Raw genomic sequence first — 44378 nt, 5'->3', positions numbered from 1 at the left:
GGCCGGAGGGGAAACCCCTCCGGCCCTCGCTGTGTTGCTGTCCTCGGTCAGTACTTACCGGCCCCGGGGCTCAGTCCTCGCCCTCCAGGTCCCCTTCCGTCTCCAGGTACACCTGGCGCAGCGCCTCCAGCACCGCCGGGTCCGGCTTCTCCCACATCCCGCGCGACTCCGCTTCGAGCAGCCGCTCGGCGATGCCGTGCAGGGCCCAGGGGTTGGCCTGCTGCAGGAACTCGCGGTTGGCCGGATCCAGGACGTACGTCTCGGTGAGCTTGTCGTACATCCAGTCGGCGATCACGCCCGTGGTGGCGTCGTAACCGAAGAGGTAGTCGACGGTGGCGGCGAGTTCGAAGGCGCCCTTGTAGCCGTGGCGGCGCATCGCCTCGATCCACTTGGGGTTGACGACCCGGGCGCGGAAGACCCGGGAGGTCTCCTCGACGAGCGTGCGGGTGCGGACCGTCTCGGGGCGGGTCGAGTCGCCGATGTACGCCTCGGGGGCGGTGCCGCGCAGCGCCCGGACGGTGGCGACCATGCCGCCGTGGTACTGGAAGTAGTCGTCCGAGTCCGCGATGTCGTGCTCACGGGTGTCCGTGTTCTTGGCGGCGACGGCGATGCGCTTGTACGCGGTCTCCATCTCGTCGCGGGCCGGCCGGCCGTCGAGTTCGCGGCCGTAGGCGTAGCCGCCCCACACCGTGTAGACCTCGGCGAGGTCGGCGTCCGTGCGCCAGTCGCGCGAGTCGATGAGCTGCAGCAGCCCGGCGCCGTACGTACCGGGCCGGGAGCCGAAGATACGGGTGGTGGCGCGCCGTTCGTCGCCGTGCTCGGCCAGGTCGGCCTGGGTGTGGGCACGGACGAAATTGGCTTCGGCCGGTTCGTCGAGGGAGGCGGCCAGGCGTACCGCGTCGTCGAGCAGGCCGATCGTGTGCGGGAACGCGTCCCGGAAGAAGCCCGAGATGCGCAGGGTCACATCGATACGAGGGCGGCCCAACTCCTCGTACGGGACGGCCTCCAGGCCGGTGACCCGGCGTGAGGCGTCGTCCCAGACGGGGCGGACGCCGAGCAGGGCGAGGGCTTCGGCCACGTCGTCGCCGGCCGTGCGCATCGCGCTGGTGCCCCACAGGGAGAGGCCGACGGAGGTGGGCCAGTCGCCGTTGTCGGTGCGGTAGCGCTCCAGGAGGGAGTCGGCGAGGGCCTGTCCTGTCTCCCAGGCGAGCCGCGACGGGACGGCCTTGGGGTCGACGGAGTAGAAGTTCCGGCCGGTCGGCAGGACATTGACCAGACCGCGCAGGGGTGATCCGGAGGGTCCTGCCGGGACGAAGCCGCCGTTCAGGGCGTGCACGGTGTGGTCGAGTTCGGCGGTGGTCCCGGCGAGCCGCGGGACGACCTCGCGGGCGGCGAACTGAAGGATGGCGGCGACCTGTTCGCCCTGGTCGGTGGGGACGGCGGCCGGGTCCCAGCCGGCGTCGTCCATCGCCTGCACCAGCGCGCGGGCCTTGTCCTCCGCCTCGTCGGCGGTGGTGCGGGTCGCGGCCGACTCGTCCAGGCCGAGCGCCTCGCGCAGACCGAGCAGAGCGGCGCTGCCGCCCCAGATCTGGCGGGCGCGGAGGATCGCGAGGACGAGGTTGACGCGGTCGGCGCCCTGCGGCGGATTGCCGAGGACGTGCAGGCCGTCGCGGATCTGGGCGTCCTTGATCTCGCACAGCCAGCCGTCGACGTGCAGCAGGAAGTCGTCGAAGCCGTCGTCCTCGGGGCGGTCCTCAAGTCCCAGGTCGTGGTCGAGCTTCGCGGCCTGGATGAGGGTCCAGATCTGGGCGCGGATCGCGGGCAGCTTCGCCGGGTCCATGGCGGCGATCTGGGCGTGCTCGTCGAGCAGTTGCTCCAGCCGCGCGATGTCCCCGTAGGAGTCGGCGCGGGCCATCGGCGGGACCAGGTGGTCCACGAGCGTGGCGTGGACGCGGCGCTTGGCCTGGGTGCCCTCGCCCGGGTCGTTGACCAGGAACGGGTAGACGAGCGGCAGGTCACCGAGGGCGGCGTCCGGGCCGCAGGCGGCGGACAGGCCGGCGTTCTTGCCGGGCAGCCACTCCAGGTTGCCGTGCTTGCCGAGGTGGATCATCGCGTCCGCGCCGAACCCGCCGTCCGCGTGCGCGGCGGCGATCCAGCGGTAGGCGGCGAGGTAGTGGTGCGAGGGCGGCAGATCGGGGTCGTGGTAGATCGCGATCGGGTTCTCGCCGAAGCCGCGCGGCGGCTGGATGAGGACCAGCAGGTTCCCGCGGCGCAGCGCCGCGAGGACGATGTCGCCCTCCGGGTTGCTGCTGCGGTCGACGAACATCTCACCGGGCGCCGGGCCCCAGTGCTCCTCCACGGAGGTGCGCAGCGACTCGGGCAGGGTCGCGTACCAGCGCTTGTAGTCGGCCGCCGGGATACGGACCGGGTTGCGGGCCAGCTGCTCCTCGGTGAGCCAGTCCTGGTCGTGGCCGCCCGCCTCGATCAGCGCGCGGATCAGCTCGTCGCCCTCGCCCGAGACCAGACCGGGGATGTCCTGCTCGGGCCCGAAGTCGTAGCCCTCGCCGATGAGTCGGCGCAGGATCGCGACGGCGCTCGCGGGGGTGTCGAGGCCGACGGCGTTCCCGATCCGCGAGTGCTTGGTCGGGTACGCGGACAGCACCAGCGCGAGCCGCTTCTCGGCGGCCGGGATGTGCCTGAGGCGGGCGTGGCGTACGGCGATCCCGGCCACCCGGGCGGCCCGCTCGGGATCGGCGACGTACGCGGGGAGGCCGTCCTCGTCGATCTCCTTGAAGGAGAACGGCACGGTGATCAGGCGGCCGTCGAACTCCGGGACCGCGATCTGGCTCGCCGCGTCCAGGGGCGAGACACCCTCGTCGTTCTCCTCCCAGGCGGTCCGCGAGCCGGTCAGGCACAGGGCCTGGAGGATCGGGATGTCCAGGCCGGTGAGGGCGCCCGCGTCCCAGGACTCGTCGTCGCCGCCCGCGGAGGCCTCGGCGGGCTTGGTGCCGCCGGCCGCGAGGACGGTCGTGACGATCGTGTCGGCCGCCCGCAGCTCCTCGATCAGCTCCGGCTCGGGGGCGCGCAGGGAGGCGACGTACAGCGGGAGCGCGCGACCGCCCGCGTCCTCCACCGCGTCGCACAGGGCGCCGATGAAGGCCGTGTTGCCGCTCATGTGGTGGGCGCGGTAGTAGAGCACCGCGATGGTCGGGGCGCCGGGGATCTCGCGGGCCGTGCGCTCCAGCGGGCCCCAGGTCGGGGCGGGGGCGGGCGGGTCGAAGCCGTGGCCGGTGAGCAGGACCGTGTCCGAGAGGAAGCGCGCCAGCTGGTCGAGGTTGTCCGGGCCGCCGTGCGCGAGGTAGGCGTGGGCCTCGGCGGCGATGCCGATGGGCACGGTGGAGGCGGCCATCAGCTGGGCGTCGGGGGCCTGTTCGCCGGTGAGGACGACGACCGGGCGGCCGTCGGCGAGCAGCAGGTCGAGGCCGTCCTCCCAGGCGCGCAGACCGCCGAGGAGACGTACGACGACGAGGTCGACGCCGTCCAGGAGGGCGGGGAGGGCGTCGATGTCGAGGCGGGCCGGGTTGGCGAACCGGTAGGGCACCGGACCGTCGGCCGCGCGAGCGCTGAGCAGGTCGGTGTCGGACGTCGACAGCAGGAGGATCATGTGGCGTCGGGCCTTCCTCGGGGTCCGCGCCCCGGGCGGTGGTGGACTGGGTCTCCCCGTGCTCACGCGCGAACTCGTGAGCTGGGGAAAGGGAGTTCCTGGCTCACCCGGATTCTCTGGCCGGGCTCACAGTGGCGGGACCGCGCCGGCTTCGCACCGGCTTCCTCCCCTGTCGCCGTGGTGGCGGTGGCGGATCGGATGATCCGCCGAAAGGAATAGTAAGGGTCGGGGAAAAAGGGCGGGGCATACAGCCTGCGGGAACGTAGGTATGCTCGCCGCCATGTCCTCGGCTGCCCTCCGTCCATCGTCCCAGGCCACAGCGGTCTCACGGGACCGCGGTGACGCCTGCCCGGGGACCCTGCGGCTGCACGCGGCGGACGACGGGGCGCTGGCCCGGGTCAGGATCCCCGGCGGTGTGCTGACCGTCCGCCAGGCAGAGGTGCTCGCCGACGCGGCCGAGCGCCTGGGCGACGGTGACGTGCATCTCACCTCGCGCGGCAACGTACAGCTGCGCGGACTGGCGGACGGGTGCGGGGCAGCGCTGGCCGAGTCGCTGACCGCCGCCGGGCTGCTGCCCTCACGCGGGCACGAGCGCGTGCGCAACATCGTCGCCTCCCCGCTGTCGGGTCTCGACGCCCAGGGCTTCCTGGACGTACGGCCCTGGCTGTCGGCCCTCGACACCGCGCTGTGCGCGAGCGAGGCGGCGCAGGCGCTGTCGGGACGGTTCCTGTTCGCGCTGGACGACGGGCGCGGGGACATGGCCGACCTCGAAGCCGACGTGACGGTACGGGCCGCGGCGGACGGCGGCGCGCAGCTCGCGCTCGGATCGGCGGGCCAGGCACTGCACCTGTCCGCCGAGGACGCGCCGCGGGCCGCGCTGGCGGCGGCGGAAGCGTTCCTGGAGGCCGAACGGGCGGGCGGGACCCGCGCCTGGCGGGTGGCCGAGCTGGCGCTCGCGGACGACGAGTTGACCGCGCTGGCCGGCCGTCGTCTGACGGCGGAGGGCATCGGCCACCGGCGGCGGGTACGGGAGACCGGCCGCGCGGACGGCCCGCAGCCGGGAGTGGTCGGGGACGCCTTGTCCGTACACGTTCCGCTGGGCCGCTTCTCGGCGCCTCAGTGGCGGGAGTTGACCCGGGTCACCGTCGGTGAGCTGCGGCTGACCCCGTGGCGCGGTGTGGTTCTTCCCACTCCGGGGACGAGCGCCGCACAGCGGACCGAGGCGCTGGCCCGCCTCGACACCGTGGGCCTCGTCACCGCTCCGGACTCGCCCTGGCTGCGCGTCGGCGCGTGCATCGGGCGGCCGGGCTGCGCCAAGTCGCGGGCCGACGTACGGGCGGACGCGACCGCCACGCTCGGTGCGGTCGGTGCCCTGCAGCACCAAAGCGGCCTTCCCCTGTACTGGTCCGGGTGCGAGCGCCGCTGCGGGCACCCGCGGGGTGAGCGGATCGATGTCGTCGCCGCACCCGAGGGGGGTTACCGGCTGTCCGTCGCCGGACCCGGACCTGGAGACGACGGAGCGCGCGCAGTCGACCTGGACGACCCTTCCCGTCTCGCCGTCGCCCTGGCGAAGATCACATGAACCCGAGTGGCCCGAACCCGAACCGTATGACGACCGAGAGCAGTGAGAAGAACACCGTGACCACGTACGACTACGAGAAGGACGGCGCGGCGATATACCGCCAGTCCTTCGCCACGATCCGCGCGGAGGCGGACCTCGCGGCGCTGCCCCCCGACGTCAGCCAGGTCGCCGTACGGATGATCCACGCCTGCGGGATGGTCGACCTCGTACGCGACCTCGCCTTCACCCCGGACGTGGTGTCACGGGCCCGTGCAGCCCTGCGCGCCGGTGCGCCGATCCTCTGCGACGTCCAGATGGTGGCCAGCGGGGTGACCCGCAAGCGGCTGCCCGCCGACAACGACGTGCTCTGCACGCTGTCCGACCCGGCCGTCCCTGAACTGGCCGCGAAGCTGGGCACCACGCGCAGCGCCGCCGCGCTGGAGCTGTGGCGCGACCGTCTTGAGGGTTCCGTGGTGGCCATCGGCAACGCCCCCACGGCCCTGTTCCGCCTCCTGGAGATGATCGAGGAGGGCGCGCCGCGTCCGGCCGCCGTCATCGGCGTCCCGGTCGGCTTCATCGGCGCCGCCGAGTCCAAGGACGCGCTCGCCGCGCACCCGTCCGGTCTGGACCACCTGGTCGTACGCGGCCGTCGCGGAGGCAGCGCCCTGGCCGCCTCCGCCCTCAACGCGATCGCTAGCGAGGAAGAGTGAACGGCGAGAACGGCAAGAGTGGCAAGAACGGCAAGCTGTACGGGGTCGGGCTCGGCCCCGGCGACCCGTCCCTGATGACCTTGCGGGCCGTCGAGGTCATCGCCGAGGCGGACGTGATCGCCTACCACAGTGCCCGGCACGGGCGGTCCATCGCCCGCTCGATCGCGGCCAGGCACATACGCGAGGACCACATCGAGGAGCGGCTCGTCTATCCGCTCACGGTGGAGACCACCGACCACCCGGGCGGCTACCAGGGCGCCATGGACGAGTTCTACGCCGAGGCCTCGGCCCGGCTCGCCGCGCACCTCGACGCGGGGCGCACGGTGGCGGTCCTCGCCGAGGGCGATCCGCTGTTCTACGGCTCGTACATGCACATGCACAAGCGGCTCGTCGACCGTTACGACACCGAGGTCGTCCCCGGTGTCACGTCCGTGTCCGCCGCCGCGGCCCGGCTCGGCACCCCGCTCGCCGAGGGCGAGGAGGTGCTGACCATCCTGCCGGGCACGCTGCCCGAGGAGGAGCTGACCGCGCGGCTCGCCGCGACCGACGTGGCCGTGGTGATGAAGCTGGGCCGTACGTTCCCCAAGGTGCGGCGCGCGCTGGAGAGTTCGGGGCGCCTCGACGAGGCCCGGTACGTCGAGCGGGCCACCATGGACGGGGAGCGCGTCGCCGAACTGGCCGACGTGGAACCGGAGTCGGTGCCGTACTTCTCGGTGGCCGTCCTGCCCAGCCGGGTCGACGCCGAGCGGCCCGTACGGGAGCAGGGCGAGGTCGTCGTGGTCGGCACCGGGCCCGCCGGACCGCTGTGGCTGACCCCCGAGACGCGGGGCGCCCTCGCCGCCGCCGACGACCTGGTCGGTTACACCACCTACCTCGACCGGGTGCCGGAGCGGGCCGGGCAGCTCCGGCACGGCTCGGACAACCGCGTGGAGGCCGAGCGCGCCGAGTTCGCGCTCCAACTGGCCCAGCGGGGGCGGCGGGTGGCCGTCGTCTCCGGCGGCGACCCGGGCGTCTTCGCGATGGCGACCGCCGTCCTTGAGGCCGCCTCGCAGAAGGAGTACGCGGACGTCCCGGTGCGGGTGCTGCCGGGGGTGACCGCGGCCAACGCCGCCGCCGCCCGCGCGGGCGCACCCCTCGGCCACGACTACGCCACCGTCTCCCTGTCCGACCGGCTCAAGCCGTGGGAGGTGATCGCCGAGCGGCTGCGCGCGGCGGCCTCGGCGGATCTGGTGCTGGCCCTGTACAACCCCGGTTCGCAGAGCCGTACCTGGCAGGTGGGCAAGGCCCGCGAGCTGCTGCTTGAGCACCGGGCCCCGGACACGCCGGTCGTGGTCGCCCGGGACGTGGGCGGGGCGGGTGAGCGGGTACGGATCGTGCGGCTGGGTGAGCTCGACCCGGGTGAGGTCGACATGCGGACCGTTCTGCTGGTCGGGTCCTCGCAGACTCGGGTTGCCGTGCGGCGCGGGGGTTCTGAGGAGATTGTCTGGACACCTCGGCGGTATCCGGAGGCCTGAGCGCGTTGCCTGCGGCGCGGCGGGCTCGGTGTGGTGTGGGTTGGGTGCGGGTGCACTGTGGCTGGTCGCGCAGTTCCCCGCGCCCCTTGAAGGGCCAGTCGACTGCGGGTGCGTCGTGGCTGGGCGCGCAGTTCCCCGCGCCCCTTAGGGGCGCTCGACTGCGGGGCGCCCCATTCGTTGTGTGACCCAGTGGGCCGCCGACTCGGGGGTGGTGGCCACCTGGACGCCTTCTGGAGTCGGCGGGCGGCGGATCACCACCACCGGGACGCCCGCCTCTCGTGCCGCCGTCAGTTTGGGTGCCGTGGCTGCGCCTCCGCTGTCCTTCGTCACCAGGACGTCGAGGTGGTGGCGGCGCAGCAGGTCGCGTTCCCCGGCGAGCGTGAAGGGGCCGCGGTCCAGCAGCACCTCCATGCGGGCGGGATACGGGGGCTCCGGCGCGTCGACGGACCGTACGAGGAACCACAGGTCGTCCAGGTGCGCGAACGCGGCCAGGCCCATGCGGCCGGTCGTGAGGAACACCCGCCGGCCGAGCCCGGGCAGCAGCCTCGCCGCCTCCTCCAGTGAAGCGGCCTCGTGCCAGTCGTCGCCCTCGACCGGGGCCCAGCCGGGGCGGCGCAGCGCGAGCAGGGGAACACGGGCCGTGGCGGCGGCGCTCGCCGCGTTGAAGCTGATCTTGTCGGCGAAGGGGTGGGTGGCGTCGATGAGCACGTCCACCGCGTGCTCGCGCAGCCACGCGGCCATCCCCTCGGCTCCGCCGAAACCGCCGACCCGGACCTCGCCCGGCGGCAGCCGAGGGCTGCCCACCCGCCCGGCCAGGGAACTCGTCAGGTCGAGGCCGGGGGTACCGTGCAGGAGCCCGGCCAGCTGTCGGGCTTCGGTCGTTCCGCCGAGTATCAGTACGTGCATGGAGATCCGGGTCCGTTCATGAACAGCGAAGAGCAGGGTGCCGACGCCGGTGCCGGTTCCACAGCCGGTGCCGGCGAGGCGAAGGGCGGGCGCGGGGCCCAACTCAAGCACACCGGGCTGCGGCCCGGCTGGACCACCGGCGCCTGTGCGACCGCGGCCACGACGGCCGCGTACACCGCGCTGCTGACCGGGGAGTTTCCCGACCCGGTGACCATCACGCTGCCCAGGGGGCAGACGCCGTCGTTCGCGCTCGCGGCCGAGGAGCTGACGGACACGTACGCGATGGCGGGGATCGTGAAGGACGCGGGTGACGATCCCGATGTCACGCACGGCGCGCTGGTACGGGCCACGGTCCGGCGGCTTCCCGCGGGTGCCGGGGTGGTCTTCCGGGCGGGCCCGGGCGTGGGCACGATCACCCGTCCGGGGCTGCCGCTGGCCGTCGGTGAGCCCGCCGTCAACCCGGTCCCCCGCCGGATGATGAGCGAGCACGTCGCCGAGGTCGCGGCCCGGCACGGCGGCACCGGCGATGTCGAGATCACCGTCTCCGTCGACCACGGCGAGGAGATCGCCCGCTCCACCTGGAACCCGCGGCTCGGCATCCTCGGCGGCCTGTCCATCCTCGGCACCACCGGCATCGTGGTGCCGTACTCGTGCTCGGCCTGGATCGACTCGATCCGGCGGGGCGTGGACGTGGCCCGCGCGGCGGGGCGTACGCATGTCGCCGGGTGCACGGGGTCGACGTCGGAGAAGACGGTCGTCGCCGAGTACCGGCTCCCCGAGGACGCGCTGCTCGACATGGGGGACTTCGCGGGCGCCGTGCTCAAGTACATCCGCCGGCATCCCGTCGACCGGCTGACCATCTGCGGCGGCTTCGCCAAGCTGTCGAAGCTGGCCGCGGGGCATCTGGACCTGCACTCCGCCCGCTCCCAGGTCGACAAGGGGTTCCTCGCCGAGCTGGCCCGGCGCGGCGGGGCGGGCGAGTCGCTGGCCGCCGAGGTGGCCGGGGCCAACACCGGACTGGCGGCGCTCCAACTGTGCATGGCGGCCGGGGTCCCGCTGGGCGAGCTGGTCGCGACGACCGCCCGCGACGAGGCCCTGGCCGTGCTGCGCGGGGCGCCGGTCGCGGTCGACGTGATCTGCATCGACCGGGCGGGCACGGTGGTGGGGCGCAGCACGGTGGCGTGAGCCCCGCACACCGCCGGCACGTGCTCAGCCGGCATCAGCAGACGTGGCGGTCCCGCTCGGCCGAGTACAGATGGCTGTCGCGGAACTGCTCGGCACCCAGGGTCCGCCCGACCATGATGACGGCGGTCCGCAGCACGCCGGCCTCCTTCACCTTCCGGGCGATCTCGTCCAGCCTGCCGCGGATGACCAGCTCGTCGGGGCGGGAGGCGTAGGCGACGACCGCTGCGGGACAGTCGGCGCCGTAGTGCGGAAGCAGTTCGTCGACGACCCGGTCCGCGTACCGGGCGGCGAGGTGCAGCACGATGAGCGCGCCGCTGCGGCCGAGGGTGGCCAGGTCCTCCCCCTCCGGCATGGCGGTGGCGCTGTGGGCGATACGGGTGAGGATGACCGTCTGGCCGACGGTCGGCACGGTCAGCTCCCGCTTCAGGGCGGCTGCCGCCGCGGCGAAGGCGGGGACTCCGGGGACGACCTCGTACGGCACCCCGGCCGCGTCCAGGCGCCGCATCTGCTCGGCCATCGCGCTGAACACCGACGGGTCCCCGGAGTGCAGCCGGGCCACGTCGTGGCCCTCCTCGTGCGCGCGGACCGTCTCGGCGGTGATCTCGTCGAGGTTGAGCTGCGCGGTGTCGATCAGCCGGGCGTCCGGCGGGCATTCGGCCAGCAGTTCGCGCGGGACCAGGCTGCCCGCGTACAGGCAGACGTGGCAGGCGGCGAGCGTACGGGCGCCGCGCACCGTGATCAGGTCGGCGGCACCGGGTCCGGCGCCGATGAAGTACACGGTCATCTGTCTGCTCCTGAACGGGGGTGGCGGAGGTCGAGGGTCTTCTGTACGGCCCACTGGGTGACCGGCATCGCCTGCCGCCAGCCGGTGAACCCGCCCACCGGTACGGCGTGCGCCACGGCGAGCCGTACCAGCTCACCGCCGTGGCGCCGGTAGGCGTCGGCGAGCAGTGCCTCCGACTCCAGGGTCACGGTGTTGGCGACCAGCCGTCCGCCCGCGGGCAGCGCCTCCCAGCACGCGTCGAGCAGGCCGGGCGCGGTGAGCCCGCCGCCGATGAACACGGCGTCGGGCGGCGGGAGTTCGGCCAGGACCGCGGGCGCGGCACCGGTGACGACCCGCAGCCCGGGCACACCGAGCCGGTCGGCGTTGCGGGTGATGCGCTCGGCCCGTACCGGGTCGCGTTCGACGGTGACCGCCCGGCACGAGGGGTGCGTACGCATCCACTCGATCGCGATCGACCCCGAGCCGCCGCCGATGTCCCACAGCAGCTCGCCGGGGGTGGGGGCGAGCGCGCCGAGCGTGGCGGCCCGGATGTGCCGCTTGGTGAGCTGTCCGTCGTGCTCGTACGCGTCGTCCGGCAGCCCCGGCACGGCGCCGAGCCGCAGGGCGTCCGGGGCCCGCCGGCATTCGACGGCGACGATGTTGAGGGGGTCGCCCGACGGGTGCGCCCAGTCGTCGGCGGTCGCCTCGGCGGTCGTACGTTCCTGTCCGCCGCCGAGCTGTTCCAGCACCCGCATGCGGCTGGGGCCGAAGCCGCGGTCGCGCAGCAGGGCGGCGACCTCGGCGGGGGTGGTCGCGTCCGCGCTGAGCACGAGGAGCCGTCGGCCGTCGTGCAGGGCGGCGGCGAGACGGGCGGCGGGCCGGCCGACGAGGGTGACGACCTCGACGTCCTCCACGGGCCAGCCGAGGCGTGCGGCGGCGTGGGAGACGGAGGAGGGGTGCGGCAGGACGCGCAGTGCGCCGAGTTCGGCGTCGGGCAACTCGTCGAGCACCTCGGTGAGGGTGCGGCCGATGCCGTAGAACATCGGATCGCCGCTGGCCAGCACGGCGATCCGGCGGCCGGCGTGGGCGGCGAGGAGGCCGGGGACGGCGGGGCGCAGGGGCGAGGGCCAGCTGATCCGTTCCCCGGCGCACTCCGCCGGGGGCAGCAGGTCCAGCTGGCGTCCTCCCCCGATCAGGACCTCGGCGTCGCGAAGTGTCGTACGGGAGGGGCCCGGCAGGCCTTCCCAGCCGTCGGCCCCGATCCCGACGACGGTGACGGCGGGCTGCGGTCCAGGTCGCGCGGGGATCACTGCTCGGTACCTCGGAATTCGGCGGCGGGTCCCGGGACGGGGCTCACGAACGGTTCCCGGGAGGGACGACAGGAACGCACTTTACGGGGCGCCGACCTGCACGCCTGCGCTCGGGTACGCAGGTCGGGGCCGCCGTGGACCCGGCGTCGGCAGCGTCTAAGCTCCAGGTCATGCGCGTACTGGTCCTGGAGGACGATCCCGATCTGGGGCCCGTCGTCGCAGCTCGGCTGCGTGAGGCGGGGTTCGCCGTGGACCTCGCACGGACGCTGGCGGAGGCCGACCTCAAACTCGCGGTGAACGGCTACGACTGTGTCGTGGCCGACCGCTCGGTCCCGGACGGCGACTCGCTCACACTGCTCGCCGCGCACCGGCGCAAGGGTTCGGCGCTGCCCTTCCTGCTGCTGACGGCGCTGGACGCGGTGAGCGACCGGGTGGCCGGCTTCGAGCACGGGGCGGACGACTACCTGGTCAAGCCGTTCGCCTTCGCCGAACTGGTCGTACGGGTGCGGGCGCTGTGCCGCAGGGAGCAGCCCGCGCGGTTGCCGGTCCTGCGGACGGGTGACCTTGAGATGGATCTGCCCAGGCGCCGTGTGTCCCGCGCGGGGGTGCTGCTCAGCCTCTCTGCCAAGGAGTTCGCGGTGCTGGAGGTACTGATGCTGCGCGCGGGCCAGGTGGTGACGCGTACCGAGCTGATCGAGAGCTGCTGGGACGAGGCGAGCGAGCCGATGTCCAACGTGGTGGACGTCCTGATCGGCCAGCTCCGACGCCGGCTCGGACCGCCCGACCCGATCGGGACGGTACGCGGCGTCGGCTACCGGCTGGACGACACGGACCCGGACGGCCCGGACCCGGATGACACCGGCCAGGGCGACACCGGCCAGGAACGGCCCTCGGGGGCGCGGACATGATGCGCCTCCGCCGCCCGGCGGCCATGCCCTCCGCATCCCCCGCATCCCCCATGTCGCCGGCCGTCGCCCGGCTGCGGCGCACCCGCCGGTCCATGACGCTCCTGTTCGCCGGGGCGACCGCGGCCTGTCTCGTCGTCCTCGCCGCCGTCGCCGTCCGCATCGACGCCGAGTCCCGCCGGTCCGGCCTCGACCACGAGGTGGGCAGCCGGGCAGTCGGCCTGTCGCGGGCGGTCTGGTTCAACGACGGGGCGTTGCACCTTGAACCGCTGCGTGAGGACGAACTCGCCCGGAGCGCCGAGGTGTTGGCCGTCCTGGAGGTCGCCCCGGGGGAGTCGCCGTCGGTCTGGAACGTCGTCCCCGCACGCTCGGCGCTCCCCCGCGAGGACTGGCTCGACCATGTCTGGCGGGACGTCCTGGAGGAGCAGGAGACCGTCTCCGTCAGTGCCCCCTCCGAGAAGGGCGAGCGTCTGCGGTGGGCCGCGGCTCCCGTCTGGGACGGCGACCGGATCGGCGCGGCCGTGCTGGTCGGCACGGCACTCGCACGCAGCGAGCACGACCACGACCTCCTGGTCCGCTGGCTGGCTCTCGGCTGTACGGCCCTGGTGTGCTGCGCGGCGGCCGTCGGCCATCTGCTGTCCGGCCGGGCCATGCGTCCCGCTCTCGTCGCCCTGGGCCGGCAGGAGCAGTTCCTGGCCGAGGCGGCGCACGAACTGCGTACACCGCTGGCGACGTTGCGGCTGGTGGCGGAGCGCGACGGTTCCTCCGACCAGACGCTACGGATGGTGGACCGGCTGAGCCGCCTGGTCACCGGCCTGCTGGCCCGGGCCCGCACCGAGGCCGGTACGCAGCAGGTCGAGCTGGTGCCGCTGCGCCTCGACCAGCTGGTGGAGACCACGGTCGAGGAGTTGCCCGACCACGGGGGTGTCACGGTGAACTCGGAGGAACCGGTGGTGGTACTCGGAGATCCCGACCTGCTGGCCCAGGCGGTACGGAACCTGGTGGAGAACGCTCAGCGGCACGGGGGTCCGGCGGGTGCGCCGGTGGAGGTCACCGTCGCTCCGGGGCTCGTGCGGGTCCGCGACCACGGAGCGGGCGTGCCTCTCGCGGACCGGGAACGGGTCTTCGCGCGAGGGGTCACCGGGGCTGCCGTAGCCGGGTCGACGGCAGGCCCTGCCCTCACGACGGACGCCGTCCCGGGCACGGGCGCCGGCCTCGCCATCGTCCGCTGGGTCGCCGAGCTGCACCACGGCACCGCCCACCTCACGGACGCTCCCGGCGGCGGCCTGCTCGCCGAACTCCGCCTGCCGGAACACCCGCCCCGGACGCCCCCGGCCCCGTAACCGCCCCCGCACCGCGACTCGGTCGCCTCGCATCGCGTCACGCGGTGCGGACGCCCTCGCGGCCTCCGGGACTTCGCGCTCTTACGAGTGCGCTGATCGCCGTCGCGCGGGTCGCGCGCCCGCGGAAAGGGTGCCGGACGCCGAACCGGGCGGCCTGTCGACGGACGCCTCACCCGCCCCTCCTCATCGTCATCTCATGAAGGCTCCGGCACGGTGGACGCATGAACTCTGCGCGTACATCCCGGCTGCTGATCGGCTCAGCCGCGGGTCTCGGCATCCTGCTCCTCGCCGCGAGCCTGCACGGGCTGCCCTTCGGCGGCGACGGGCCTGTCTCGACCGAGGTGGCCATCAGGGTCGACCAGGTCGGGTACGCGCGCGGCGAGGCGAAACGGGCCTACGTCATGGGACCCGCGGCGGCACTCGCGGGAGCGCGCTTCAAGGTCGTCGACGCCAGGACCGACGACGTGGTCACGGCGGGGAGGCTCGGAGCCGTCACCGGCCGCTGGAACGCCGAGTACCCCTCGGTACGGGCCCTCGACCTCTCCGCGCTGAACACGCCCGGCACCTACCGCGTCGTCCTGAGCGGGAGCGCGGCCGGCCGCTCGCCCGCCTTCCGGGTGGCCGGAGCCCGCGAACTGATGACCCCGCTCGTACGCGACAACGTCCGCTTTCTCCAGGCGCAGCGCGACGGGGCCGACGTCGTCACCGGCGGCCCCCGGAACACCCTGCGGCATGGTCCCTCGCATCTGGCCGACCAGGACGCGACCGTCTACGAACCGCCGGAGTACGACGAGGAGGGCACCGAACTGCTCGACGAGGAGCTGACCCCGGCCGGCGAGCGGGTCGATGTGTCGGGCGGATGGTTCGACGCGGGGGACTTCCTCAAGTTCACCGGCACCACCTCCTACTCCGTCGCCGCGCTCCTGCTCGCGCAGCGGGACCTGCCCACCATGGCGGAGCTGTCGGACGAGGCCACGCACGGGCTGGCCTGGCTGGACAGGATGTGGGACGGCGACACCGAGACCCTGTACGTCCAGGTCGGCATCGGGGCGGGCAACGAGGCCGTACGGACGGATCACGACGTGTGGCGGCTTCCGGAGGCCGACGACCGGCTCGACGTGTCGCCCGGCGACCCGGACTACACGATCAAGCACCGGCCGGTCTTCCGCGCGGCCGAGCCGGGCGAGGGGGTCAGCGCCAGTCTGGCGGGGCGGATGGCGGCGGCCTTCGCCCTGGCCGCACAGCGCTCCGCCGCCGATGATCCCGAGCAGGCCCGGGAGTGGCTGGACAAGGCCGCCGCCGTCTACGCCCTGGCCGACACCGCCCCCGACCCCGACGAGCCGCCCCTCACCGCGATCCCGGGGAACTTCTATCCCGAGGATTCCTGGCAGGACGACATGGAGTTCGGCGGTGCCGAACTGGCCCTGGCCGCGCAGGCGCTCGGGGACGACCGGGAGGGCGACTGGGCGGACGACGCGGCCCGCTGGGCCGGGGCGTATCTGCGCTCCGACGTCCGGGGCACGCTGGGCGTCGCGGATGTCAGCGCCCTGGCCCACGTGGACCTGGCCACCGTCCTGGACGGCGGGCGGGCGCACGGGATCGCGGCGGCGGACCTGTACGACGATCTGCGCCGCCAGGTGGAGGACGGGGTCGACCGTGCCGGGGACGATCCGTTCGGGGCCGGTGCCGTCTACGACGACTTCGACGCCGTCCCGCACACCTTCGGGCTGGTGGCGACGGCCCGTCTGTACGCCGGCGCGACCGGGGACACACGGTACGCGGCCTTCGCCGGCCGGCAGCGCGGCTGGGCCCTCGGCGCCAACCCCTGGGGAACCAGCTTCATGATCGGCGCGGGTGAGGTCTATCCGCACTGTCCGGAACACCAGTTGGCCAACCTCGGGGGGAGCCTGGACGGCACGGGCGCCATTCTGCGGGGAGCGGTCGTCAACGGCCCCAACGCCGCAGCGAAACTGGAGGAGTTGAACAGCTTTCCCACGATGAAGAAGTGCACGGCCGCCCCACCGGAGGGCGCCTGGAGCGACTTCGACGGCAAGGGTGCGCGCTACCTGGACGACGTGGGCGCCTGGCAGACCGTGGAGCCCTCCCTGGACTTCACCACGACGGCCCTGCTGGCCTTCGCCCTGACCGCGCGAGCCGGCGAACGGTAGTCTCACGCGGACGCTCCGACGGAGATACCGGTGGAAAGGCGGACATGAGCACCGACTGGGAGTGGGACGGCACCCTGTTCCTCGGCACGGCCGCCTACTACCGGCGCGGCAGGCTTCCGTACGCCCCCGGGCTGGCGGACGCGCTCGCCGGGATCCTGGAACTCGACGGGCGGGGACGCCTCCTCGACGTGGGATGCGGACCCGGCACCGTCGCCCTGAGCCTGGTGGACCTGTTCGAGGAGGTCGTCGGCGTGGACCCGGACAGCGGGATGATCGCCGAGGCCACTCGGGAGGCCGCCGGGCGCGGGGTGGAGGAGAAGACGCGGTGGGTCCGGGCCCGGGCCGAGCAACTGCCCGCCGGTCTCGGGACGTTCGACGTCGCGGTCTTCGCCCAGTCCTTCCACTGGACGGACCGGGACCTGGTGGCGGCCATCGTGCGCGACATGCTCCGGCCGGGCGGAGCGCTGGTGCACATCTCCGACCTGAAGACACAGACCCGGACCGTCGGGACCGTCGACGGACTGCCGCATCCGGCGGTGCCGTACACGGCGCTCGAAGAGCTGGTGAGCGGCCGTCTCGGGCCGGTCCGCCGGGCCGGCCGGGGCGTGCTGCCGCACGGGACGCCCGGCGGTGAGGCGGCGGTGTTCCACCGGGCGGGCTTCACCGGCCCCCAGCGGCAGGTGGTCCCCGGCGGCCAGGCGCTGGAGCGCACGGATGACGACGTCGTCGCGGGCGTCTTCTCGATGTCGTTCTCGGCCCCGCACCTGTTCGGCGCCGGCCGGGACGACTTCGAGGACGCCGTACGCCGCCTGCTGCGGACGGTCTCCCCGACGGGACGGTTCTCCGAACGCCAACCGGGCACGGAGATCCACGTCTGGCGCAAGGCTCCCTGAGCCGCGGGGCCTCCCGTGCCCGGTGCGGGCCCTAACCGCTGTGGGTGGCGCTGCGGATCGCCCGCCAGCGGCGGATGAAGAACCGCAGGAAGAGCGTCTCGCAGAGCACGGCGTAGAGGAGGACGCCGCCCACGACGGCGAGATCGTCCCGCAGGGTCGGGCTGGGCTCCAGCCGTCCGACCAGGAAGTAGCCGCCGAGGCTCTGGGCGAGCACGCCGGTGCTGAGGATGAACACCGCGGTGGCGATGTACGGGTAGCCCATGTGCGTACCGGAGGAGACGAGCCGGGATTCCCAGCTGAGGACGTCGCCCGTGCCCAGCAGCCTGTTGATCCGGCGCTCGACCGCCGCGACGCCCTGACCGGCCCGCTGGGAGCGGTGGTACTCCCCCAGCCAGATCAGCAGGCTCGCCTTCGCGGCTCCCGGGACGAAGAGCAGACAGGCCGGGATCAGGACGCCCCGGGGCAGATCGGAGGTGATCATGGCGGCGGTGACGACCGCGAGGGAGGTGAACGCGAAGTTCATGATCTGGATGCGGTTGCTGATCGCCTGCAGACTCTCCGAGCGCAGCGAGTTGTACTCCGCGAGCAGCGCCGTCAGCGCCGCGGGATCCGCAGGTCCCGGAGCGGCGGAGGCGGACCGTACGACGGGGATCGCCTTACGTGGGGCGGGAGTTGCCGGTGATGGATCGGTCACCCAGTGATTGTGTCCAGCAACTCCGCGGCCGACACACCGGACACGCCGCCGGACTCCTCACCGGACGCGTCTGCGGACTCGTGCTGGAACGCGTACTCGACGGTGCGGAAACCCAGCGCCCGAGCGCGCGCCAGGTTGGCCCCGCGGTCCTCCACGAACAGGGTGGCGGACGGGGCGACCCGCTCCGCGGCGATCTCCAGGAGGCCGCGCCCGGGTGTGCTCTTGGAGACGCCGAGCCCGCTGGACAGGAAGACCAGAGCCGGGTCGATCCACCGGTCCAGACTCAGCCGGTCCGCCTGCTTCGCGTACCAGAAGGACGTGTTGTTGGAGGCGATGCCCACCGGCCGGGCTCCGTCGGCACAGGCCGCGGCGAGCAGTGCTCCGGCGGCGGGGTTCGCCACCAGCAGCTCCTCCTCCAGCTCCTTGACCAGCTGTGCGGGGATGTCGCAGTCCAACCGCCGGGACAGTTCGCTCCAGTACTCCGCCTCATCGGCCTCGCGCACGCTGAACGCGCGCCAGCAGTGCCGGCCGGCCTCCAGTACGGCGGACCGGTCGAGCCCCAGACGGTCCCCGAGCCCCGCTCCCGGGGTCAGCAGCAAGGACTCCCAGGGGTCGCTGAAGAGGACGTTGCCGAGGTCGAAGAGGATCACCGAAGGACGGCCGGCTTCCGCGGCACCGGGATACGCGTTCACCTGCGGGCCCCTTCGTTCCGTCGCGGCGGCGCGCCAGGACGCGGCGGCCGGGGATCGCGACGCTAGCATGCCGGCGCGCCGCGCCCGGGCCGCAGGCGGGAGCCGCAGAGGGGTCGGGAGCCGCCCGTCACCGCGCTTCCGGCGTCCGCGTGCTCTCCCGTACCACCAGTTCGTACCCGGCGATGAGTCGCGTGTGGGGGGCCTCCGCGTCCGTGGTGATCCGGTGCAGCACGGCGTCCACGGCCAGTTCGGCGATCTCGCGCTTGTCCGGGGAGACGGTGGTCAGCGACGGGACGCTGTAGCGGGTCTCCTGGATGTCGTCGAAGCCCACGACCGCCAGGTCCTGCGGTACGCGCAGTCCGTGTTCGTGCGCGGTGCGCACCGCGCCGGAGGCGAGCAGGTCACTGAAGCAGAAGACGGCGTCCGGGGGCTCGTCCAGGGCGAGCAGGACCCGCATGGCCGCGGCTCCGTCGGCGCGGGTGAACTCGCCGGTGTCCGGGACGAGTCGGGGGTCGTGCGGCACACCGGCGGCGTGCAGCGCGGTCAGGAAGCCGTGCATGCGCTGCACGGTCGTGGCGTGGGCCCGGTCCGAGGGCTGGCCGATGACTCCGATGCGCCGCCGGCCGAGCCGGAGCAGATGTTCGGTGGCCTCGCGCGCCGCCGCGGAGTTGTCGATGAGTACGTGATCGGCCGGGATCTTGTACGACTGCTCGCCCAGGAGGACGAGGGGTACGCGGCGCTCGCGGTTGGCGAGCATCGTCTCGTCGAGGCAGAGCGGGCTGAGCAGCACTCCGTCGATGAGGGGGTCGCTGAGTCCGCAGGCGATGCGCAGTTCCTCGGCGGGGTCTCCCCCGGTGTCCTCGATGAGGACCGTGCAGCCGCGCTTCTTGGCCGCCGCGATGACCTCGGCGGCGAGTTCCGCGAAGTAGGGGGCGACCAGTTCGGGCACGGCCAGCGCGATGATGCCGCTGCGGCCGGTGCGCAGATGGCGTGCGGAGGCGTTGGGCTGATAGTCGAGTTCGGCTATGGCGCGCAGCACCCGTTCCCGGGTCTGTTCCGCGACCCGGGCCTCGCCCCGGACGACGTTCGAGACCGTCTTGATCGATACGCCCGCGCGCTCGGCGACGTCCTTGAGGCGTGCACCTGCCATGGTGGTCGCCCCTCCCTCCCGGCTTCCTTCCGGCCGACGGCCGGCGACCGACGGCCGCCTTCCGCGTTGCTCCGTCACGCGTATCGGTCCGGTGCGCTGCTCAGCGTAAGCCATGTTCCAACGTTGTAATGGCTTCGCTCACCAGTTGAGCGATATCGACCGATATGGCATCTACGGCTCGTCGAACAGGAAGTTCGTGCAGAAGTGTTGACGTCACATTTCCCCGGGGATACAACGTTGTAACCGCCTCGAAGCAGTGCCCGAGCGGATCGGTTCGATCTCCCATTCCAACGTTGTACTCCTTGAGTTTTCCGCCGTGGAAGGACGCATGCCCATGCGGGACCGCACGCCGCACACCTCCCCGCCCGCTCCGTCCCGGCGCCGGCTGCTGCGCGGCACCCTGTCGCTCGGTGCCGTCGCGGCCTCGGCCGCGGCGCTCGGCGGCTGTGACAGCACCCTCGCGCAGGGGTTCACCGGCGGGTCGCCCACCCCGGACCGGCTGAACTTCTGGAACCCCTTCACCGGCGGTGACGGTGAGCGGCTGCTCGCGATGCAGGCCGCCTACCGGGCCGGGCACAGGAAGACGGACCTGAAGTCGGCGACCTTCGTCTGGGGCAACCCGTACTACACGAAGCTCACCCTCGCCACGCTCGGCGACCGGCCGCCGCAGGTCGCCATCAGCCATCTGTCGAAGGTGCCGACGCTCGCCGAGGCGGGCCTGCTCGCCGAGATCCAGCCGGCCGATCTGGCCCGGCACGGCCTGACCGAGGACAAGTTCGACGCGCGGCCGTGGAAGAAGTCGCAGCTGGACGGCAAGCTGTACGCCATCCCGCTGGACACCCATCCCTTCGTGCTCTACTTCCGTACCGACATCGCCGAGAAGGCCGGACTGCTCGACGGCAAGGGGCAGTTGACGGACGTGGACGGGCCCGACGCGTTCATCGACGCCCTGCGCGCGGCGAAGGAGGTGACCGGGCAGTGGGGCGGCTCGATCGCCTCGGTGAAGGACGCCTCGACGCAGTTCCGGCTCTTCTGGTCGTTCTACCGGCAGATCAGCGGCGGCGATCTCGTCGCCGACCAGGGCAGGAAGGTCGTCATCGACACGGAGGCCGCGGCCGAGGCCCTCGCCTACATCCGCCGTCTCACCGCGGAGAAGGTCGTCCCGACGACCACCGACGGCCCCGGTGCCATCACCATGCTCACCACCGGCAAGGCCGGCTTCCTGATGGACGGCGTCTGGCAGGTCCTCACGGTCCAGGGCTCCAAGGTGAAGTTCGACATGCGGCCCCTGCCGCGGATCTTCGACGACGCGCCGTACGCCTGCGCCGCCGACTCGCACTCCCTCGTCCTGCCCAAGGCACCCTCCGACTCGGCGCAGCGCCTCGACCTCTCCCTGGGCTTCGTCGCCTCCCTGCTGGGGTCCAGCAAGCTGTGGGCGGAGGGCGGCCACATCCCCGCCTGGCTGCCGACGCAGCGGTCGGCGTCCTACAAGGCCCTCGAACCGCAGTCGCACTACGCCGCTGCCGCCGACGGGGCCGCCTACGACCCGGCCGCCTGGTACGGGGGCGCGGGCAGCAGCCTGCAGATCGTCATCGGCGACGCCGTGACCTCGGTGTTCACCGGGGCCACCAGCCCGACGGCCGGAGCCGCCCGGATGAGGCGCGAACTGCGCGAGCTGGCAAGCCGGCCCTCGCCGGTGTAGCCCGGCGCCCGCCACCGCTCGCCCACTGTCTCCACCACGGCCCGCATCGGGCCCCCGTACGTCGTGAGATCCCGTATGTCCTGACTGAAAGGGCCGTCCCATGGCCACGACAACTGCACCGACCAAGGCCCGAGGCAGAGGTGACCGCTGGGCCGGTCCGGGGATGCTGTTGCCCTTCTCCCTGTTCTATCTGGTCTTCCTGGTGGGGCCGCTGATCTACACCGTCGTGGCCGGCTTCTTCGACACCAGCCTGCTCAAGTCGGGCCTCGGCGACTTCGCCGGCTTCTCGAACTACTCGACCGTGCTGGGCGACAGCGAGTTCTGGCGCACGCTGAAGAACACCCTGTGGTTCACCGTGCTGACCACCGTCCCCCTGGTGCTGCTCAGTCTGACGCTGGCGATCCTCGCCGACCGCTTCGTCCGGGGCCGCTGGTTCTTCCGCTTCGCCTTCTTCGCGCCGTTCGTGCTGCCCTCGGCGGTCGTCGCGCTCATGTTCACCTTCATCTACGCCGACCAGGTGGGCCTCGCCCAGCAGGCCGCGACCTGGGTCGGCGTGGACACCCCGCCGTCCTGGCTCGGCGACCCGGACTGGGCGATGATCTCCATCGCCGCCGCCACCGTGTGGTGGACGCTCGGCTTCAACTTCGTCCTGTACCTGGCCGGTCTGCAGGACATCCCGCGGTCCGTGCACGAGGCCGCGGCCATCGACGGAGCCGGTCCCTGGCAGCGCATCCGCCATGTGGTCGTGCCGATGCTCGGCCGCACCACGACCCTCGTCACGGTCCTCCAGGTGGTCGCCTCCCTGAAGGTCTTCGACCAGATCTACATGCTGACCAACGGCGGCCCCGACGGAAGCACCAGGCCCTCGCTCCAGCTCATCTACGACACCGGCTTCGTCGAGGGCCGCGTCGGCTACGCGTCGACCGTCTCGCTGCTGCTCTTCGTGGTGATCCTGCTGGTCTCGCTCGTCTGGTTCGCCCTCGTCCGCCGCGCCGAGAAGGAGCGCTGATCATGACCGCCACCGCCACCCCGCCCGTGACCGAGCCGCAGGCCCCCGCGGCCGAGCCGCGGCGCAGGTACGACGCCGAGCGCCTGTTCAACCGGGTGGCCCTCGGAGTCCTCGTCGCCTTCTCACTGCTGTGGCTGGTGCCGCTCGCCTGGGCGCTCGCCACCTCGATCCGGCCCGCGCAGGAGGTCATCACCGACCCCACGAGCTGGTTCACCGCCCACCCCACCCTCGCCGCGTACGGGGACATCTTCGACGCGGGGAAGCTGCCCTACTGGTACGCGAACAGCTTCATCACCTCGATCCTGACGACCGTGCTCACGGTGCTGGCCGGCTCGCTCGCCGCGTTCGCGCTCTCGCAGACCCGTTTCCGGGCGCGCCGCGTCGCGTTCGTGATGCTCCTCGCCGGGATCATGATCCCCGGCCAGGTGCTGATGATCCCGCAGTTCCTGGCGCTCCAGGAGGCGGGCCTGCTGAACACCTACTGGGGCGTCGTGCTCCCCCAAGTCCCCAATGTCGTCGCCGTGTTCGTCTTCAAGCAGTTCTTCGACGGCATCCCGAGGGAACTCATCGACGCCGCCCGCGCGGACGGCGCGTCCTGGCTGCGCACGTACCGGCAGATCGTCATGCCCATCTCGCGGCCGGTGATCTCCGCGGTCACGATCTTCGTGTTCGTCGGGGTCTGGAACAACTTCCTGTGGCCCCTCCTGGTCGTCACCGACCCGGAGATGATGACCCTCCCCGTCGGCCTGACCTCCGTCCAGGACGTCTTCGGCGTCCCCTACGCCCAGCTGATGGCCTCCGCCGTGCTCGGCGCCATCCCGCTCCTCGCCGTGTTCGCGCTGTTCCAGCGCCGCATCGTCGAGGGCATCGCCGGAACCGGCCTCAAGTAGTCCCCGACACAGGCCGGTTCACGCCCCAAGAGTTCACACCCCTGAGAAAGGCTCCAGCATGCCGCACACCGCACGGTTCACCGTCGACCCCGAGTTCAGCGTCGGGGAGGTGGACCCGCGCCTGTACGGAACGTTCGTCGAGCACATGGGACGCTGCGTCTACACCGGCATCTACGAGCCCGAGCACCCCTCGGCGGACGCCGCCGGTTTCCGCACGGACGTCGCCGACCTCGTACGGGAGCTGGGTACGGGCCTGGTCCGCTACCCCGGAGGCAACTTCGTCTCCGGCTACCACTGGGAGGACGGCGTCGGCCCCGCCGCCGAGCGGCCCCGCCGGCTCGACCTGGCCTGGCGCTCCATCGAGACCAACCAGGTGGGCACCAACGAGTTCCTCACCTGGGCCAAGGAGCAGGGACTCGACCCGATGATGGCGGTCAACCTCGGCACGCGCGGCATCGACGCCGCCCGCGCCCTGGTGGAGTACTGCAACCAGCCCGGCGGCACCGCCTGGTCCGATCTGCGGATCAAGCACGGCTACGCGGCGCCGCACGACGTCAAGCTGTGGTGCCTGGGCAACGAGATGGACGGTCCCTGGCAGACCGGCCACAAGACGGCCACCGAGTACGGCCGGCTCGCGGCCGAGACCGGCAAGGCGATGCGCCAGGTCGACCCGACCATCGAACTGGTCGCCTGCGGCAGCTCCAACGCGGCCATGCCGACCTTCGGCACCTGGGAGCGCGAGGTCCTGGAGCAGACGTACGACGAGGTGGACTACCTCTCCCTGCACGCCTACTACGAGGAGTTCGACGGCGACCGCGCCAGCTTCCTGGCCTCCGGGGCGCACATGGACCAGTACATCCGCGACGTGGTCGCCACCGCCGACCACGTCCGGGCGGCGCGCGGCGCCAAGAAGCACATCCGGCTCTCGTTCGACGAGTGGAACGTCTGGTACGCCGCCCGGTTCGTCGGCGAGCGGAATCTGGAGACCGCCGAGACACCCCGGCTGATCGAGGACACCTACAGCGTGACCGACGCCGTGGTCGTCGGCTCGCTCCTCATCACGCTCCTGCGCAACGCCGACCGGGTGGCCATCGCGTGCCTGGCCCAGCTGGTCAACGTCATCGCCCCGATCCGCAGCGAACCGGGCGGCCCCAGCTGGCGGCAGACCATCTTCCACCCCTTCGCCCAGGCGGCCCGGTTCGCGACGGGCAAGGTGCTGCGCACCGAGGTCACCGGGTCGCGGATCGACACCGAGCGGCACGGTGACGTGTCTGCGCTCGACTCGGTGGTGACGTACGACGAGGAGAGCGGCGCGGTGACCGTCCTCGCCGTCAACCGCGGCCAGGAGCAGTCGCTGAACCTGCGGGCCGAGCTGCGCGGCGCGCTGTCCGGCTACCGGGTGCTTGAGCACCTCGTGCTGGCCGACCAGGACCCGGACGCCGTCAACACGCAGGCCGAGCCGGACCGGGTGACCCCGCGCGCCGACGGCGGAGCCGAGGTCTCGGCCGACGGCGCGCTGGAGGCGGTACTGGCCCCGGTGTCCTGGAACGTCATCCGCCTGGTCCCCGGCGCCTGACACCTGCCCCCGCCCTGCCCCCTGCTGTGTGACGTCACCCCTGGCGTCACCGACCGAACAGATCCGACCCCCACCCCATTGGGAGCATCTGATGTCGGCAAGACCGCGTACCCCCATACCCCCACTCCGCCTGGCCGCCCTCCTCTCCGCGCTGGTCGCGCTCCTGGCCACACTGCTCACCGCGCAGACCGGCACGGCCGGCGCGGCGAGCGGCACCGTCCTGCGCAACGACACCGGCCTGTACCCCCGGGCCATCCGTCTCGCGTACAACGGGAGCGCCAACGGCCGCGTCCTGTCGTCGGTGGTCACCTTCTCCGGGAACAACGGACTCGGGACCATCTACGAGAGCACCGACGCGGGCGGGTCCTTCCGTCAGGTCGGCGCGGTGAGCGACCCGGAGGCGGCGGGCGGCCAGGGCCTGTGCTGCTCCACGCTCTTCGAACTCCCGCGGGCCATCGGGAGCCTGCCCGCGGGCACCCTGCTCTGGGCGGCCTCGGTCGGCCAGGACGAGACGAACCGGCGCATGGCGTTGCGCGTCTTCAAGAGCAACGACGTGGGCCGCACCTGGAGTTACCTGTCCACCATCGCGACCGCGGGCAGCACCGGCGGCCTGTGGGAGCCCGAGTTCTCCGTCGACGCCTCCGGGCAGCTGGTCGCGCACTACTCGGACGAGACCGACGCGGCCCACAGCCAGAAGCTGATGGCCGCGCGCACCTCGAACGGCACGACCTGGACGGGCCACCACGCCACCGTCGTCAGCTCCCTGGTCTCCGACCGGCCGGGCATGGCGGTCGTCCGCAAGCTCGGCAACGGCACCTACTTCATGTCGTACGAGATCTGCTCCGCCGGCGGCCAGTACCAGTGCGTCGTGCACTACCGGACCTCGCCCGACGGCTGGGACTGGTCGAGCGGACCGTTCCTCGGCTACCGGCCCGAGACGGCCGACGGCAAGTACTTCAAGCACGCGCCGACCGTGGCCTGGTCCCCCGAGGCCGGCAACCCGCTGGGCCGGCTCTTCCTGATCGGCCAGGTCCTGTACAACAAGGACGGCAGCGTGGCCGCCGGGAACAACAGGACGGTCTGGGTCAACAGCGCGGGCGGCAGCGGCACCTGGCGGGAGATCCCCGCGCCCGTCACCGTCTCGTCCACGGTCGTCGACTACTGCCCCAACTACAGCTCGGCCCTGCTGCCCTCGGCCGACGGCAACAACCTGCTGGAGATCGCCACCGACTGGGACGGCGGCATCTGCAAGCCGTACTTCGCCACCAGGTCCGTTCCGTCCTCCTGAGTCCGTTCGCAGCATGACCTGTGGGCCGGTCGCGACACGTCGTCGCGGTCGGCCCACTGCTGTGCCGGGACCGCCGGGGCGGGTTCCGGTTCCGCCGCCGCCCGCCCGTTCAGCGGGCCGTCACAGGTGGTGAAGACCATGTGACGTTCCGGTACAACCAAGTCCGGGCTGGGCATGGATGAATGCGTCCGTGCACGCTGCGAAGGAGCACTGATCCAAGTGACGGTCGCCACTCCTCCTCCCATTCCCCGAGCGGCGGGCTCCCTCCCGCTGCTGGGCCACGCGGTACAGCTCATGCGCGACAACCTCGGCTTCATCGCCTCGCTCCGCGAGACCTACGGTCCCGTGGTCGAGATAACCCTCCAGCCCGGCACCCGGACCCTCGTCGTCCAGGACCCCGCGCTGATCCGCACGATGCTCGTGGACCTCGGCCCCAGCCTCGACAAGGGCCGGTTCTTCGAGAAGATGGGTCAGCTCCTGGGTGACAGCGTGGTCACCGCTGCCGGTCAGGAACATGTCCGCAAGCGGCGCCAATTGCAGCCGGCGTTCACCCACACCGAGATCGCCCGGTACGTCGACATCATGCGCGACGAAACCGAGGCGGTCGTCTCCCGCTGGCGGCCCGGCGAGGTCGTCGACGTCCGCGAGGCGATGGTCAAGCTCTCCCTCGACATGCTCGCCAAGACCGTCTTCTCGGGCAGCCTCGACGAGGAAACGTTTTTGCGACTGCGCAGTGATCTGTCCGTGGTCATGAACGGCGTAGGGGCGCGCGTCATGCTCCCCGACTGGGCCGAGCGGCTGCCCCTGCCGTTCAACCGCCGCTTCGACGAGGCCCGGGACGCCGTACGCGCCACCATCGGTGAAGCCCTCGACGGACTGCGGGCCTCCGGCCACGACACCGGCGACATGCTGTCCATGCTGCTGCGCGCCCGGGACGAGGAGACCGGCGAACCCCTCACCCACGACCAGATCTGCTCCGAGATCCTCACCCTCGCCGTGGCCGGCACCGAGACCACGGCGTCCGTACTGTCCTGGGTCCTGTACGAACTCGCCCGCGACACCGCCGTCGAGGCCCGCGTGCGGGCCGAACTGGCGGACGTGCTGGGAGAGCGGCCGGTCACCTTCGACGACGTCATGCGGCTGCCCTACCTCGACCGCGTCATCACCGAGACCCTGCGGCTGCACCACACCGGGTGGCTCGTCACCCGGCGCACGGTCACGGACACCCGCCTCGGGGAGTGGACCGTGCCGGCCGGTACGGAACTGGCCTACTGCCAGCACGCCCTGCACCGCGATCCCGAACTCTTCGCCGATCCCCTGGACTTCGACCCCGACCGCTGGCTGGACGACGCGCAGGCCCGGCTGCCCGCGGGGGCGTTCCTGCCCTTCGGGGCGGGCAGGCACAAGTGCATCGGCGACCGGTTCGCGCTCACCGAGCTGATCACCGCCATCGCGACGATCACGCGCGAGGTGCGCTTCACCCTGGCGCCGGGGCAGACCGTCCTGCCGGTGGCCCGGGCCACCGTACGCCCCAGGACCCTGCTGATGACCGTCGGTCCCAGGGAGACCTCACCCGGGGTTCCAGGGTGAACGTCCGGTTCCCACAACGGCGTTGACCAGGTGGACCCGTCCTATGACGGAACGAGTGGTTTGAGCTCCCCGTCCGTGTGAATGCCCTGGTTCCGCGCCGGTCGTGCGCCAAGCATGATCTTGATGAGTACACACGACACGAACACTCCGGACCTGACCACCGCGGACCCGGCCACCACTGACCCGGCCACCTCGGACGTGACGACTTCGCACGTGACCGATTCAGGCCCGCCCGACGCGAACAGCGCGCCACCGACACGGCGTTCGGTGGTCACGGTGACCGGTGCCACGGTCCTTGCCGCCGGGCTCACCGCGGCCACGGCCGCTCCGGCCACCGCGCTGAGCCCTGTCACCGCACCCTCGGCGGCGCCGGCCGCGGTGCCGCCCGGCACCGATCCGGCGGCGTACACGACGGTCGCCCGCGCCATCGTGGTCTTCGACAAGGACGACAAGTCCCTCGTCCCGTCCTATCTGAAGGCCATCGAGAGCGGACTGCCGTCGAGCGGCGCCAAGGCCTCCAAGCGCGTGCTGATCGTCGGCGCGGGTCCCGCCGGTCTGCTCGCCGCCGATCTGCTCCACCGCGTGGGCCACGACGTGGTCGTCATCGAGGCCAACGACAACCGCGTCGGCGGCCGCATCAAGACCTTCCGCAAGGGCGGCCACGAGAACGGCGAGCAGCCCTTCGCCGACCCCGCCCAGTACGCCGAGGCCGGGGCGATGCGGCTGCCCGAGAGCCATCCGCTCCTCATGGCCCTGATCAAGAAGTTCGACCTTCCGCGCCAGGAGTTCCTGCTGGTGGACGTGGAGGTCGACAACCCGGCCAAGCGGGCCAACCGCACCTGGATGCACATCAACGGCGTCCATCTGCGCAAGGCCGACTACGAGAAGGACCCGGCGAAGATCAACGACACCTTCGGTGTCACGGGCCCCAACCGTACGAGGACCGCCGCCGCCATCCTCGCGGACGCCCTCGAACCGGCACACCTGCTCATCCGCGGCAAGGAGGGATCGGCTCTCGTCGAGGGCTGGGTCAAGGTCCTCAAGCGGTACGGCCACTGGTCCATGTACCGCTACCTCACCGAGGTCGCCGGGCTCGACACCCGGACCATCGACCTCGTCGGCACGGTCCAGAACCTGACCTCACGGCTCCATCTCTCCTTCCTGCACAGCTTCCTGGGCAGCGCGCTGATCGACCCCAAGACCAAGTTCTGGGAGCTGAAGGGCGGCACCGCGAAGCTCGTCGACGCGCTGTACGCGCCGGTCAAGGGCAAGGTGCGGCTCGACAGGCGTGCCGTACGCATCGAGCGCGACGGCGGCAAAGTGCGGGTGCACACCGTGTCCGAGGACTGCCAGACCGGCAAGGGGGGCGCCACGGAGGTGTTCGAGGGCGACGAGGTGATCGTCACCGTGCCCTTCTCCGGGCTGCGCCATGTGGCCTTCGACCCGCCGCTGACGTACGGCAAGCGCCGGGCCATCACCGAGCTGCACTACGACGCCGCGACCAAGGTGCTGCTGGAGTTCTCCCAGCGCTGGTGGGAGTTCACCGAGCAGCAGTGGCAGGAGGCACTGAACAGCATCGAGGACGGCCTCTACACCCGGTACAGGAACGGCCAGGTCAGGGACGGCAGACACCTCGGCGCCCACCGGACCGTGCGGGACCTGGGGGTGACCGTCCCCGGCGAACTGAAGAAGTGTTTCAGTGCCTTCCGGCCCGCCGTGCTCGACGACCCCGAGGCCTCGCATGTGCGGGGTGGCGGGTCGGTGAGCGACAACGCCAACCGGTTCATGTTCTTCGAGCACGCCCATCCGATGGAGGGCAGTGACGGAGGGATCGTCCTCGCCTCGTACAGCTGGTCCGACGACGCCCTGAAGTGGGACGCGTACGCCGACGAGGAGCGGTATCTGCGGGCGCTCGCCGGGGTGCAGGCCGTCTTCGGGCGGCGCTGCGAGGTGTTCTTCACGACCAAGTGCAAGACCCAGTCGTGGATGCGCGACCACTACGCCTACGGGGAGGCCTCGGTGCTCTTCCCCGGCCAGCACACGGAACTGTTCCCGGACATCCCCACCTCGGAGGGGCCCATCCATTTCGCGGGGTGCCACACGTCCATCAAGCCCGCCTGGATCGAGGGCGCCTTGGAGTCCGCCGTCAGGACGGCGTTGAAGGTCCATACAGGCTGACGGTGTCCGTGCGGCCGGCCGACCGGGCCGACCGGGCCGACAGGGCTGACAGGGCTGACAGGGCTGACAGGTCGGGGTGTCGCCACGACCGGTCGGCCCTGTCGCCGGCTCACGGTGTCAGGTGCGCCTGCACGGCGGGCGCGTACCGCTGGACGACATCGTCGAGCGGTGCCGTGCGCACCTCGCCGCCCCGCGCGATGCCGTACATCACGCCGAGGCCGAGCAGCATGCCGACGGCGAGCTCGGCGCGCAGGCCGGCGTCCGGACCGTCGAGGCGCAGGGCGAGCCGGTCGCTCACCTGGGTGCGGAAGTTGGCGCGGAGCGTGTCGCCCTGGGTGCCCTGGAGCGGGGCGAAGACGATCCGCAACAGGGGGTCGGCGCCGCGTTCGCTCTGGCTGACGAGGACGTGACGGACCATGTGGCGCCCGAGTTCGGCGAGCGGCGCGTCCAGCAGGACGGCCGCGTCCTCCGCGAAGGACATCACCCGCGCGAAGAGCGTCTCCTTGTTGCCGAAGTACTTCATGATCAGCGGCGGGCTGACACCGGCCCGTTCGGCCACGGCCTTGAGCGTGATGTCCGCGTGGGCGTGGCGCGCGAGGAGGTGGCGGGCCGCGCGCAGGATCGCCGCCTTGGTGGCCTCGGCGTCCCGGCGGCTCGGACTGCCGCTGTCCGCAGCCGCCGTCCTCGCCTCAGCCGCGGCGCCCTCCCCTGCGGCCGGCTCGGTGACCGGCCTCGCGGCCGGGGGCCCCTGAACGGCGGTCGCCCGGCCGGGCCCGGCGCCGGAGGGCTTTCCGGAAGCCTGCCCCACGGCCCCGGACGCCTTCCCGGGAGCCTTCCCGGTGGACGTCTCGTAGGACTTCGAGGAATTCGACGACTTCGCGGACCTCATGATTCCTTTGCTCCCTCCAGCAGCTTTCCCGCGGCCTGTCCGCCGCGCCGGCGGCGCGAGAACCGCCCGGTCCTCTCCCGCTCGGCGCGACCCGGTATCGCCAGGGCCATCGCGCATCCGGCCAGCGCGACCGCACCGGCCATCGCGAAGGCCAGCAGATAGCCCCGCAGGCTGGGCAGCGGCAGGCCGCCGGCCGGGCTGATGTGATGCACCAGTATGGCGGCCACGGCGGCACTGCACACGGCCTGGCCGATGGTCCGCATCAGCACGTTGACGCCGCTCGCCGAGCCGGTCTGCGCGGCGGGCACCGCACCGAGGATCAGCGTGGGCAGGGCCGAGTAGGCGAGCGCCGTGCCCGCCGACACGATGGCCCCGCCGAGGATGATCACCCACAGGTCACGGCTGTCCAGGATCCGTATGCCGTACCCGCACGCGATGACGACGGCCCCCAGGGCGAGCGTCACGCGGGGGCCGCGCGACAAGGAGATACGGGCGGAGACCGGTGACAGGAAGAGCATGATCACACCGCTGGGCAGCAGGCACAGTCCGGCGCCGACGATCGACAGGCCGAGTCCGTACCCGGTGCCCGTGGGCGCCTGGACGAGCTGGGCCGTGACCAGGGAGTTGGCGTAGAAGGAGAATCCGACGAGCAGCGCGGTCAGATGCGGCAGCGCCACGCGCGGCCGGGCGGCGAGCCTGAGGTCGACCAGCGGCCGTTCGGTGCGCAGTTGCTGCCACCACCACAGGGCCAGGGTGACCACGAAGCCCGCGAACAGCCCGAGCACCGGCCCGCTGCCCCAGCCCCATTCGCCGCCCTGCGACACCGCCAGCAGCAGACAGACGAGGACCGTGGCCAGGCCGAGCGCCCCGAGGGTGTCGAACCGGCCCGGGTGCCGTACGGCCGACTCGTCCACCGCCCACCAGGCGAGTGCCACACCCGCGGCGCCCAGCGCGGCCGACACCCAGAACATGGTGTGCCAGTCCGCGTACTGCACGATGAGGGCCGCGAGCGGCAGGCCGAGGGCCGCGCCGATGCCGACCGTGGAACTCATCAGGGCGACGGCGGAGACGGTCCGCTCGGGCGGCAGTACGTCACGCAGGATGCTGATCGACAGGGGCACGACGGCCGCCGCGGCTCCCTGGAGCGCCCGCGCCGCGATCAGCACCCGGATGTCCGAGGTCAGCGCGCACAGCACCGACCCGGCCGTCATCAGGGAGAGGGCGAGGAGCAGGACGCGCTTCTTGCCGTACATGTCGCCGGCGCGGCCGAGTACCGGGGTCAGCACCGCGCCCGCGAGGAGCGTGGCGGTGACGGTCCACGACACGGCGGCGGCGGACGACCCGGTCAGCCGCGGCAGGTCGGGGAGCAGCGGTACGACGGCGGTCTGCATCACCGCCATCAGGATGCCGCCGTACGCGAGGACCGGGACCGTCAGACGGGCGCGCGGCCCGGCCGGGGACGCGGACCTCCCGGCGCGGGCCGGTTCCCTGGGTGTCGGATCCTGCATGGCACTTCCCTGAGCGCGAGGCACGGCATGGGTGAACAGCCATTCAACCTAGCGGATGAATGGCTGTTCACCAACCCATTCGGGTGACCGGTGAATTTCCATTCACCAGCTTCCCGTGATCCTTGGGCCGGAGAAATGCGTCTCGTCACGAGGCTTTCGGGCCGGGGGCCGCCGTGCGCGCGGCGTCCAGGTCCTCGATGGTTCCGCCGACCTTCGCGCGCAGCGTCTCCAGCATCTTCGGCTTCGCGCTGATGGCCCACTGCGGGCCGACGAGGTACTTGCCCCCGTACATGGAGGCACTGTCGAGCCAGGTCAGCTTGTACTTCTCGGCGGGAAAGGTGGTGATGAGGTAATCACCGTCGGCAGTGTCACAGACGCCCTCGCGCAGTTCGTCCGCGTCGGTCCGGATCCTGACCTTGCAGCCGGTCAGGTCCGCGATCACCTCGACCTTGGCCGGTGCCACCACGCCGGCGGAGGGGGCGGACATCGCCGAGGTCTCGGCCGCTTCGCCCTCCGCGCTCTTGTCCGTGTCCCCGCCGCAGGCCGTGGCCAGCGGCAACAGGGCCAGGCCGCCGACCAGGGCGACGCCGCGCACCGCGCGGGCGACGAGGGGGCGGCCGGTACGTCCTCGCTGTGGCTGCTGTGGCACGTGCCTCTCCGTATCCGTGCTGGTCCCGCGCGAGCGGGCAGGTGTTCCAGGTGGATACGGAGCAGGAGTGCCGGCCGTTCACCCCCCTCGCTCAGCCGTCGGTCCTCTCAGCTGAACGGGTCGAGCGTGATGTACGCCGTCTGCGGGTTGCCGTCGTTGACCAGCGACTCATGGGCGCCGACGTCGTCGAACGCGAAGCCGTAGGCCTTGCCGTCGGCCATCTGCTCGTGGATCTTCTTGGCGTAGTGGTTGGTCACCGCGTCCTGGTAGAAGCCGGCCGAACTGCTGTCGGGCTGATTGGAGTTGGTGAGGAGCGTGGAGCGGTTGTAGCCCGCGCACAGGGTGCGGGAGATCGGCCCGCGCACGAGGTCGTTGGGCGCGTCCAGCAGCTTGTAGCAGCCGAAGACGCTGTCCGAGTCGGGCTTCTGGAACGAGGTGACGACCGCGCCGGCGCTGTTGGTGAAGTTCATGACGTTGCCGGAGACCCTGCCGAAGTACTTGGTGGCGGGCTGGTCGGCGAACGGGGTCACCGTCAGCGTGGAGCTCGCGTACTTGGTCCACACGCGGTTGATGTAGTCGTTCATGACGGTGCTCGGCAGAGCGCCGGCCTCGATGCCGTGCCCGGGTGCGAGCGCGCGCAGGATCGTGCCGTCGGAGCGGGTCCTGATGAGATTGGCCCAGCCACCCGACTGGCTGCGCAGGGAGTTGAAGAAGGCGTTGTAGCCGCCGGCCTTGAGGTGCCCGGTGGTCTTGACGGTGCCGGCGGCGGTCTTGACGCCGACCGCGTACGGGGCCGAGAACATGTCGACCTGTGTGCTGTTGATCCACAGCCCGCCGTCGTTCAGGGTGTACTCGGTCCAGTTGAAGAGGATGTTCGCGTTCGGGTCGGACGGGTTCTGCACCGCGGGCTGCACGAGCCCGCCGGTGGTCAGTTTGAAGACCAGCTTCTGGCCGTAGGAGAAGTAGACCCGGCCGGAGAACTTCGGCATGCGGATCGTCTTGGTCTGCCCGTTGGCCGGTCCGGCGATCGAGGCGTCGGGCGCGGGGGTCGGCGGGTTGCCGCCCGCGGGCCAGGCGTGGAAGGTGCCGTTCGCGTCGGCCCAGCCCTGCTGGCCGGTCGAGAGCAGGGTCCCGATGACGTAGACGTAGACCTGGTCGCCTCGCCCGGAGCTGTTCTTGAGTTCGAGCGGGATGGTCGTGGGCACCGCGGCCTCGGCATGGGACACGGGTCCCACCGCCGTGAGTCCCGTGGCGACGGCCGCCGCGGCGACCAGGGGCACCAGCATTTTTCGCATGGCTAGCACGCTCATCCTCCTACCAGGTGGAAGCGGACCGTTCGACTCCTCATGAGAGCGCTCTCAGAGTGCTCCCATGAGGCGAACACGTCAAGGTCTAGACCAACATCGCTTGACGTCGACTTCTCGACCTGAGAGGCGCGGGTGCGGAACGTCAGCCGCGGGCCATCGCGATCGACCCCGCGAGCCGCTCCCCCGCCTCGTAGATCATGTACGGGACGCCACCGTCCGTACCGAACGAGGGGGCGGCTGCGCGGCCGTTCTCCGGCGCCGCGCTGCGGGAGTTGTAGAAGATCCCGAGGTGCGTGCGCTTGCTGAAGTCGTTGCCGACCTCGGTGATCATGATGTCGCCGCCGCTCGCCTTGTCCTTGTTGTAGACGACGTACGTGCTGTTGTTGCGGTACAGCAGGTGGGGACCGCCGACGTTGACGGCTCCGACGTCCGCGTGCCGGACGAGCGGCTGCTGGTCGAAGGTCCAGTTGCGTCCGTCGGCCGACCAGCCCCAGTGGATGTCACGGTGGTTGCTGGTGTTGTTGAGCATGAAGAGCATCACGAAGTGGGCTCCCCGGGACGGCAGTTCGTGCGGGAAGACGCGGGCGTACGACGTCTCGGTCGTACCGCTGGGCAGCATGGACGTGGACAGGACGACCTTGTCGTAGGTGAAGTTGATGCCATCCTTGGAACGGGCCAACCGCGTCGTCGTGTTCTCCCCGTGGAAGTACATCCACATCTCCTTGGATGCCTCGATCCACATCACGTGCGCGGACGCGACATGACTGACCTTGTAGTGCGGCTGCCAGTTGTTGGAGACGATCGGATTGTTCGGGTACTCCGTGAACGGGCCTTCCAGGGAGTCGCCGTACGCCAGGCAGATACCGCCGGGCGCGTCGTGCGGCCCGTAGTACAGGTAGTACCTGCCCAGCGGGTTGGCGAGCCGGCCGGCCGTGCCCCGGATGCACGGGAAGATGATCTCGCCCGTCGGGTTGTACTTCAGCTGGGACGGGGTGAGCAGGGTGCGGACGTACGAGTAGTCGGGGAATCCGCCGGGCGCGGCGGCCACGGCCGGGACAGCCCCCTCTGCGGTCAGGGCCGGGGCGGCGGCCCCGCCCGCGGTGAGGGCCGGCGCGGCCGGGGCGGTGAGCCCGCCCACGGTCAGCGCGGCGCCGGTGGCGGCACCGGCGCGCAGGAACAGACGACGGGCGGGACGCGGCTCATTCATGGTCGACTCCAGGAAGAGAAGCGGGGGTGGGTCAGGGGTCGGTCGGAGGTCGGTCAGAGGTAGGTGGCGGCGGTGACGCACAGCCCGCCGAGCGCGACGGCCCACACGTACGGCAGGGTGCGCACCATGACCTGCTGCGGGGAGACGCCCGCGTACTGGGCGGCCCACACGGTCTGGGTGCTGGTGGGGTCGGCGACGCCGAAGACCTGGTTGTACGAGGTGGCCATGCCGAGGACGACCGCGGCCGGGTAGATCCCGGTGGAGATCAGGACACCGGCGATACCGGCGCCCAGACCGAACACGTTCAGCGGCCCCCGGTACAGGCACAGCGGCACGAGCAGCGTGAAGACACCCACGAACAGCACGGCGTTCTGCGGGCTGACCGCCTTCACCAGCGGTTCGAGCGCTTCGACCGCGCCGGGCAGTTTCACCGCGGCCAGCAGGATGCCGATGGCGATGAACAGGGCGATCGGCGGGGCGGCGACCTCGAATCCGCCGTACAGGGTGCGCAGGAGGCGCTTGTTCATCTCGCGGGGGCGGGTGGTGGTGACCAGTGCGTACAGGACGCCGGCCAACAGGGAGGGGATGATGGCGAGTTCGAAGCCCAGGGCGAGGATCAGCGGCACGGCCGGGGTGAGCAGCGCGTACCAGGGGGCGTCGCCGAGCCGCTGCCGGCGGCTGGGTGAACGGGGCTTGTCCTGCACGGACTTGAGGGACCAGGTGTGCTCGACACCGCGCCGCCGCGATTCGACGAACACATACAGGACGGCGGCCACCAGGGCGAACGGGAAGAGCTTCACCATGAAGCCGCGGACGGTCGGGACGGGCAGTTCCAGGGCGGTGGAGAAGAACTGCCACAGCGGGAGTTCGAAGGGGATGCCGACGGCGATGCCCATGAGGATGGTCCCGGCGGCGGTCACCTTCGGGATGCCCACCGCGATCATGGCGGGGATGCCGATGAGGCCCGCGAGCATCGCGGCGGGCGCCGATCCGGTGACCGTGCCGACGAGTGCGGAGACCGCCAGGACCCCGAGCGCCACGACGACCGGGCGGTCGCCGCCGAACTCGACGATCTTGCGTACGAGGGTGGCGGCGACCCCTGTCTCCTCCAGGAGCTTGCCGAGCCACGAGCCCAGCACGATGGCGATCATGGTGGCGGCCAGCGCGGGCGCGCCCTCCTGGAGAACGGTGTCGATGACGCTGTTCTCGCCGGTCAGCGGTGCGCCGGCGACGAAGGCGATGACGACGGCGAGGAGGACGAGCGCGAACGCCGTGGGCAGTTTGCGGGTGAGCATGGCGGCGACACCCGCGGCCATGACGAGCAGGATGACGACACCCATGGCTCAGTTCTCTCTTCTTGGCGCGCCGACCGCGGCGGCCAGCGCGGCGGTCAGCAGGAGGGGGCTGCGGCCGAGTCCGCAGACGGTACGGGCGTAGGCGTGGGCGGCGATCTCCTCGGCCCCGGCGACATGGGCGAGGACGCGGAGGCGGCCGAGCCGCAGTGCGGTGTGCCCGATCGCCTCCTTGAGCGCGGTCCGCGTCTCCTTGTGGTGGAAGTGCTCGTGCGCGCTCTCGTGGGCGAGGGCCGCGGCGCGCACGGACCCCACGGGGTACCAGGCGCGCCAGCCGAGTTCGTCGATCAGCCGCTCGGCGCGGTCGACGGTGTCGGTGTAGATCTCGACGGTGGCCGGGCGCGAGGTGTAGCGGGCGAGCAGCAGTTCTTCGAGTCCGTCGGCGCGTTCCACGATCCGGGCGCGGCACGGCCCGGGTTCGAGGGCCGCGCCGAACGCGGTGGCGGCCTCGGCCCAGCGGCGCAGGAGGGCGGGGTCGCGGCCCTCGTGGGTGGGGGTGCCGGCGAGCAGGCGTACCGCGAGATCGAGGTCGTCGGTGGCCTGGTGGGCGGCCGGGTCCGCGGTGGCCGCGAGGGCACGGTTCACGACCGCACCTCCACCACGGCCACCACGGGCTCGTCGGCGGCCCGGTCCCGCATCTCGCTGCGGGCCAGGGCGAGCAGCGGCTGCGGTTCGAGGACTCCGGAGAGGTCGGCGATCCGGGAGCCGAGCAGCAGCCGCAGCGCGGGCGCCCGGACACCGCCGTCGCCGTACGAGGTCGCCTCGCGCACGAGGGTGCTCAGCAGTTCGGGGGCGGCCCCGACGGTGGTGGCGGCCACCTGCGCGTCGGAGGCGTGCAGTCGAACGACACCGTCGGCGTCCACGACACGTACGGGATGCCGGGGAGCGCGCAGGCGGCGGCGTACCTCGGTGCCGTACACCGTGTGGACGGGGGTGCCGGCGAGGACGCGGACCCGGTCGGGGTCGGTCTTGAGGCTGGCGGCCGCCGCGGCGAGGCGTTCGCCGTCGTCGGCGCTGTGCGAGCGGTCCTGGGTACGCAGTTCGGTGGCGCCGGTGGCGATGGCGCGGACGGTGCTGGTCTGCGGGTCGACGGTCACCTCGACCTCGACCCCGTCGGCGGCGGCGCCCTGGGCGACGACGGCCTGCTCGGCCTCGGCGCGTACGGCGAGGATCTGCTCCTGGGTGGCGCCGGGGATGATCCGTTCGATCTGCTCGCGCACCAGGGCCAGGGCCACCCCGATCGGGCTGATGACCTCGTTGTGGCGGGCGATCCTGCCCTCCATGCCGGTGAGCGCCGCGAGATGCGGGGTGACGGTGGCGGCGCCTCCCCCGCCGCCGACGAGGACGGCGGTGTCGGTGTCGAGCCGGTAGTCGCGGACGATCTTGTCCACCACCGACTTCACCTGCTCGGCGCCCGCGTCGAGGATGCGGGCGGCGGCCGTCGGCACGTCCACGCCCAGGGCGGCGGCGAGCGGGGCGAGGGCGGCCTTCGCCACCTCCTGGTCGCAGCGCGCGAAGTCCCCTTCCGGCACGCGGCCGAGCGCGTTGGCGGCGCAGGTCATGGTGAGGGCGTACCGGCCGCCCGCCGCGTCCAGGACGACGTGGTCGGCCGGGTCGTCGGGCATCGGACGCACGGTGGCCAGGGTGGCGTCGCGCAGGTCGGCCGGGTCGGCGAAACAGGCATAGGGCAGCCCCGCGATATGGGCGCTGCGCGGTCCGACGGCGGTGACACGGGCCCGGCCGCCGTGTCCCTGATCACCGTGGCCGAGGTCGACGCGCACCATCGAGCCGCCGCCGACACCGACCGTGCGGACGTCGAGGGCGTTGAGGTACGAGGTCTTGCCGAGCATCGTGGCGTGCCGGACGGCGACCTTGCCCCGGCGTACGACGCTGATGTCCGTGGAGGTGCCGCCCGTTTCGAGGAAGACGCCCTCGCTGATGCGCTCCTGCATCAGGGCCCCGGCGACTCCGGCCGCCGGTCCCGACAGCACGGTCAGCAGCGGGCGCCGGCGCATCTCGTCGAGTGCCATGACTCCGCCGTCGCAGCGCATGACCATGAGCGGCGCGGTGATGCCCGCCTTGGTGATGGACGCGTCGACGAGGTCGGCGGTGGCCAGCATGCGCGGCAGGATGGCCGCGTTGACGACGGCGGTCCGGGTCCGCTTGTGCAGCCCGTACAGCGAGGTGATCTCGTGCGCGGCCGTCATCGGGAGCCCTGCGGGGCGCGCGGTCTCCAGTACGGCCCGCTCGCCCTCGGGCCGGTCGACGGCGAACGGCTCGGTGGCGACGAGGACTTGGGCGCCCGCTACCGTGACCTGCTCGACCGCGGCGCGTACGGCGCCCGTGTCGTCGGGGTCGGCGACATGGGCGTAGGCGAGCGGAAGCCGTTTCCCGGGGGCGAGTTCGAGGCGGCCGAGGGCCGCGAGGCGGCGGGTGAGGACGGCGCCGGGTCCGGTGCCGATGCCGATCAGGCCGACGGTGGCGACGTCACCCTCCAGCAGGGCGTTGGTCGCCTGGGTGGTGCCGTGGGCCAGGAACGCGACGTCGGCGGGATCGCGGTCGATCTGCCGCAGCAGCCGGTCCAGTGCCTCGACGATGCCGTGGGCGACACCGTCCTCGTGGTGGTGGCTGGTGGGGACCTTGACCTGGCCGAGCAGGCTCAGTGTCGTGGCGTCCACGGCCACGGCGTCGGTGAAGGTTCCGCCGACGTCGATGCCGACGCGGATTCTGTGGGTGGTCATGTCTGGGCACCTCCTTGTGCTCTGTCAGTCATGCGCAACACCGGTCGGGCCGGACGCGGGCCGAGCAGCCGGTCCGGCCCTCCCTTCGGTCTCAGTAGCCCCGTACGTCGGGCCAGTGGCGCTGTACGCCGGCCCGGTCGAGGCCGCGGGCGAACTCCTCGAACCGCTTGTCCTCGGCCTGCACCTGGTGGGGTTCGACGTCCTCGGCCAGGCAGTGGGCGGCGAGCGCGCCGGCGACCTCGCCGATGTTCCACTCCACGGGGTGGAGCCGGTAGCAGCCGTTGGTGATGTGGGTGGTGCCGATGTTCTTGCCGGCGGGCAGCAGATTGCGGACCCGCCTCGGCACGAGTGCGCCCAGCGGGATCTCGAAGGGCACCGAGCCGATGTCGATGTAGTTGTCGCCGCCGGTCGAGGGATGCAGGTCGATGCGGTAGTTGCCGACCCCGACGGAGTCCCGGTACTTGGTGCCGCCGTAGGGGCCGACGAGGTCGATCGCCACGTCGTGCTCGGTGACGGTGGTGACGGCCTCGATGCGGCGCGACTCACGGACGTACGGCGCCTTCGCGAGGCCGTCCGGGGTGCCGGTCACGTCCGGGCGCGGACGCAGGCCCGGAAATCCGGTGCCGCCGTCCTGGCGGGGCGCCTCGGTCTGCAGCCAGTACAGGACCGACAGCGACAACTGCCGTGCCCCGGCGACCGCTTCGGCGCCGGTCTGTGCGCCCGCCCCGACGAGCGGCTTCAGCCAGTAGTCGTTGAGCGGCCAGTTGACGAGGGTGATGTCGGAGTCGAAGGCGCCGGGGCGGTGCAGTTTGCGCGCCAGGATCCGGCGGAAGCCCCACAGTTCCTTGTCCCCGGCGTCCGCGCTCTGGTCGGCGCTGACGGCGAGCGGGTCCAGCTCCGGGTTGGGCTCGAACGTACGCGGTACGGACTCCAGCGAGCGGGGGTCCGGCGCCTGGAAGCCCAGCAGCGGTCCGGGCCAGAAGTCGGGCCGGTACGCGCGCCAGAAGTCGTAGTCGGCGGGCCGCTCGACGGTGTGGTCCTCGCCCTCGTGGTGGGAGAGCGCGAAGCACACGGTGATGCCCTGCTGGTTGAGCGGCTGGGCCTCGTCCGGGGCGTGCGGCTCGTCGTACGCGGACCGCGCCTCGGCCCCGGTGACGTGCTCGACGCCCGCGAGGTCGAGGAGTTCACCGGTCTCGGTCGCGTCGATGACGTACCGGGCGGAGACGGTGACCTGCCGGCCGCTGTCCTGGCGGTGCTCCAGCGTCACGGAGCGTACGACATCGTTGTCGGCCTCGGCCGCGACGGGTCGGTGGTCGGTGAGGACGGTCAACCGGCCGGCGGCCCGGTGGGGCGCGAGCATCGCCTCGATGACGGCGAGCGCGACACGCGGTTCATGGCAGAGCTTGCTCACCCGTCCGGCGCCCGGGTTGAGGTCCGTGAGGGCCAGTGCCTCGGCGCGCAGCGGATACCACTGCCGGTAGAACTGCCGGATGCCGTCGCGCAGTTGCCGGTACGAGGCGGTGGTGCCGAACTGCTCGACCCAGGGATGCTCGTCTGGCGGCACGGCCTGTGACGTGAGCTGTCCGCCGAGCCAGTCGGTCTCCTCGGTGAGCACGACCGTGCGTCCGGCCCGGCAGGCCGCCAGCGCGGCGGCCACGCCGCCGAGCCCGCCGCCCACGATGAGGATGTCGGCTTTCGGTATCACGCTTCTCCTTGCTGGTGGTTCAGCTGCTGCTTCAGCCGTGGTCGTCCGCTGGTGCGGCCGGTGGTTCGTCCGCTGGTGCGGCGGGTAGTTCGTCCGCTGGTGCGGTCGGTGGCTCGTCTACTGGTCTCGGCTGCTGGCTTCGTCCGCTGGTTGATCTCGTGCGCTGCGCGCCGGCGTCAGGGCCCCTCAGGTGGGCTCCCGGTGGTCGCGCCGGCCCGGAAGGCGCAGGCGACCAGGGGTTCCTCCGCCGCCTCCCCCGCCACGAGCGCTGCCAGCATGCGGACCGCTGCCGCGCCCAACTGGTGCCGTGGCACGTCGAATCCGGTGGGCTGCGGATCCCCTGCGAGGTCGGAAGGGGGGCTGCCGAGGAGCGCGAGGGACAGGTCGCCCGGGCAGGTGAGACCGGCCTCGTCGACGGCTGTGTGCAGGGCCCGCCAGGCACCCCCGGTGTCGGTCTCCTCCGCGACGAACGCGGTTACGCCCTCGGCGAGCCAGCTCCGCAGCCGTTCGGCAGTGACCTCGCGCCGGGGGTCCGCGCAGCGGAAGACGGCCTCGGACCCGCCGGGCAGTCCGGCCGCCTCCAGCCCCGCCAGGAAGCCCAGTTGGCGGTCGGTGGAGGCGGGCGCGTCGTCGTCTTCACGAACGAGGACGATCCTGCGGTGCCCCAAGGACGCCAGATGCCGGACCACTTCGCTGCTGGCGCTCACGTAGTCGGCGCCGACCCAGGACAGCCCCTCCAGTTCCTCGCGGCGGCCGAGGTGCACCACCGGGAAGCCGTCGGCGACCATCCTCTTCAGCTCGGCGATCGGGACATGCCGGCCGAGGAACAGACAGCCGTCCGCGAGCCGGACCCGGTTGAGCGCCTCGGGCCCGGCCGCCTTGGCACCGCCGGAACTCGACCCCGTGAACAGCACCAGGTCGTAACCGCGCGCGGCGGCCTCCCGCTCCACCCCGACGAGGAAGGGGTAGTAGGAGTGCTCCACGTCCGTCGGGAAGGTGGCCGTGAAGCTGTAGACGCCGAGCAGGTTGTTGCGGGCCGCCGCCAGCCGCTGGGCCGCCGGGTCCGGTACGTAGCCGAGGCTGCGGGCCGCGTCGAGCACCCGCTGCCGTGTCTCGTCCGAGATCGCCGAGCCCTGTGCCTTCGCCGACAGCACGAGCGACACCGTGGCCTGGGACACTCCGGCCAGCCGGGCGACCTCCGCCTGCCGCGGCCGGGACGTACGCCCGGTCGCCGCGGGCGTCCGCCCACGCCTGGGGCCCTTCCTGGGCTGCTCCACCATGCTCCTCACCCGGCCGCCGAGGGCCGACACCAGCTTGTTAATGCGTATAAGTAATGCGCATTAGCAGAACTGTGGGGCGCTTTCACGGCGCCGGTCAAGGGGTGCGACACGACTTCTTCCTCCGCCGGGTCCGCTGCGGAGTGCGGCCGAACATGAACATTCAACCGGGCCATTGACCCGTCAACCGGTTCCGGTTAACGTCCACGCCGAGCCTTTCCCAGGACCAGCCCCTGTGCCCCCACCGCAGTGTTCGGCAAGCCTTCGGGAGTCCATCCATGCGTGCCAGACGATCGCCACTCGCAGCTCTCGCCCTCGCTCTGACAACGATGTCGGCCCTGTTGATCCAGGCCGCCTCCGCTTCCGCCGCGGCCCCCGAGAAGGCGGCGGCGCCCGCGGCGACCGTGTGCAACAAGTACTGCGACGCACGGGATCCCGCCCTCAGCGGCCAGGACCGCAGGCCCGTCACCGCCACGCTCTTCTCGCGGACGTTCGAACTGCACTTCAACGACGCGGACGCCATGGGCTGGGCCTCCGTCGGCAACGGCGGCCCCGGGGACGAGGTGTGGCTGGACCGCTCCTACGACGGCGGCCGGACCTGGGCCTCGAACAGCCGCCTGGGCGCCACGAAGATCCCGGCGGGCCGGACGGGCTGGCGGACGCTGATGTACAACGTCGACGACTGGGCGGGCCACGACGTCGGGGCCCTGCGCGCCTGCGGCAAGGCCGCCGACCGCACCGACATCGTCTGCACACCGTGGGCCCGCTCGACCTGGAACGCCGGCGACCGGCGCACCGCGGCGGCCACCGCGCAGATGCAGTTCTACAACTACGGCACCGGCCTGTTCGACACCACCGGCTGGTGGAACTCCGCCAACGCGCTGCACGCGATCATCGACAACATCCGGGTCACCGGCATGCAGAGCTACCGGTACGCCATCGGCCGCACGTACGACCTGCAACTGGGTGCGGCCGACGGGCAGTTCCGCAACGACTACATCGACGACACCGGCTGGTGGGGCCTGACCTGGATCGCGGCGTACGACCTCACCGGCGACCCCCGCTATCTGGCCACGGCGCGGGCCGACGCGGACTACATGGCGTCCTACTGGGACAGCACCTGCGGCGGCGGGGTGTGGTGGAGCACCGCGAAGACCGTGAAGAACGCCATCCCCAACTCTCTGTACATCGAGCTGAACGCCGCCCTGCACAACCGCATCCCGGGCGACACCACCTACCTTCAGCGTGCGAAGGCGGACTGGAGCTGGTTCCAGGGGACCGGCATGATCAACGCCGACCAGACGGTGAGCGACGGCCTGAGCATGAGCACCTGCAAGGTCGGCGACAGCACGGTCTGGTCCTACAACCAGGGCCAACTCGTCGGCGGACTGGTGGAGTTGCACAAGGCCACGGGTGACTCCTCGGTGCTCGCCGCCGCCCGCCGGATCGCCGACGCCAACATTGTCTCCGGCAAGCTCAACACCTCGGCGGGCATCCTCAGGGACCCCTGCGAGTCGGGTGACTGCGGCGCCGACGGCGCGTCCTTCAAGGGCGCCGACGTACGCGGCCTGGCGAAGCTGAACGCGGTCCTGTCCGACCGCCCGTACACCGCCTACCTCAACAAACAGGCCGCCCAGGCCTACGCCGCCGACCGCAATCCGCTCGACCAGTACGGCCTGCGCTGGTACGGCCCGCTGGACAGGACGGACGCGGCGCGGCAGCAGAGCGCTCTCGATCTGATGAACGCGGCGTCCTGAGAGTCTCCGGGCGGGCCGGACGCGCAGCCCGGGCCGGTGGACGTCACGTCCACCGGCACCGGCACCGGCACCGGCACCGGGCGATATCGCAGACGTGCGGGTCCGTCGTGGCTGGGCGCGCAGTTCCCCGCGCCCCTGAAAGGCCGCGTACCTCGACGTCATTCCCGGAAAGGGCGGTGACCGCGGAAGCGCTTCGACGTAGGCTCCCGGAGCCCCACTCAGGGGTACCCGAGACCACTCCCGCGGCCGCACTCCACAGGGACGGACATGACGTACTTCGACAACCCCGTCATAC

Annotated in this window: 33 protein-coding genes, 1 pseudogene and 1 riboswitch (1 of these 35 running past the window's edge); of the genes and pseudogenes, 17 read left to right on the top strand and 17 right to left on the bottom strand. The window is 71.9% G+C overall.

The window, feature by feature from the left end:
- Positions 1–70: 70 nt before the first annotated feature.
- Positions 71–3664 carry a cobaltochelatase subunit CobN gene (cobN, locus tag ACFWGJ_RS00420; RefSeq protein WP_387319977.1) on the bottom strand — a complete coding sequence of 1198 codons (3594 nt, stop codon included), beginning with the start codon at positions 3662–3664 and terminating at the stop codon, positions 71–73.
- A 92-nt stretch (positions 3665–3756) separates the two neighbouring features.
- Positions 3757–3831, bottom strand: a riboswitch (cobalamin riboswitch).
- A 101-nt stretch (positions 3832–3932) separates the two neighbouring features.
- Between cobN and cobG the strand changes: the two genes are divergently transcribed.
- From cobG to ACFWGJ_RS00405, 3 genes are read left to right on the top strand one after another with little or no spacing between them, the layout of a single operon-like run.
- Positions 3933–5246: a precorrin-3B synthase gene (cobG, locus tag ACFWGJ_RS00415; RefSeq protein ID WP_387319976.1), complete on the top strand. Its 1314-nt coding sequence runs from the start codon at positions 3933–3935 to the stop codon at positions 5244–5246.
- Between the two features lie 26 nt (positions 5247–5272).
- Positions 5273–5935, top strand: a complete 663-nt coding sequence (locus ACFWGJ_RS00410) for a precorrin-8X methylmutase (RefSeq protein ID WP_387319975.1) — start codon at positions 5273–5275, stop codon at positions 5933–5935.
- The gene (locus tag ACFWGJ_RS00405; RefSeq protein WP_387319974.1) at positions 5932–7449 is read left to right on the top strand and encodes a precorrin-2 C(20)-methyltransferase; all 1518 of its coding nucleotides are present in this window, start codon (positions 5932–5934) and stop codon (positions 7447–7449) included. The genes ACFWGJ_RS00410 and ACFWGJ_RS00405 overlap by 4 nt, the downstream gene beginning before the upstream one ends.
- A 144-nt stretch (positions 7450–7593) precedes the next feature.
- Here the strand turns inward: ACFWGJ_RS00405 and ACFWGJ_RS00400 are convergent, their stop codons facing one another.
- On the bottom strand, positions 7594–8355 hold the full coding sequence (locus ACFWGJ_RS00400; protein WP_387319973.1) for a cobalt-precorrin-6A reductase: 762 nt from the start codon (positions 8353–8355) through the stop codon (positions 7594–7596).
- 18 nt (positions 8356–8373) lie between these two features.
- On the opposite strand from ACFWGJ_RS00400, the gene ACFWGJ_RS00395 reads away from it, so the two are divergent.
- Positions 8374–9540 carry a cobalt-precorrin-5B (C(1))-methyltransferase gene (locus ACFWGJ_RS00395; RefSeq protein ID WP_387319972.1) on the top strand — a complete coding sequence of 389 codons (1167 nt, stop codon included), beginning with the start codon at positions 8374–8376 and terminating at the stop codon, positions 9538–9540.
- Between the two features lie 34 nt (positions 9541–9574).
- Here the strand turns inward: ACFWGJ_RS00395 and cobM are convergent, their stop codons facing one another.
- Together cobM and cbiE are read right to left on the bottom strand one after the other, a co-directional pair.
- The gene (gene cobM, locus ACFWGJ_RS00390; RefSeq protein ID WP_387319971.1) at positions 9575–10324 is read right to left on the bottom strand and encodes a precorrin-4 C(11)-methyltransferase; all 750 of its coding nucleotides are present in this window, start codon (positions 10322–10324) and stop codon (positions 9575–9577) included.
- Positions 10321–11613, bottom strand: coding sequence for a precorrin-6y C5,15-methyltransferase (decarboxylating) subunit CbiE (cbiE, locus tag ACFWGJ_RS00385; RefSeq protein WP_387319970.1), 1293 nt, complete (start codon positions 11611–11613; stop codon positions 10321–10323). The genes cobM and cbiE overlap by 4 nt, the downstream gene beginning before the upstream one ends.
- Positions 11614–11783: 170 nt before the next feature.
- On the opposite strand from cbiE, the gene ACFWGJ_RS00380 reads away from it, so the two are divergent.
- The 4 genes from ACFWGJ_RS00380 to ACFWGJ_RS00365 all read left to right on the top strand — a co-directional run bounded on the left by ACFWGJ_RS00380 (position 11784) and on the right by ACFWGJ_RS00365 (position 16922).
- Positions 11784–12521 carry a winged helix-turn-helix domain-containing protein gene (locus ACFWGJ_RS00380; protein WP_387319969.1) on the top strand — a complete coding sequence of 246 codons (738 nt, stop codon included), beginning with the start codon at positions 11784–11786 and terminating at the stop codon, positions 12519–12521.
- A gap of 50 nt (positions 12522–12571) precedes the next feature.
- Positions 12572–13861: a sensor histidine kinase gene (locus ACFWGJ_RS00375; RefSeq protein WP_387319968.1), complete on the top strand. Its 1290-nt coding sequence runs from the start codon at positions 12572–12574 to the stop codon at positions 13859–13861.
- Between the two features lie 221 nt (positions 13862–14082).
- Complete coding sequence (locus ACFWGJ_RS00370; protein WP_387319967.1) at positions 14083–16029, top strand: glycoside hydrolase family 9 protein; 1947 nt, start codon at positions 14083–14085, stop codon at positions 16027–16029.
- Between the two features lie 44 nt (positions 16030–16073).
- Positions 16074–16922: a class I SAM-dependent methyltransferase gene (locus ACFWGJ_RS00365; RefSeq protein WP_387319966.1), complete on the top strand. Its 849-nt coding sequence runs from the start codon at positions 16074–16076 to the stop codon at positions 16920–16922.
- A 31-nt stretch (positions 16923–16953) separates the two neighbouring features.
- On the opposite strand, the gene ACFWGJ_RS00360 is transcribed toward ACFWGJ_RS00365, so the two are convergent.
- The 3 genes from ACFWGJ_RS00360 to ACFWGJ_RS00350 all read right to left on the bottom strand — a co-directional run bounded on the left by ACFWGJ_RS00360 (position 16954) and on the right by ACFWGJ_RS00350 (position 19458).
- A complete protein-coding gene (locus ACFWGJ_RS00360) occupies positions 16954–17616 on the bottom strand; it encodes a hypothetical protein (RefSeq protein ID WP_387319965.1) in 663 nt (220 codons plus the stop codon).
- Positions 17613–18308, bottom strand: coding sequence for an HAD family hydrolase (locus ACFWGJ_RS00355; RefSeq protein ID WP_387319964.1), 696 nt, complete (start codon positions 18306–18308; stop codon positions 17613–17615). Before ACFWGJ_RS00355 ends, ACFWGJ_RS00360 begins: the two co-directional genes overlap by 4 nt.
- Before the next feature lie 127 nt (positions 18309–18435).
- A complete protein-coding gene (locus tag ACFWGJ_RS00350) occupies positions 18436–19458 on the bottom strand; it encodes a LacI family DNA-binding transcriptional regulator (protein WP_387319963.1) in 1023 nt (340 codons plus the stop codon).
- 334 nt (positions 19459–19792) lie between these two features.
- Here ACFWGJ_RS00350 and ACFWGJ_RS00345 point away from each other — a divergent pair, with 334 nt between their 5' ends.
- The 7 genes from ACFWGJ_RS00345 to ACFWGJ_RS00315 all read left to right on the top strand — a co-directional run bounded on the left by ACFWGJ_RS00345 (position 19793) and on the right by ACFWGJ_RS00315 (position 29691).
- Complete coding sequence (locus ACFWGJ_RS00345) at positions 19793–21160, top strand: extracellular solute-binding protein (protein ID WP_387319962.1); 1368 nt, start codon at positions 19793–19795, stop codon at positions 21158–21160.
- Positions 21161–21260: 100 nt separating this feature from the next.
- Positions 21261–22169: a carbohydrate ABC transporter permease gene (locus tag ACFWGJ_RS00340; RefSeq protein WP_387319961.1), complete on the top strand. Its 909-nt coding sequence runs from the start codon at positions 21261–21263 to the stop codon at positions 22167–22169.
- 2 nt (positions 22170–22171) lie between these two features.
- Positions 22172–23059, top strand: a complete 888-nt coding sequence (locus ACFWGJ_RS00335) for a carbohydrate ABC transporter permease (protein ID WP_387319960.1) — start codon at positions 22172–22174, stop codon at positions 23057–23059.
- Between the two features lie 58 nt (positions 23060–23117).
- Positions 23118–24635, top strand: a complete 1518-nt coding sequence (locus tag ACFWGJ_RS00330; RefSeq protein WP_387319959.1) for an alpha-N-arabinofuranosidase — start codon at positions 23118–23120, stop codon at positions 24633–24635.
- Positions 24636–24726: 91 nt separating this feature from the next.
- Positions 24727–25923 carry an exo-alpha-sialidase gene (locus tag ACFWGJ_RS00325; protein WP_387319958.1) on the top strand — a complete coding sequence of 399 codons (1197 nt, stop codon included), beginning with the start codon at positions 24727–24729 and terminating at the stop codon, positions 25921–25923.
- Between the two features lie 219 nt (positions 25924–26142).
- Positions 26143–27513 carry a cytochrome P450 gene (locus ACFWGJ_RS00320; RefSeq protein ID WP_387319957.1) on the top strand — a complete coding sequence of 457 codons (1371 nt, stop codon included), beginning with the start codon at positions 26143–26145 and terminating at the stop codon, positions 27511–27513.
- A gap of 123 nt (positions 27514–27636) precedes the next feature.
- A complete protein-coding gene (locus tag ACFWGJ_RS00315; RefSeq protein WP_387319956.1) occupies positions 27637–29691 on the top strand; it encodes an FAD-dependent oxidoreductase in 2055 nt (684 codons plus the stop codon).
- Positions 29692–29800: 109 nt separating this feature from the next.
- Here ACFWGJ_RS00315 and ACFWGJ_RS00310 read toward each other — a convergent pair.
- The 10 genes and pseudogenes from ACFWGJ_RS00310 to ACFWGJ_RS00265 form a co-directional block, all read right to left on the bottom strand.
- Positions 29801–30349, bottom strand: a pseudogene (locus ACFWGJ_RS00310) (TetR family transcriptional regulator); the annotation flags it as partial.
- 227 nt (positions 30350–30576) lie between these two features.
- Positions 30577–32088, bottom strand: a complete 1512-nt coding sequence (locus tag ACFWGJ_RS00305) for an MFS transporter (RefSeq protein WP_387319955.1) — start codon at positions 32086–32088, stop codon at positions 30577–30579.
- Positions 32089–32233: 145 nt separating this feature from the next.
- The gene (locus tag ACFWGJ_RS00300) at positions 32234–32737 is read right to left on the bottom strand and encodes a hypothetical protein (RefSeq protein WP_387319954.1); all 504 of its coding nucleotides are present in this window, start codon (positions 32735–32737) and stop codon (positions 32234–32236) included.
- Positions 32738–32844: 107 nt separating this feature from the next.
- Complete coding sequence (locus ACFWGJ_RS00295) at positions 32845–34032, bottom strand: glycoside hydrolase family 64 protein (RefSeq protein WP_387319953.1); 1188 nt, start codon at positions 34030–34032, stop codon at positions 32845–32847.
- Positions 34033–34186: 154 nt separating this feature from the next.
- Positions 34187–35251 (bottom strand): hypothetical protein, encoded by a 1065-nt coding sequence (locus ACFWGJ_RS00290; protein WP_387319952.1) that lies wholly within the window; start codon positions 35249–35251, stop codon positions 34187–34189.
- 53 nt (positions 35252–35304) lie between these two features.
- The gene (locus tag ACFWGJ_RS00285; RefSeq protein WP_107014858.1) at positions 35305–36591 is read right to left on the bottom strand and encodes a TRAP transporter large permease subunit; all 1287 of its coding nucleotides are present in this window, start codon (positions 36589–36591) and stop codon (positions 35305–35307) included.
- Between the two features lie 3 nt (positions 36592–36594).
- Positions 36595–37188: a hypothetical protein gene (locus tag ACFWGJ_RS00280; RefSeq protein ID WP_387319951.1), complete on the bottom strand. Its 594-nt coding sequence runs from the start codon at positions 37186–37188 to the stop codon at positions 36595–36597.
- Positions 37185–39344, bottom strand: a complete 2160-nt coding sequence (locus tag ACFWGJ_RS00275) for a hydantoinase/oxoprolinase family protein (protein WP_387319950.1) — start codon at positions 39342–39344, stop codon at positions 37185–37187. The genes ACFWGJ_RS00280 and ACFWGJ_RS00275 overlap by 4 nt, the downstream gene beginning before the upstream one ends.
- Before the next feature lie 91 nt (positions 39345–39435).
- Entirely contained in the window at positions 39436–41049 is a 1614-nt protein-coding gene (locus ACFWGJ_RS00270; RefSeq protein ID WP_387319949.1) for an FAD-dependent oxidoreductase, read from the bottom strand.
- A 176-nt stretch (positions 41050–41225) separates the two neighbouring features.
- On the bottom strand, positions 41226–42329 hold the full coding sequence (locus ACFWGJ_RS00265) for a LacI family DNA-binding transcriptional regulator (protein WP_387319948.1): 1104 nt from the start codon (positions 42327–42329) through the stop codon (positions 41226–41228).
- 275 nt (positions 42330–42604) lie between these two features.
- On the opposite strand from ACFWGJ_RS00265, the gene ACFWGJ_RS00260 reads away from it, so the two are divergent.
- Positions 42605–44083 carry a glycoside hydrolase family 76 protein gene (locus tag ACFWGJ_RS00260; protein WP_387319947.1) on the top strand — a complete coding sequence of 493 codons (1479 nt, stop codon included), beginning with the start codon at positions 42605–42607 and terminating at the stop codon, positions 44081–44083.
- Between the two features lie 267 nt (positions 44084–44350).
- On the top strand, positions 44351–44378 hold the start of the coding sequence (locus ACFWGJ_RS00255) for a glycoside hydrolase family 43 protein (RefSeq protein ID WP_387319946.1). Its footprint extends 1505 nt past the window's final position; the window shows 28 of its 1533 coding nt (coding positions 1–28); its start codon is at positions 44351–44353; the stop codon falls past the right edge of the window.

Source organism: Streptomyces sp. NPDC060205 (assembly GCF_042728395.1).
GTDB lineage: Bacteria > Actinomycetota > Actinomycetes > Streptomycetales > Streptomycetaceae > Streptomyces.
Note: the sequence above shows the minus strand (reverse complement) of the source record. Positions and strands in the feature narration are given on the sequence as shown.

Bases quoted from the DNA above. Each gene is read 5' to 3' on its own strand.
- cobN (WP_387319977.1), bottom strand. From the start codon at position 3,664: ATGATCCTCCTGCTGTCGACGTCCGACACCGACCTGCTCAGCGCTCGC.
- cobG (WP_387319976.1), top strand. From the start codon at position 3,933: ATGCTCGCCGCCATGTCCTCGGCTGCCCTCCGTCCATCGTCCCAGGCC.
- ACFWGJ_RS00410 (WP_387319975.1), top strand. From the start codon at position 5,273: ATGACGACCGAGAGCAGTGAGAAGAACACCGTGACCACGTACGACTAC.
- ACFWGJ_RS00400 (WP_387319973.1), bottom strand. From the start codon at position 8,355: ATGCACGTACTGATACTCGGCGGAACGACCGAAGCCCGACAGCTGGCC.
- ACFWGJ_RS00395 (WP_387319972.1), top strand. From the start codon at position 8,374: ATGAACAGCGAAGAGCAGGGTGCCGACGCCGGTGCCGGTTCCACAGCC.
- cobM (WP_387319971.1), bottom strand. From the start codon at position 10,324: ATGACCGTGTACTTCATCGGCGCCGGACCCGGTGCCGCCGACCTGATC.
- ACFWGJ_RS00380 (WP_387319969.1), top strand. From the start codon at position 11,784: ATGCGCGTACTGGTCCTGGAGGACGATCCCGATCTGGGGCCCGTCGTC.
- ACFWGJ_RS00375 (WP_387319968.1), top strand. From the start codon at position 12,572: ATGTCGCCGGCCGTCGCCCGGCTGCGGCGCACCCGCCGGTCCATGACG.
- ACFWGJ_RS00370 (WP_387319967.1), top strand. From the start codon at position 14,083: ATGAACTCTGCGCGTACATCCCGGCTGCTGATCGGCTCAGCCGCGGGT.
- ACFWGJ_RS00365 (WP_387319966.1), top strand. From the start codon at position 16,074: ATGAGCACCGACTGGGAGTGGGACGGCACCCTGTTCCTCGGCACGGCC.
- ACFWGJ_RS00350 (WP_387319963.1), bottom strand. From the start codon at position 19,458: ATGGCAGGTGCACGCCTCAAGGACGTCGCCGAGCGCGCGGGCGTATCG.
- ACFWGJ_RS00345 (WP_387319962.1), top strand. From the start codon at position 19,793: ATGCGGGACCGCACGCCGCACACCTCCCCGCCCGCTCCGTCCCGGCGC.
- ACFWGJ_RS00340 (WP_387319961.1), top strand. From the start codon at position 21,261: ATGGCCACGACAACTGCACCGACCAAGGCCCGAGGCAGAGGTGACCGC.
- ACFWGJ_RS00335 (WP_387319960.1), top strand. From the start codon at position 22,172: ATGACCGCCACCGCCACCCCGCCCGTGACCGAGCCGCAGGCCCCCGCG.
- ACFWGJ_RS00330 (WP_387319959.1), top strand. From the start codon at position 23,118: ATGCCGCACACCGCACGGTTCACCGTCGACCCCGAGTTCAGCGTCGGG.
- ACFWGJ_RS00325 (WP_387319958.1), top strand. From the start codon at position 24,727: ATGTCGGCAAGACCGCGTACCCCCATACCCCCACTCCGCCTGGCCGCC.
- ACFWGJ_RS00315 (WP_387319956.1), top strand. From the start codon at position 27,637: ATGAGTACACACGACACGAACACTCCGGACCTGACCACCGCGGACCCG.
- ACFWGJ_RS00305 (WP_387319955.1), bottom strand. From the start codon at position 32,088: ATGCAGGATCCGACACCCAGGGAACCGGCCCGCGCCGGGAGGTCCGCG.
- ACFWGJ_RS00295 (WP_387319953.1), bottom strand. From the start codon at position 34,032: ATGCGAAAAATGCTGGTGCCCCTGGTCGCCGCGGCGGCCGTCGCCACG.
- ACFWGJ_RS00290 (WP_387319952.1), bottom strand. From the start codon at position 35,251: ATGAATGAGCCGCGTCCCGCCCGTCGTCTGTTCCTGCGCGCCGGTGCC.
- ACFWGJ_RS00285 (WP_107014858.1), bottom strand. From the start codon at position 36,591: ATGGGTGTCGTCATCCTGCTCGTCATGGCCGCGGGTGTCGCCGCCATG.
- ACFWGJ_RS00275 (WP_387319950.1), bottom strand. From the start codon at position 39,344: ATGACCACCCACAGAATCCGCGTCGGCATCGACGTCGGCGGAACCTTC.
- ACFWGJ_RS00265 (WP_387319948.1), bottom strand. From the start codon at position 42,329: ATGGTGGAGCAGCCCAGGAAGGGCCCCAGGCGTGGGCGGACGCCCGCG.
- ACFWGJ_RS00260 (WP_387319947.1), top strand. From the start codon at position 42,605: ATGCGTGCCAGACGATCGCCACTCGCAGCTCTCGCCCTCGCTCTGACA.